Annotated in this window: 52 protein-coding genes (2 of these 52 running past the window's edge); 17 read left to right on the forward strand and 35 right to left on the reverse strand. The window is 56.7% G+C overall.

Features of this window, described 5'->3' with window-relative positions; all coding sequences use genetic code 11:
• On the reverse strand, positions 1–592 hold the 5' portion of the coding sequence (locus C1N58_RS11270; protein ID WP_033737689.1) for an SDR family oxidoreductase. 515 nt of this gene lie to the left of the window's left edge; only the first 592 of its 1,107 coding nucleotides appear in the window; it begins with the start codon at positions 590–592; the stop codon falls past the left edge of the window.
• 325 nt (positions 593–917) lie between these two features.
• Between C1N58_RS11270 and C1N58_RS11275 the strand changes: the two genes are divergently transcribed.
• Positions 918–1,547: a flavin reductase family protein gene (locus C1N58_RS11275; protein ID WP_375093134.1), complete on the forward strand. Its 630-nt coding sequence runs from the start codon at positions 918–920 to the stop codon at positions 1,545–1,547.
• Position 1,548: 1 nt separating this feature from the next.
• On the opposite strand, the gene hutH (C1N58_RS11280) is transcribed toward C1N58_RS11275, so the two are convergent.
• The 7 genes from hutH (C1N58_RS11280) to hutI all read right to left on the reverse strand — a co-directional run bounded on the left by hutH (C1N58_RS11280) (position 1,549) and on the right by hutI (position 8,765).
• The gene (hutH, locus tag C1N58_RS11280) at positions 1,549–3,045 is read right to left on the reverse strand and encodes an HAL/PAL/TAL family ammonia-lyase (RefSeq protein ID WP_394549750.1); all 1,497 of its coding nucleotides are present in this window, start codon (positions 3,043–3,045) and stop codon (positions 1,549–1,551) included.
• Entirely contained in the window at positions 3,045–3,836 is a 792-nt protein-coding gene (locus C1N58_RS11285; protein WP_054634261.1) for an ABC transporter ATP-binding protein, read from the reverse strand. Before C1N58_RS11285 ends, hutH (C1N58_RS11280) begins: the two co-directional genes overlap by 1 nt.
• A 1-nt stretch (position 3,837) precedes the next feature.
• Entirely contained in the window at positions 3,838–4,569 is a 732-nt protein-coding gene (locus tag C1N58_RS11290; RefSeq protein ID WP_394549752.1) for an ABC transporter permease, read from the reverse strand.
• A gap of 11 nt (positions 4,570–4,580) precedes the next feature.
• A complete protein-coding gene (locus C1N58_RS11295; RefSeq protein ID WP_394549754.1) occupies positions 4,581–5,300 on the reverse strand; it encodes an ABC transporter permease in 720 nt (239 codons plus the stop codon).
• Positions 5,301–5,312: 12 nt separating this feature from the next.
• Entirely contained in the window at positions 5,313–6,161 is an 849-nt protein-coding gene (locus tag C1N58_RS11300) for a transporter substrate-binding domain-containing protein (protein ID WP_054687959.1), read from the reverse strand.
• 601 nt (positions 6,162–6,762) lie between these two features.
• Entirely contained in the window at positions 6,763–7,551 is a 789-nt protein-coding gene (gene hutG / locus C1N58_RS11305; RefSeq protein WP_394564180.1) for an N-formylglutamate deformylase, read from the reverse strand.
• The gene (gene hutI / locus C1N58_RS11310; protein WP_394564181.1) at positions 7,548–8,765 is read right to left on the reverse strand and encodes an imidazolonepropionase; all 1,218 of its coding nucleotides are present in this window, start codon (positions 8,763–8,765) and stop codon (positions 7,548–7,550) included. The genes hutG and hutI overlap by 4 nt, the downstream gene beginning before the upstream one ends.
• A gap of 84 nt (positions 8,766–8,849) precedes the next feature.
• Here hutI and C1N58_RS11315 point away from each other — a divergent pair, with 84 nt between their 5' ends.
• Together C1N58_RS11315 and C1N58_RS11320 are read left to right on the forward strand one after the other, a co-directional pair.
• Positions 8,850–10,205: a formimidoylglutamate deiminase gene (locus tag C1N58_RS11315; RefSeq protein ID WP_394564182.1), complete on the forward strand. Its 1,356-nt coding sequence runs from the start codon at positions 8,850–8,852 to the stop codon at positions 10,203–10,205.
• Positions 10,202–10,747 carry a HutD/Ves family protein gene (locus C1N58_RS11320; protein WP_394564183.1) on the forward strand — a complete coding sequence of 182 codons (546 nt, stop codon included), beginning with the start codon at positions 10,202–10,204 and terminating at the stop codon, positions 10,745–10,747. Before C1N58_RS11315 ends, C1N58_RS11320 begins: the two co-directional genes overlap by 4 nt.
• On the opposite strand, the gene hutC is transcribed toward C1N58_RS11320, so the two are convergent.
• Entirely contained in the window at positions 10,731–11,486 is a 756-nt protein-coding gene (hutC, locus tag C1N58_RS11325) for a histidine utilization repressor (protein WP_162286265.1), read from the reverse strand. The genes C1N58_RS11320 and hutC overlap by 17 nt on opposite strands.
• A 303-nt stretch (positions 11,487–11,789) precedes the next feature.
• Between hutC and hutH (C1N58_RS11330) the strand changes: the two genes are divergently transcribed.
• From hutH (C1N58_RS11330) to C1N58_RS11340, 3 genes are all read left to right on the forward strand, one after another.
• Positions 11,790–13,346, forward strand: coding sequence for a histidine ammonia-lyase (hutH, locus tag C1N58_RS11330; RefSeq protein WP_110267752.1), 1,557 nt, complete (start codon positions 11,790–11,792; stop codon positions 13,344–13,346).
• Positions 13,347–13,356: 10 nt separating this feature from the next.
• Entirely contained in the window at positions 13,357–15,039 is a 1,683-nt protein-coding gene (hutU, locus tag C1N58_RS11335) for a urocanate hydratase (RefSeq protein ID WP_006118568.1), read from the forward strand.
• 410 nt (positions 15,040–15,449) lie between these two features.
• Entirely contained in the window at positions 15,450–16,613 is a 1,164-nt protein-coding gene (locus tag C1N58_RS11340; protein WP_033737697.1) for a M20 aminoacylase family protein, read from the forward strand.
• Here the strand turns inward: C1N58_RS11340 and ybiB are convergent.
• The 4 genes from ybiB to C1N58_RS11360 all read right to left on the reverse strand — a co-directional run bounded on the left by ybiB (position 16,610) and on the right by C1N58_RS11360 (position 21,043).
• Positions 16,610–17,578: a DNA-binding protein YbiB gene (gene ybiB / locus C1N58_RS11345; RefSeq protein ID WP_394564184.1), complete on the reverse strand. Its 969-nt coding sequence runs from the start codon at positions 17,576–17,578 to the stop codon at positions 16,610–16,612. The genes C1N58_RS11340 and ybiB overlap by 4 nt on opposite strands.
• A gap of 27 nt (positions 17,579–17,605) precedes the next feature.
• Positions 17,606–19,768: an ATP-dependent DNA helicase DinG gene (gene dinG / locus C1N58_RS11350; RefSeq protein ID WP_058707633.1), complete on the reverse strand. Its 2,163-nt coding sequence runs from the start codon at positions 19,766–19,768 to the stop codon at positions 17,606–17,608.
• A 196-nt stretch (positions 19,769–19,964) separates the two neighbouring features.
• Positions 19,965–20,483, reverse strand: a complete 519-nt coding sequence (locus tag C1N58_RS11355) for a GNAT family N-acetyltransferase (RefSeq protein WP_039341460.1) — start codon at positions 20,481–20,483, stop codon at positions 19,965–19,967.
• Complete coding sequence (locus C1N58_RS11360) at positions 20,480–21,043, reverse strand: helix-turn-helix domain-containing protein (protein WP_006118574.1); 564 nt, start codon at positions 21,041–21,043, stop codon at positions 20,480–20,482. Before C1N58_RS11360 ends, C1N58_RS11355 begins: the two co-directional genes overlap by 4 nt.
• Positions 21,044–21,190: 147 nt before the next feature.
• Between C1N58_RS11360 and C1N58_RS11365 the strand changes: the two genes are divergently transcribed.
• Positions 21,191–21,925: a MerR family transcriptional regulator gene (locus tag C1N58_RS11365; protein ID WP_006118575.1), complete on the forward strand. Its 735-nt coding sequence runs from the start codon at positions 21,191–21,193 to the stop codon at positions 21,923–21,925.
• 172 nt (positions 21,926–22,097) lie between these two features.
• Here C1N58_RS11365 and C1N58_RS11370 read toward each other — a convergent pair whose 3' ends face one another.
• The 8 genes from C1N58_RS11370 to bglX form a co-directional block, all read right to left on the reverse strand.
• Positions 22,098–22,829 (reverse strand): ABC transporter permease, encoded by a 732-nt coding sequence (locus C1N58_RS11370; RefSeq protein ID WP_277281685.1) that lies wholly within the window; start codon positions 22,827–22,829, stop codon positions 22,098–22,100.
• Entirely contained in the window at positions 22,817–23,764 is a 948-nt protein-coding gene (locus C1N58_RS11375; protein ID WP_058701063.1) for an ABC transporter ATP-binding protein, read from the reverse strand. Before C1N58_RS11375 ends, C1N58_RS11370 begins: the two co-directional genes overlap by 13 nt.
• Positions 23,757–24,932 (reverse strand): ABC transporter permease, encoded by a 1,176-nt coding sequence (locus tag C1N58_RS11380; protein WP_394564884.1) that lies wholly within the window; start codon positions 24,930–24,932, stop codon positions 23,757–23,759. The genes C1N58_RS11375 and C1N58_RS11380 overlap by 8 nt, the downstream gene beginning before the upstream one ends.
• A gap of 2 nt (positions 24,933–24,934) precedes the next feature.
• A complete protein-coding gene (locus tag C1N58_RS11385; RefSeq protein WP_394564885.1) occupies positions 24,935–25,792 on the reverse strand; it encodes a glycine betaine ABC transporter substrate-binding protein OsmF in 858 nt (285 codons plus the stop codon).
• A 231-nt stretch (positions 25,793–26,023) separates the two neighbouring features.
• Entirely contained in the window at positions 26,024–26,557 is a 534-nt protein-coding gene (idi, locus tag C1N58_RS11390) for an isopentenyl-diphosphate Delta-isomerase (RefSeq protein ID WP_006118580.1), read from the reverse strand.
• A 147-nt stretch (positions 26,558–26,704) separates the two neighbouring features.
• Positions 26,705–28,600 (reverse strand): methyl-accepting chemotaxis protein, encoded by a 1,896-nt coding sequence (locus C1N58_RS11395; RefSeq protein WP_054634278.1) that lies wholly within the window; start codon positions 28,598–28,600, stop codon positions 26,705–26,707.
• Positions 28,601–28,779: 179 nt separating this feature from the next.
• Complete coding sequence (locus C1N58_RS11400) at positions 28,780–29,886, reverse strand: suppressor of fused domain protein (RefSeq protein WP_039341470.1); 1,107 nt, start codon at positions 29,884–29,886, stop codon at positions 28,780–28,782.
• A 195-nt stretch (positions 29,887–30,081) separates the two neighbouring features.
• Positions 30,082–32,379: a beta-glucosidase BglX gene (gene bglX, locus C1N58_RS11405; protein ID WP_033737709.1), complete on the reverse strand. Its 2,298-nt coding sequence runs from the start codon at positions 32,377–32,379 to the stop codon at positions 30,082–30,084.
• Positions 32,380–32,530: 151 nt separating this feature from the next.
• Between bglX and dld the strand changes: the two genes are divergently transcribed.
• Positions 32,531–34,234 (forward strand): D-lactate dehydrogenase, encoded by a 1,704-nt coding sequence (dld, locus tag C1N58_RS11410; RefSeq protein WP_394564185.1) that lies wholly within the window; start codon positions 32,531–32,533, stop codon positions 34,232–34,234.
• A gap of 50 nt (positions 34,235–34,284) precedes the next feature.
• Here dld and C1N58_RS11415 read toward each other — a convergent pair whose 3' ends face one another.
• The 3 genes from C1N58_RS11415 to C1N58_RS11425 form a co-directional block, all read right to left on the reverse strand.
• Positions 34,285–36,738, reverse strand: a complete 2,454-nt coding sequence (locus C1N58_RS11415) for a DUF3772 domain-containing protein (RefSeq protein WP_033737711.1) — start codon at positions 36,736–36,738, stop codon at positions 34,285–34,287.
• A 134-nt stretch (positions 36,739–36,872) separates the two neighbouring features.
• On the reverse strand, positions 36,873–37,820 hold the full coding sequence (pbpG, locus tag C1N58_RS11420) for a D-alanyl-D-alanine endopeptidase (protein ID WP_033737712.1): 948 nt from the start codon (positions 37,818–37,820) through the stop codon (positions 36,873–36,875).
• Between the two features lie 175 nt (positions 37,821–37,995).
• Positions 37,996–38,583, reverse strand: coding sequence for a Yip1 family protein (locus C1N58_RS11425; RefSeq protein WP_033737713.1), 588 nt, complete (start codon positions 38,581–38,583; stop codon positions 37,996–37,998).
• A gap of 206 nt (positions 38,584–38,789) precedes the next feature.
• Between C1N58_RS11425 and C1N58_RS11430 the strand changes: the two genes are divergently transcribed.
• Entirely contained in the window at positions 38,790–39,368 is a 579-nt protein-coding gene (locus tag C1N58_RS11430) for a DedA family protein (RefSeq protein ID WP_394564186.1), read from the forward strand.
• Here the strand turns inward: C1N58_RS11430 and C1N58_RS11435 are convergent.
• A complete protein-coding gene (locus C1N58_RS11435) occupies positions 39,362–40,135 on the reverse strand; it encodes an SDR family oxidoreductase (protein ID WP_394564187.1) in 774 nt (257 codons plus the stop codon). The genes C1N58_RS11430 and C1N58_RS11435 overlap by 7 nt on opposite strands.
• A 156-nt stretch (positions 40,136–40,291) precedes the next feature.
• Here C1N58_RS11435 and C1N58_RS11440 point away from each other — a divergent pair, with 156 nt between their 5' ends.
• Together C1N58_RS11440 and C1N58_RS11445 are read left to right on the forward strand one after the other, a co-directional pair.
• Positions 40,292–42,106 carry a glycoside hydrolase family 15 protein gene (locus C1N58_RS11440; RefSeq protein WP_164483077.1) on the forward strand — a complete coding sequence of 605 codons (1,815 nt, stop codon included), beginning with the start codon at positions 40,292–40,294 and terminating at the stop codon, positions 42,104–42,106.
• A gap of 195 nt (positions 42,107–42,301) precedes the next feature.
• Entirely contained in the window at positions 42,302–43,441 is a 1,140-nt protein-coding gene (locus C1N58_RS11445) for a L,D-transpeptidase family protein (RefSeq protein ID WP_033737717.1), read from the forward strand.
• Positions 43,442–43,558: 117 nt separating this feature from the next.
• Here the strand turns inward: C1N58_RS11445 and C1N58_RS11450 are convergent, their stop codons facing one another.
• A complete protein-coding gene (locus C1N58_RS11450) occupies positions 43,559–44,581 on the reverse strand; it encodes a transporter (protein ID WP_033737718.1) in 1,023 nt (340 codons plus the stop codon).
• Positions 44,582–44,743: 162 nt separating this feature from the next.
• On the opposite strand from C1N58_RS11450, the gene C1N58_RS11455 reads away from it, so the two are divergent.
• Both C1N58_RS11455 and ppk2 read left to right on the forward strand, forming a co-directional pair.
• A complete protein-coding gene (locus tag C1N58_RS11455) occupies positions 44,744–46,348 on the forward strand; it encodes an inorganic phosphate transporter (protein WP_006118524.1) in 1,605 nt (534 codons plus the stop codon).
• 14 nt (positions 46,349–46,362) lie between these two features.
• Complete coding sequence (ppk2, locus tag C1N58_RS11460) at positions 46,363–47,280, forward strand: polyphosphate kinase 2 (RefSeq protein ID WP_039341492.1); 918 nt, start codon at positions 46,363–46,365, stop codon at positions 47,278–47,280.
• A 27-nt stretch (positions 47,281–47,307) separates the two neighbouring features.
• On the opposite strand, the gene dusC is transcribed toward ppk2, so the two are convergent.
• The 3 genes from dusC to C1N58_RS11475 all read right to left on the reverse strand — a co-directional run bounded on the left by dusC (position 47,308) and on the right by C1N58_RS11475 (position 50,266).
• Entirely contained in the window at positions 47,308–48,297 is a 990-nt protein-coding gene (gene dusC / locus C1N58_RS11465; protein WP_394549780.1) for a tRNA dihydrouridine(16) synthase DusC, read from the reverse strand.
• A 2-nt stretch (positions 48,298–48,299) separates the two neighbouring features.
• A complete protein-coding gene (gene rhlE, locus C1N58_RS11470) occupies positions 48,300–49,649 on the reverse strand; it encodes an ATP-dependent RNA helicase RhlE (protein WP_006118521.1) in 1,350 nt (449 codons plus the stop codon).
• Between the two features lie 224 nt (positions 49,650–49,873).
• The gene (locus tag C1N58_RS11475) at positions 49,874–50,266 is read right to left on the reverse strand and encodes a YbhQ family protein (protein WP_033737724.1); all 393 of its coding nucleotides are present in this window, start codon (positions 50,264–50,266) and stop codon (positions 49,874–49,876) included.
• A 176-nt stretch (positions 50,267–50,442) separates the two neighbouring features.
• Between C1N58_RS11475 and C1N58_RS11480 the strand changes: the two genes are divergently transcribed.
• The 3 genes from C1N58_RS11480 to C1N58_RS11490 are packed head-to-tail and all read left to right on the forward strand — an operon-like array spanning position 50,443 to position 53,410.
• Positions 50,443–51,204, forward strand: a complete 762-nt coding sequence (locus C1N58_RS11480; protein WP_006118519.1) for an endonuclease/exonuclease/phosphatase family protein — start codon at positions 50,443–50,445, stop codon at positions 51,202–51,204.
• Positions 51,201–52,445, forward strand: a complete 1,245-nt coding sequence (gene clsB / locus C1N58_RS11485) for a cardiolipin synthase ClsB (RefSeq protein WP_394564188.1) — start codon at positions 51,201–51,203, stop codon at positions 52,443–52,445. Before C1N58_RS11480 ends, clsB begins: the two co-directional genes overlap by 4 nt.
• On the forward strand, positions 52,445–53,410 hold the full coding sequence (locus C1N58_RS11490) for a lysylphosphatidylglycerol synthase domain-containing protein (protein WP_394564189.1): 966 nt from the start codon (positions 52,445–52,447) through the stop codon (positions 53,408–53,410). Before clsB ends, C1N58_RS11490 begins: the two co-directional genes overlap by 1 nt.
• 37 nt (positions 53,411–53,447) lie before the next feature.
• Here the strand turns inward: C1N58_RS11490 and C1N58_RS11495 are convergent, their stop codons facing one another.
• Both C1N58_RS11495 and C1N58_RS11500 read right to left on the reverse strand, forming a co-directional pair.
• Complete coding sequence (locus C1N58_RS11495) at positions 53,448–54,155, reverse strand: Bax inhibitor-1/YccA family protein (RefSeq protein WP_033737729.1); 708 nt, start codon at positions 54,153–54,155, stop codon at positions 53,448–53,450.
• Positions 54,156–54,250: 95 nt separating this feature from the next.
• Positions 54,251–55,345, reverse strand: a complete 1,095-nt coding sequence (locus C1N58_RS11500; RefSeq protein WP_394564190.1) for a DUF1615 domain-containing protein — start codon at positions 55,343–55,345, stop codon at positions 54,251–54,253.
• Positions 55,346–55,451: 106 nt separating this feature from the next.
• Here C1N58_RS11500 and C1N58_RS11505 point away from each other — a divergent pair, with 106 nt between their 5' ends.
• A complete protein-coding gene (locus C1N58_RS11505; RefSeq protein ID WP_039341505.1) occupies positions 55,452–56,237 on the forward strand; it encodes an OBAP family protein in 786 nt (261 codons plus the stop codon).
• Here C1N58_RS11505 and moaE read toward each other — a convergent pair.
• The 4 genes in view from moaE to moaB are tightly spaced (at most 2 nt apart) and all read right to left on the reverse strand, a layout consistent with a single transcriptional unit that may run on beyond the window.
• The gene (gene moaE, locus C1N58_RS11510) at positions 56,234–56,686 is read right to left on the reverse strand and encodes a molybdopterin synthase catalytic subunit MoaE (protein WP_058701075.1); all 453 of its coding nucleotides are present in this window, start codon (positions 56,684–56,686) and stop codon (positions 56,234–56,236) included. The two genes, C1N58_RS11505 and moaE, sit on opposite strands and share 4 nt — an antisense overlap.
• Positions 56,687–56,932 (reverse strand): molybdopterin synthase sulfur carrier subunit, encoded by a 246-nt coding sequence (gene moaD / locus C1N58_RS11515; RefSeq protein WP_394564191.1) that lies wholly within the window; start codon positions 56,930–56,932, stop codon positions 56,687–56,689.
• Positions 56,925–57,410: a cyclic pyranopterin monophosphate synthase MoaC gene (moaC, locus tag C1N58_RS11520; protein ID WP_033737733.1), complete on the reverse strand. Its 486-nt coding sequence runs from the start codon at positions 57,408–57,410 to the stop codon at positions 56,925–56,927. The genes moaD and moaC overlap by 8 nt, the downstream gene beginning before the upstream one ends.
• A gap of 2 nt (positions 57,411–57,412) precedes the next feature.
• On the reverse strand, positions 57,413–57,671 hold the 3' portion of the coding sequence (moaB, locus tag C1N58_RS11525) for a molybdenum cofactor biosynthesis protein B (protein ID WP_006118510.1). The gene runs 257 nt beyond the window's last position; the window shows 259 of its 516 coding nt (coding positions 258–516); the start codon falls outside the window, past its right edge — the gene reads right to left on this strand; its stop codon occupies positions 57,413–57,415.

A 57,671-nucleotide genomic window follows, 5' to 3' on the forward strand; every position in this document is an offset into this window, starting at 1 on the left:
ATCCTTCCTGAGAGTGGCCCACCACAATGGACGGACGCGCGATGACCAGTGGCAGATGCGGCAATTCCTGTTTGATCTTATTTTCGATATACGACTTGGAATAGGTGTAATCGACAATGTGATCTTCGCGTGAAGACAGCACCAGATCTTCTTTTACAATCTCACCGTGATCCGGGGCAGACGACATCGCCGTGCCGACGTGGACGAATTTAACAAATTCAGGCAAGGCTGCCATTCTGGCGGCCAGTTTAAACGTCCCTTCCACGTTGACGCGCCAGATATCGTTATTCTCACCAAATGACGCAATCGCTGCGCAGTTGATAACGTGGCTGATCTGATCGATGCGCGCATCATCCAGGAAAAGCTCCGGGGCCAGTAAATCGCCGACCAGAATCTGATCTGCTGTCAGGCGCGCAATCGCCTGCGCCGAACATGAAAACTTGGTTAAATTATCTTTAACCCTCTCCAGTCCCTGGTTAGCATCGCTGGCTCTGACGAGCAGCAATAACTCAACATCCTGGCGCATCAGCAATTCTGCCACGACTGCACCACCAACGAATCCAGAAGATCCTGTAACAAGAATTTTTTTCATATTCGACCACGAGAACAATTGATGAGATTGCATAATGCCTCAGTTTCGTTAAACAAATACGAAACTTTCATTAGCACAAAATGTATAAAATGATTCCGTTTAACTTTCGTTTACTTTTTAAACACATCTTTTCGCGGATTGCTCATCAAATAAATAGTTAATCTTTTGATATTTATCGTTATTAATGCTGTAGTACAGAACATTCCCTCCTGTCGCTGAACCAGACTAATCTGGTTAACAATGCGCAAAAAAGCGGCGCGGCTCTGACGGTTTAACGCATGGCGGACAGGCCAGGCTAGACTCTTTTTTTATCCAGGAGATGACGATGCATAAACGCTATTCCTATCAGCCCCGCGCCGGACACGGTTTGCCTCACGATCCACTGAATGCCATCATTGGCCCACGTCCAATAGGCTGGATCAGCAGCACCAGCGCCAAAGGCGTGCGCAACCTTGCGCCCTACAGTTTTTTTAACTGTTTCAATTACCAGCCGCCCATTATTGGCTTCGCCAGCAGCGGCTGGAAAGACAGTGTGCAAAACATCGCTGAAACAAAAGAATTTGTCTGGAATCTGGCGACCCGACCGCTGGCGGAGGCCATGAATGAAAGCTCAATTTCTGCCCCAGCCGATCAGGACGAGTTTGCCCTGGCAGGCTTAACCCCTCTGGCCGCCTCGCAGGTCAAGGCCTGTCTGGTACAGGAAAGTCCGGTGAATTTTGAATGCAGGCTGACACAACTGATTCAGTTACAGGATGCCGGCGGGCGCGCCATCGACAGCTGGCTGGTGCTGGGCGAAGCCGTTGCCATCCATATTGACGAAAGCCTGCTGGAAAACGGTATTTATCAGACGGCGAAAGCGGAACCGATTTTACGCGCCGGTGGGCCCAGCGCGTATTATGGCATCAGTGAAGCACAGCGCTTTGACCTGGTGCGGCCCGATGCGCGCCGCAGCTAAGTCAGAGCAGTTCTGCCGAATGCGTTCGTAACGTTTTGACCGCACGGGCGATCTCAGGTGCCAGCCAGCGATCGTCCTGCCAGCGGGTAACGACTTCGCGCAGTTGCCGCCAGGCGCGTCGCGTGCCGCTGGCCAGTTGTGCCTCACCGTGGAACTCCAGCGCCTGTGCGGCCAGCAGGTATTCAATCGCCAGAACCTGATAGACGTTATTGACGAGCCTGAGCAATTTTAGCGCCGCGCCGGTACCCAGACTGAGGTGATCTTCCTGCAGTCCGGAAGTCATATAATTATCCAGTACCGCGGGCTGGGCCAGTTGGCGGTTTTCAGCGCACAATGAGGCCGCCACATATTGCGCAATCATCATGCCGGAATTCACGCCAGGCTGCGCGACCAGAAAAGGCGGTAAGCCACTGACCAGCGGGTTCACCAGCCTGTCCAGACGCCGTTCTGCAATACTGCCCAGTTCCGCCAGTGCAATCGCCAGCAGATCACAGGCCATCGCCACCGATTCGCCATGAGGATGGGCTTGTGACACCACGCGCCAGGCCTGCGGCGTACCCAGCACTAATGGATTATCGGTACAGGCATTCAGTTCGATGGCGATCTGGCGAGCAGCGTGATCAAACTGATCGCGGCAGGCACCGTGCACCTGTGGCATCGACCGCAGGCTTAGTGCATCCTGCGTGCGAATGCCACTACTCACCTTTAATAATGGGCTGTCACAGAGTAACCGCCGAAGCCGTTGGCCGCTGCGCTGAATACCCGGACTGGCTTTCAGCGCCAGCACGTCTTCATCGAAGGCGACCACCTGACCGCGTAACGCCTCAAAACTCATCGCGCCGGTTACATCAGCCCAGTCCAGTAACCGCTGCGCATCATCCAGTGCCAGGCAGGCCAGTCCGGTCATGCACGGTGTGCCGTTAACCAGACTCAACCCCTCTTTTGCACCTGGCCGTAACGGCACTAAACCATGACGCGCCAGCGCCTGCGAGGCGGGCATGATCTGCCCGTCGCACTCAGCATCTCCTACGCCAATCAACGTCAGGCTGATATGCGCCATATGAGTCAGGTAACCCACCGATCCCTGCGAAGGCACCTGCGGCGTAATATGCAGATTCAGCAGCGCCAGCAGGTGTTCAACCAGCGCGACCGAAACGCCGGATTTGCCGTGACTGTAGTTGGCAATCGCGACGCAGAGGATGGCGCGTACCTCCTGCTTCGTCAGCAATGGCCCGACGCCGCAGGCATGACTTAACAACGTATTGCGCGACAGCTGGCTGAGTTCTTCTTCCGCCAGCACGATATTGCAGAGTGCACCCAGCCCGGTGTTAATGCCGTAGGCAATCTGACCACTCGCCACGATGTGCGTCACTATCTCACGTCCCCGCGCAATGCGCTGCCAGGCCGCATCACTCAGTACCAGTTCCGCATCATGACGGGCAACCTCAACGACCTCCTGCCACGTTAAGGCCGTATCGCCCCAGACAACGCGCCGCATTACACCGGCTCCGCTGCATGGTGGCTGGAAATAAACTGCCTGAAACGGGCGGAGCCGCCTTCGCCAAACATCTCAGCAGGCGTTCCCTGACAGTCAATGGTGCCCTGATGCATAAACACCACACGGTTCGAGACATGACGGGCGAAGCCCATTTCATGTGTAACCACCAGCATGGTGCGCCCCTCTTCAGCCAGACTGCGCATTACCTTCAACACCTCACCGACCAGTTCAGGATCCAGTGCCGAGGTAGGCTCGTCGAACAGCATCACTTCCGGATCCATGGCCAGCGCGCGGGCAATCGCGACGCGCTGCTGCTGACCACCAGACAACTGCGCTGGATAAAAACTTTTACGATTGAGCAGGCCGACACGATCCAGCAACTGCTCAGCCTGAGCGATACAGGTTTGCTTATCACGTTTTAAGACGTAATGCGGCCCCTCGATTACGTTTTGCAGTACCGTCATATGGGACCAGAGGTTAAAGCTCTGAAACACCATACCCAACCGTGAGCGTAGCCGCTCAATCTGTTTGGGGTTGGCTGCCAGTTGATGGCCGCGGGCGTGACGCTTCATCTCAATCGTTTCACCGCCGACGCTGACCACGCCGGCATCTGGCGTTTCAAGTAAATTGATGCAGCGTAACAGCGTACTTTTGCCCGAGCCGCTGGCACCGAGAATGGAAATCACATCCCCTTTATGGGCCTGGAGTGAAATGCCTTTCAGGACCTCCATCGCACCAAATGATTTACGAATATCGCTGGCGGACAGCGTCACTGCGGGTAAATCCTGCATTTTACTCTCCTCCCGTCATGGGTTTAACGGCCGCTAATGGCGCTTTTTCAGGCTGATGGACCGGTGTCAGTCGGCGCTCCAGCAGGGCATACAACTGGATAATAATGAAGTTGAGAAGCAGATAGATGGCTGCCGCACAGAGAAACACTTCCATCGTGCGGTAGGTCCGCTGGATAGTCTGTTGCGCCACGCCTGTGACGTCCCAGACGGTCACCAGGCTGGCGAGCGCGGTGGATTTCACCAACAGAATCGCTTCCGTTGAATAGGCTGGCAAAGCATAGCGCAGCATGACCGGGGCAATAATGCGCCGCAGCAGCAAGCCCCGCGACATGCCGCAGGCAATACCGGCTTCCACCTGTCCCACCGGTACGGCCAGCAGCGCCCCGCGCAGAATCTCTGCGGTGTAAGCGGCGGTACACAGCGACAGCGCCAGCACGGCGCAGCTGAACGGTTCACGTAAAAAGGGCCAGAAAATACTGTGGCGAATCACACCAAACTGTCCCAGACCGTAATAAATCAAGAACAGCTGGATCATCAGAGGCGACCCCCGGAACACCAGAATATAGCCGCGGGCAAAACCGCTCACCAGGCGCCAGCGGCTCAGGCGCAGCGCCAGAATCCCTATCGCCAGCAGCCCGCCGCACAGGAATGAACAGATAAACAGGCCGAGCGTAACCGGCAGTGCGGCGCTCAGTTTCAGGAACGTATCCGTAAGAAAAGCAAAATCGATCATGATGCGGTTCCTTAATGCTGTGCCGCGGTCCGGCTCTGCCAGGCCCGGCCCAGTCGGGCTTCCGCGCGCAGAAACGCCCGATTCGACAGAACGGTTAACAACAGATAGCATCCCCCGCCGATCATATAGAAGGTGAAATAGTCCCGCGTTGAACCTGCGGCAATCTGGCTGGCGCGCATCAATTCTACAATGCCCGTAACTGAAACCAGCGCTGAATCCTTCAGGCTCATCTGCCAGACATTTGAGAGACCTGGCAGCGCATACCGCGCCACCTGAGGCAACAGAATACGCTGGCGAATACGCCAGCGTGACATGCCGATCGCCAGCGCGGCTTCTACCTCGCCATGGGCAAGCGCCAGCCGGGCGGCACGGTAAACTTCAGCCTGATACGATCCTGAAATCAGGCCGATCGCTAGCGCCCCGATCAGAAATGGCGGCGCTTCGATGAATCCCTCTGCACCAAATAACTGTCCGATCTGGGTGATCAGGCCTGCGCCCCCGAAGTAGAACAGGTAGATCACCAGCAACTCAGGAATGCCACGAAAAATTACCGAGTAACCTTCACCCAGCCAGCGCAGCGGGCGGTGAGCGGATAACTTAGCGGCCGCAATGCCTGAGCCCACGACGGCACCGACCAGTAATGCGACCAGCGACAGCAGTAAGGTGGTGAGCGTGGCAGACAAAATCAACCGCCCCCAACCATCGGCACCCAATCCCAGCAGGCTCATCATGCTCCACCCCACTTATGGCGTAACGTCAGTTTTAAACCATTTTTCACTGAGTTCTTTTACCGTGCCGTCAGCGAGTGCAGCCTTGATGGCCTCATCGAGTTTGGCTTTCAGATCGTTATCTGCCATCCGCACGCCCAGGGCTTCACCTTCTCCCCAGACAGGCCCACCCAGTTGCGGTCCGCTGAAGGTCAGGTTGCTGTTGTCTTTACGTGCCAGCATTGATTTGGCAAACGTCACATCATCAAATACCGCATCGATGCGTCCGGCCTGCAGATCGAGGATGGCATCGGCGGAGGTGGTGTACTCACGTACGTCGGCAATGCCTTTGAAATATTTATCGATAAACGGCGTATAGACCGTGCCGGAGGCAATGCCGATAGTTTTTCCTTTCAACGCGGCTTTCATCGGTGCCAGCGCGGCGTCGATCGCTTTTTCGTCGTCATTCAACTTAATCACGCCTTTGCCGGGCGGCAGCAGCGTGCCTTTCACCGCAATGAAAGTGGCGGGCGTGGAGGCATAAGGAATCGTGAAATTCACGACTTTTTTACGTTCCGGGGTAATGACGATGGCATCCATAATGACGTCGTATTTTCCGGCATTCAGCCCGGCAATCATGCCATCCCAGTTCTGAACCACCAGTTTGCATTCCATCCCCATGCGTTTACACAGATTCGCCATGAGCTCTGGTTCAAAACCGCCTAATTTGCCGCCTGGCAAGGTCAGGTTCCAGGGCTCGTAACTGCCCTCTGTGGCAATCGTGATGGATTTCCACTCTTTCGCCTGTACTGCAACGGTGCTGACAAGCAGGCTGGAAAACAACGTCGAAAGGCAAAAACGGCGAAACGTTACGGGGTGCTTCATTCGGCTTCTCCTGGATTAAAAAGGCGTTTTAAGCGTGTCGCTGTTGTTATTAACAAAAATCTCACAAAATGATGAATCATGTATATACAAGCAAGCGACGCAGCGTTCATTGACGTCCTGATATTTTTGTGAGCCAGACACGATAAATAGCGGCGAGGTTTCTCTGAACCTTCACTTGTACATACAAGCTAGCAAAGGTCGTGCCAGCTCCGCTGTCGCTCTCTACGGCGAAGCGCCGACTGATGACCGTCCAGCCTGGCGGATTGATGCACTATCAGGGCGCATAATTGCATGAATGCAGTGCATCTTATTCAGCGTGGTTAGGCTTCATCCCCTCTGTCCGTGAGCCAGTTGGAAGGACAACCTGTTTAGCTGCGCCTCAAATGGCGAGGTGGATAAAAAAGAAGTTTGTTAAACCGCGTCAGGCCGCAAAGATCGTCAGCCGTGTTGAACACGAGCGAGGACACCGCTGGGCGGCCTTCGTCAGCGACATCAGGCTGTACACGCTGGTATCGGCATGCCGAAAGAATGAGTTAGAGAAGCACGGTAAGCATCAGCCCGCCTTAACCCAGGCGGGCGCTGCGCATCATGAACGTCGCCGTCAGCCCTTGCCCTGCGCCACAAAGCTGTGTAACAGCGGCTTCAGGACTTTTTTCAGTTCTGCCGCGCGGGCTTCATGCCAGGTAAAGGGCGGTGTCTCGTCCATATAATGGATTTGCGACAGCTCCAGTTGCACCGCCTGGATCTGCCGATCGGGTTGACCGTAAGCGCGCGTAATGTAGCCGCCTTTGAAACGGCCATTGACGACCCAGCTATAGCGATCCTGCTCGCTGCATACCGATGTCAGCCCGTCGATGACGCGATTGCTGCAACTGGCCCCGTCATTGGTACCAATATTGAGATCCGGCAGGCGACCGTCAAACAGTCGTGGAATTTCACTGGCAATCGAATGAGCGTCAAACAGCAGCGCATAGCCAAATTCCGCTTTCATCTGCGCCAGTGTCTGCTGGATCTGCTGATGATAAGGCTGCCAGATTGTCTGAATATATCCCTGTCGCTGTGCATCCGTGGGGGCTTTGCCCGCAACAAATGTCGGCGTGCCGTCAAACAGGGTTTCCGGAAACAGGCCGGTGGTGGCGGTCGTATAAAGCGGTTGATTGTCTGAGGGACGATTGAGATCGACAACAAAGCGTGAGTAGCGGCCAATGACCAGACTGGCTCCCATATCACGCACAAAATCATAAAGTTGTGGAATGTGCCAGTCCGTATCCGGTAAGTCACGGGCGGCATCGCTGAGCCCGGCTTCAACTTCCGGTGTTAACATCGTGCCGGCATGGGGAATACTGACCAGCAGCGGGATAGTCCCTTGGGTAAAATGAAAAGGTGTCATTGTACTTCTCCGCGGTAGATAACGGTACAGGGCAGTTCACCGCCCAGCCAGTAAACCAGTTCCGCCGGGCGGGCCAGCGGCCAGTGAACAAAACTGGCCACTTTTCCCGCCTCCAGCGAACCGTGACTTGCCTCCAGCCCCAGCGCCTTTGCCCCCCACAGGGTCACGCCTGCCAGCGCTTCTTCCGGTGTCATACCGAACAGGGTGCAGCCCATATTCAGCATCAGGCGCAGCGACAGCGCGGGCGATGTGCCGGGGTTGGCATCACTCGCCAGTGCCATGGGCACACCATAGCGTCGGAACAACGCTACCGGCGGGCGCTGCGTTTCCCGCAGCAGATAAAACGCGCCGGGCAATAACACGGCTACCGTACCCTGTTCTGCCATTGCCTGAACATCCGTTTCCGTTGCATATTCCAGATGATCGGCGGACAGCGCGCCATAACGGGCGGCCAGCGCCGCACCGCCCAAAGAGGAAAGCTGCTCGGCATGCAGTTTCACCGGCATGCCCAGCGCCGTTGCCCGGTCAAATACCCGGGCGACCTGCTGCGGGGTAAACGCCAGATGTTCGCAGAATGCATCCACCGCATCCGCCAGGCCTTCGGCGCTGATCTGAGGTAACAGGCGGTCACAGATGATCGTGATCCAGCCATCGGGATTTTGTTTAAATTCGGGCGGAACCGCATGAGCGGCCAGGCAGGTGGCCTGCACATCCGCAGCCACCTCCTGACTGAGCTGTCGAATGGCACGCAGCATACGTAATTCACTTTCTTCATCCAGACCGTAGCCGGATTTAATCTCGACGGTGGTCACGCCCTCGGCCAGTAAGCGATTCAACCGCCAGCGGGCTGTCTCCACTAACGTTTGTTCACTGGCATCACGGGTGGCCCGAACGGTAGAAAGGATGCCACCGCCCTGGGCCGCAATATCGGCATAGCTCACGCCGTTGAGGCGCTGCTCAAACTCCTGACTGCGATCGCCACCAAAAACCAGATGCGTGTGGCAGTCCACTAAACCCGGCGTGATGATCCCGCCCGGCAGACGATGATGTTCACTCGCCTCAAAAGCCGGCATCGCGGCGGCGGGCCCAACCCACACCAGCCTGCCCGCCTTTACTGCCAGCGCACCCTGTTGGATAAGATGATAGTGGCCGCTTTGCATGGTTACCACATCTGCCCCGCTCCACACGCTGTCTACCTGGAGTTTTTCTGCCATTCCCGCCTCACAATGCGCTTGCCGTTTACAGCAAACTTTAAAGTATGTATATGTATATACAACTACATCCTTTGAGGATCAACCATGGCAACTTTTTTTGCGCCACGCGCATGGCTGGCCGGAGGCTGGCATAAACAGGTGCGTATCAGCGTCAACGCGGCGGGCATGATTGATGCGATTACGCCCGACGGTGATGACAGGCAAGCGACACGTTTAGCCGGTAACGTGATTCCCGCTATTGCGAATTTGCATTCACATGCTTTTCAACGTGCCATGGCCGGTCTGGCTGAAGTGGCGGGCGATCCGCAGGACAGCTTCTGGACCTGGCGCGATCGGATGTATCGCATGGTGCAGCGTCTGACGCCCGGGCAGGTAGGTGATATCGCCGCCCTGCTGTATATCGATATGCTAAAAGGCGGTTATTGCCAGGTCGCAGAATTTCATTATCTGCATCACGATATTGACGGTAAACCTTATGCGGACGATGCCATGCTGCGCCAGCTTATTGCGGCGGCAGAGACGGCAGGCATAGGTCAGACGTTGCTACCGGTGCTTTACAGCTACAGCGGTTTTGGCGCTCAGCCGCCGGTGCCGGGACAAAAGCGCTTTATTCAGCAGACCGACAGCTATCTGCAACAGCAGGTACGTCTTCAGACATGGATAAAAGATAAACCCCTGCACAACGCAGGCCTCTGCTTTCACTCACTGCGCGCAGTCAGTGAAGCGCAAATGCATGCCGTGCTCAGCGCCAGCGATACCACGTTACCCATCCATATTCACATCGCCGAGCAGGAGAAGGAGGTCAATGACAGTCTGGCCTGGAGCGGCGAGCGTCCGGTGAGCTGGCTGATGACGCGTTTCGATGTCGATGCACGCTGGTGCCTGATTCATGCAACGCATCTCGATGACAGCGAAGTGACGCGCCTTGCCGCCAGCGGTGCGGTTGCCGGGCTCTGCCCGACCACGGAAGCCAACCTCGGTGACGGTATTTTTCCCGCCGTGGACTATATCGCCCAGGGCGGACGCTGGGGCATTGGCTCCGACAGTCATGTTTCGCTCAGTGTTCAGGAGGAGTTGCGCTGGCTTGAATATGCCCAACGCCTGCGCGACCGTCGTCGCAATCGCATCACGCTGCCCGACCAGCCCTCAGTCGGCGATCTGCTGTGGCAACAGGCCGCGGCGGGCGGTGCCCAGGCCTGCGGAATAAAGAGTGGGGCGCTGGCCGTCGGGCAACGCGCCGACTGGCTGGTATTACGCGATGACGCCTGGCTGGGCAGTGTGGATGAGCCTGCCCTGCTCAATCGCTGGCTGTTTGCTGGCCAGCGCGAGCAGATTCGCGACGTGTATGTGGCGGGTAACCGGGTGATCAGCGACGGCCATCATGCAGAAGAAGAAGCCTGTGCAACCCGTTTCGCGCAGGCAATGGCAGCGTTGCGATGAGAAGCGTTTTTTCTTTAGACAGCTTACCCGTCAGTCGCTGGCGCAACGGCGGTGGCGAAACACGTGAAATTATCGCCTATCCGCCCGGGGCAGGCGACTTCGCCTGGCGCGCCAGTATTGCCACCATCGCCAGCGACGGCCCCTTTTCGGCGTTTACCGGTGTCGATCGCATTATCACTCTGCTAAACGGCAGCCCTGTTCTGCTGCGTGGCGAGAATATCGCGCATCGCCTGTTGCCGGAAAAGCCCTGGGCTTTTGCGGGGGAGCAGGCACTTGAGGCTCAGTTGCAGGGTAAAGCGCCCAGTCAGGATTTTAACATCATGACACGACGAGGCGAATGGCGGGCACAGGCTGACGTCGTCACCGACGCCGTCAGCAGCGAGCACGGTGTGGCCTGGGTGCTGGCAGGAGAATGGCGCATCGTGAACGATGCGCCATTAGCGGAGCAGCACGGCGTCTGGTGGGTCGATCATCTCACCCGACTGCAGCCGGACAGCCAGGATGCGAGGTTACTGTTTATTCGTCTTACCCGTGCCCTTTAAAGCGCCCCAGCAGCTTGTAACGCGAGCCGGGATAGAGTAAACGCGCATAGGTCACAATCTTGTTATCGCTCCAGGTCTGGCGACGGATGAGCAGACAAGGCTCATGCTCATCAATCGCCAGATGTTTACGCTGTCGCGCATCCGGCATCACCGCCTCAACGATATGTTCACCCGCCGTCAACGGTGCCGCGCGCATCAGGTACGTATAAGGCGTGAGCGTGTGGTAATCCTGGGCCAGGTAATCCGGGGCCAGTTGTGGATTTACCAGCCGATCTTCCAACTGTACCGGCATGTCATTTTCATAATGCACAATCAGAGAATGAAACAGCGTTTGTCCGGTTGTCAGACCCAAAACGGAAGCCTGTTCCGGATCGGCTTTATTCTGACCAATGGTGAGAATTTTGCAGCTGTGCTGATGACCCCGCTGCGCAATTTCATCCGCGATGTTGTGCACCTCAAGCATGGCTGTATAGCCTTTCATCTCCGCGACAAACGTACCAACGCCTTGCATACGTACCAGAAATCCTTCGCTGGTTAATTCCCGCAATGCCCGGTTAATCGTCATACGACTTACGCCAAGCTCATTCACCAGCTCGCTTTCTGAAGGCACCCGTTGGTTAGCTTTCCAGTGGCCTTCACGAATCTGGCTGATGATCGCCTGTTTAACCCGTTGATAGATGGGTGCGGGTTCGTCACTCATGGCCGCTGCCAGTTGTGCAATTGCCGTGTGCTCGGCCATATCGTATTCCTTAAGCTGATAATGCCCAAAGTTTACTGCCTGACGGGCTGGATGTATATACATTCCAGCCCGAGATCGGCACGTAAACCGTGCACCTGTTGCCCTACAGCGGTGCAGGAAACCCGCCTGCTGCCCACGTTAGCCCTCTGTTAATGCCTGATCAATTTTGTGATCGGTCTGGCATGCCGATTGCAACTTGTATAGACAAGAATAGACAGTTATGTTTCACTCGCGTTATTCCGCTATTCGGGTCAACAGAACGGCCAGCGAATAAGCCAACCCTTGTATAGACAGGAGCAAAGTATGTCAGGTTCGTCTCAGGGATTACGTCTGGTGCCAGGCAAGGTCGATCTCGCGATGTTGCGCGCAATATATCAAGGTAACGTCACACTCAGCCTTGATGACGGCGCCCGCCGCGCCATCACTGAAGCGCAACAAACCGTTGAAGCGATTGTGGCCTCCGGTAGCGTGGTGTACGGCATCAATACCGGTTTCGGTAAACTGGCGCAGACTCAAATCCCCGCCAGCCGTCTTGCCGATCTGCAGCGAAACCTGGTGCTGTCTCACAGCGTCGGCCTGGGGGAACTTCTGCCCGATAACGTGACGCGCCTGGTGGTCGCCAGCAAAATCATCAGCCTTTCCCGTGGTCATTCTGGCGTGCGGATTGAACTGGTGGAGGCGTTGCTGGCCCTGTTCAATGCGGGCGTGATGCCGTGCATTCCCGCCAAAGGATCGGTGGGCGCCTCCGGCGATCTGGCCCCACTGGCGCACATGTCGCTGATGCTGCTGGGTGAAGGTGAAGTACGGGTCAACGGTGAACGCATTCCGGCGACGGAAGGTCTGGCAAAAGTGGGCCTGACGCCGTTTGTGCTGGGTCCCAAAGAAGGGCTGGCCTTACTCAACGGTACCCAGGTATCGACTGCGCTGGCCCTGCGCGGCCTGTTCGAAGCGGAAAATCTGTTTGCCGCAGGCTTAATGGCGGGCGCGCTGTCGCTGGAAGCGATTAAAGGCTCATTAAAACCGTTCGACGCGCGTATTCATCAGGCGCGTGGCCAGCATGGCCAGATTGCCGTGGCGGCCGCCGTCACCGCCCTGATTGAAGGCAGCGAGATCCTGGGTTCTCATACCCATTGTGGGCGCGTGCAGGATCCCTACTCTGTCCGCTGCGTCCCCCAGGTCATGGGAGCGTGCCTGGATAACCTCAGCCATGCCGCCCGCATCCTGCAGATTGAAGCCAACGCCGCGTCCGATAACCCGCTGGTGTTCACCGAAACCGGTGATGTGATCTCCGGTGGCAACTTCCATGCTGAACCCGTAGCTTTTGCCGCAGACATTATTGCCCTGGCCGTCGCCGAAGTGGGTGCCATTTCTGAACGTCGACTGGCCCTGCTGCTGGATACCGGTCTGTCCGGTCTGCCCCCTTTCCTGGTCCGCGACGGCGGCGTGAACTCCGGTTTTATGATTGCTCAGGTCACCGCGGCGGCGCTCGCCTCCGAAAATAAATCGCTGGCGCATCCCGGCAGCGTCGACAGTTTGCCTACCTCGGCTAACCAGGAAGATCACGTGTCGATGGCCACCTATGCCGCCCGCCGACTGGGCGACATGTGCTTTAACAGCGCGGCGGTAGTCGGCATTGAAGCCATGGCAGCGGCCCAGGGCATTGAGTTTCATCGTCCCCTGCAAAGTTCTGCACTGATAGAACAGGCCATTGGCACGATCCGCGAACGCGTCGCCTTCCTTGAGGAAGACCGCCTGCTGGCACCGGACATCGAAGCGATGCGCCAGTGGGCAAGCCGCTGCGACTGGCCGCAGGCACTCACCGCATTGTTACCCAGCATGGGCACCCATTCAGTTGAATAAGGAATCCGTCATGAGCGAAACCCTGGCAAAAGTGGTAGCACGCGAGATTCGTGCGCCGCGTGGAAATACACTGCACTGCGCAAACTGGTTGATTGAAGCGGCCTACCGCATGATTCAGAACAACCTCGATCCCGATGTGGCAGAGCGCCCGGAGGATTTGGTGGTCTATGGCGGGATTGGTAAAGCCGCGCGTAACTGGGCATGCTTTGAGCAAATTTTACGTTCGCTACAGGTGCTGCAACCCGACGAAACCCTGCTGATCCAGTCGGGCAAGCCGGTTGGCGTGTTTCGCACCCATGCGGATGCGCCACGCGTACTGCTGGCTAATTCCAATCTGGTGCCGCACTGGGCCAACTGGGATCACTTTCATGAACTCGATAAGGCCGGGCTGATGATGTACGGCCAGATGACCGCCGGTTCCTGGATTTACATCGGTGCGCAGGGGATTGTACAGGGCACCTACGAGACGTTTGTCGAGGCCGGACGTCAGCATTACAACAATGATTTAAGTGGACGCTGGATCCTGACGGCCGGATTAGGCGGCATGGGCGGTGCCCAACCGCTGGCCGGCGTGCTGGCCGGGGCCTGCGTGCTGGCCATTGAATGTCAGGAATCGCGTATCGATTTCCGTTTACGCACCCGCTATGTCGATCACAAAGCCACCTCGCTGGATGAAGCCCTGACGTTAATCCACGCGGCCACGCAGGCGAAAAAGGCAATCTCCGTGGGTCTGTTAGGCAACGCGGCAGAAATCCTGCCGGAGCTGGTGAAACGCGCCAAAGCCGGTGGGCCGAAGCCGGACATCGTGACCGATCAAACCTCGGCGCACGATCCCGTCAACGGCTATCTGCCGATTGACTGGGATGTGTCGCGCTGGGAGCAGGAACGTAAGGCGAATCCTAAAGCCGTAGAAAAAGCCGCCCGCGCCTCCATGGCGGTGCATGTGCAGGCGATGCTCGACTTTTGTCACATGGGCATCCCTACTGTGGATTATGGCAACAATATCCGCCAGGTCGCGCTGGATGAAGGTGTCAGCAACGCGTTTGATTTCCCCGGTTTTGTGCCCGCCTATATCCGTCCCCTGTTTTGCGAGGGCAAAGGACCGTTTCGCTGGGTGGCCCTGTCTGGCGATCCGGAGGATATCTATAAAACGGACGCTAAACTCAAAGCGCTCTTCCCTGAACATAAAACGCTGCATCGCTGGCTGGATATGGCGCAGGAACGCATCGCTTTCCAGGGGTTACCGGCACGTATCTGCTGGCTGGGGCTGGGCGAACGCCATCTTGCGGCGCTGGCCTTTAATGACATGGTGCGCACCGGCGAGTTGAAAGCGCCGATAGTCATTGGCCGCGATCATCTCGACTGCGGTTCCGTCGCTTCGCCCAACCGTGAAACCGAAGCGATGAAAGACGGTTCGGACGCGGTCTCTGACTGGCCATTACTGAACGCCCTGCTTAACACGGCGGGCGGTGCGACCTGGGTCAGTCTGCACCACGGCGGCGGTGTGGGCATGGGCTTCTCTCAGCACGCCGGCGTGGTGATTGTGTGTGACGGCAGTGAAGCGGCAGATGCGCGTCTGGGCCGCGTGCTGTGGAACGATCCCGCCACCGGCGTGATGCGCCATGCCGATGCCGGCTATGAACTGGCGCAGACCTGTGCCCAAAAGCACGGACTGAACTTACCGATGCAATAACGGTATCAAAACGCGCGGTTCCGGCGAGCACCATGCCGGAACCGCACAGCCCCAGCCTGCTGTCACATCGAGCCACGTCAGACGGTAATGAACCTAGGACAATCCGGATGATACGCCCATAAACCGTGTTGAACCCATGGCGTCATCGAATGCCAGAGTACGATGGATCTTACCGGGAGCCTGTGCCGTGCCCCTGCTGGCCGATCCGTCCTGCTAAGACAGCCTTATCGGTATTGGCTTTCTGTGCGTGAAACGAGAACCGGCATAAACGACTGCATTTTTGTACACTTGCTTATTACTTATTCCATTTTGATTTAGCCTGTCATCCCATTTCGCCTTTTCGGTAATAGACGTACCGCTGTCAGATCTCTAAAGTGAAGCTTCCTGAATGATATGGAGCGCGATACTGCATGACTCTTTCCCCTGCCCTGCTTGACGAAGCGCTGCGCTGGCGCCATCAGTTTCATCGCGAACCTGAACTGGGTTATCAGGAACATCAGACCAGCGATAAGGTCGCTCAGGAGCTGGAACTTGCAGGCCTGCAGGTGTTTCGCGGTCTGGCTGGCACCGGCGTGGTGGGCACGCTGGAAAATGGCGCCGGACCGGTTATCGGCCTGCGCGCGGATATGGATGCGCTGCCGATCAACGAGAAAGGTGATGCGGCCTGGCGCTCTGCCAGGCCCGGCGTGATGCATGCCTGCGGCCATGATGGTCACACGGCAATTTTGCTGGCGGCAGCAAAACATCTGGCGGCTACGCGTCGCTTCAGCGGCACTGTGCATTTCATTTTTCAGCCGGCGGAAGAGAATCTGGGCGGTGCACGCAAAATGGTCGAAGAGGGCTTATTTACGCGCTTCCCGATGGATGCCGTTTACGCGATGCATAACTGGCCGGGCTTACCGCTGGGATCGCTGGCCGTCAATCCCGGCGCAATGATGGCCTCGCTGGACGCCTTTGAAATCACCCTGAGCGGTAAGAGTTGCCATGCGGCCATGCCGGAGAGCGGTGCCGATCCGATGGTGGTCGCCGCCGAACTGATCCTGGCGCTGCAAACTATTCCCTCACGTCGCCTGTCGCCGCTGTCATCTGCGGTTGTCAGCGTCACCCAGATTCAGGGCGGTGAGGCGATTAACGTGATTCCGGAGCAGATTGTTCTGCGCGGAACGGTGCGCTGTCTGCAGGACGACGTACGCAAACGGGTTCATGCCCTTGTTGATGATTTTGTGACGACGCTGCCGAAACCTTTTGGCGTGTGTGGGGCCATTCACTGGCTGCCCGGCTATCCGGTAACGGCGAATCATGCTGGCCCGGCTCAGCAGGTGCATGACGTTGCCGTTAGTACCTTCGGCGAAGGCCAGGTGCGCTGGCAGGTGAATCCGTCCATGGCCTCGGAAGACTTTGCCTGTATGCTGGAAGCCTGCCCAGGCGCCTACTTCTGGCTGGGTGCCGATGGCGCAACGCCCTCCGCACCGCTGCACAATGCCCATTATGACTTCAATGATGCGCTGATTCCGACCGGAATCCAGTTCTGGCAGAACCTGGTGGAACAGGCTCTGCCACAGACGCGCGCTTAAAAACCCGCTGCCGCGAGCCTGTCCAGACCGGCCTGCAGCGTCGCCGCCTCACCGCTGGCACGCAGACAGCAGGCAATCTGCAGACGCAGCGAGGCGGGCAGTGGACGTTGCTGATTCAGCACCTCCTGCGTCCAGCACGCGGTCTCCTCTGCCGATTTGTCCGCGGGCAGCGCTACACTGATTTCCGGCTGCCTCTCCACCCAGACCTCGGCCTGCTGTCCAGCACCGCCCACGTAGCTGATGGACGGGCAGCGCTGCGGATTGGCGTAAACCTCGCCCTCTGTACCATTCAGCAAAATAGCCGGGGCATCAATATCATTAAAAAACGTTGCCACCCGCGGCACATATTCGGGATGCGAGACGCTCGACAGGCGTAGCGCCTCGCGTTCGCTAAACGGGGTGGCCAGTTTTGCCAGCGTATGGGCGCTGTTGCGGACGCCCATGCGCCAGCGCAGCGACAGCTGTTTTGCCATTGGCGGACAGAGGTGATCGATGGTGATAAACACCAGTTCACCCTTGTCGAGCAACGTCTGCGCCTGCTCTGCAGTGGTGACCGGCATGATGCCCAGCGCCGCAAACACCGCTTCGCTGGTGATGCGCGTCGCATCGTCGCTGACGCCGTGAACCAGCACCGGCAAACCCAGCCGGTTCAGCACCCGCGCCAGCAGGGGCGTCAGATTGCCCTGACGACGCGCACCGTTATAGCTGGGAATGACTACGGGCATCGGACGGCCTGCGGGTGCCTGCAGGCGCAGCATACGCGCCTGCATCGCCTGATAAAATCCGCGCATCTCCGCCTCGCCCTCGCCCTTGATACGCAGGGCAATTAAAATACTGCCCATTTCAAGATCCGGTACGCTGCCGTCCAGCATAGCGCCGTAAAGTGCAACAGCACTGTCGAAATCAATATCACGTGCATGATTCTTACCACGCCCGACTTCTTTGATAATTTTATTCAGTTCCATCACTCGTTTCCGTTCAGTGGTACCGACTTAACGCCGCGTCGCACGCGGTTTGCGCGCGCCAGGTTTGGATCGGGCCTTCAGGGCTTCAGGCTCAGGCGTCACCGGTTGTTCAATGGCGAACACGGGCAACGCGGCTAACAGCCGGGCACCGTAAGCTTTGCTCAGCAGACGGCGATCGTAAATCACGATTTCGCCATAGCACTGGTGGCTGCGAATTAAGCGCCCGACCTGCTGAATTAACGTAAAGGAGGCGCTGGGCAGGCTTTGCACTTCAAACGGATAGCGTTTGAGACTTTTTAGCCACTCTCCCTCGGTTAAAATTACCGGACTGTCTATGGGCGGGAAAGCGATTTTATGAATGTGCACCTGGCTGAGCAGCTCGCCTTTTAAATCCAGCCCCTCGGCAAAGGACTGCAAACCAATCAGAATGCTGGTTTCGCCCTGTTCTATCCGCTTACGGTGCAGGGCGATCAGCCGGCTACGCGGTTGATCGCCCTGCACCAGCATCATCAGGCGCAACTCGGGCAACGCCTCGACAAATTGCTGCATGGCCCGACCGCTGGCAAAGAGGACCAGAATGCCTTTGTGTTTATCGGTCTGCATTTGCTGGCGAAAAAAGGCCGCCATCTCGGCGATATGGGCTGCTTCATTCGCCATCAGCGGCTCGTAGCGCATCTGCGGGATAACGAGCTTACCCTGGTCGACGTGGCTGAACGGCGAGTCCAGCGCCACGAAGCGGTCCCCGGCCTTTTCATTCAGCCCGGACATCTCCTGCAGGCGGGTAAAACTGTTTAATGAGCGCAGTGTCGCAGAGGTCACCACCACATGCGGGATTTTCCGCCACAGCATTTTTTCCAGTTGATCGCAGACGCGAATGCCTGCGCAGTGAAACAAGAGATGTGCCTGTCCCTCACGCAGCTCGCGGGTAATCCATTTGGAGACGGGTGCGCCAGAGGCTTTCTCCATCGCGGCCAGCCGCCACAGTTTGCTGACCGATTCAAACCAGCCAAAGTGGCGGTTAAGCTGCAATAAATTGCGATGCAGACGGACCAGATCAACGCTACCGGTTTGTTCACTCAGCGCGTTGATCAGTCCCTCTGCCAGCCCGCGCAGCGCATCGCTCAGCTTAAACAGACGCGCGCACAGCGCCAGCACATCCTCAGGCAACGCGCCCAATACAAAGCGAAACTCGCCGGGCTGATTATGCGCGGGTAATAGCGGGCTCAATGCATCGCTTATCACGGTCAGTAACTCGCGCAGTTCATCACAGTGCGCTTTCAGGCGTTCAGAACTGGCCAGCGGAGGCGGCGATTTGGGCCGCATCTGGCTCATTATCGCCTCGACCAGTTTGACAAACAGATCGAGCTGCAGGCTGGTCCAGCCCGGCGTGATATCCGCGCTCATCTCCAGCGCATCCCGCGCCACGTCGGGCAGATGGTGGCCTTCATCCACCACCAGCATCAGGTTTTTGGCGGGCGGCAATACCGATTCATTTTCCATTGCCGCCATCACCAGCGCGTGGTTGGCGACCACCACATCGACCTGCTCGATTTCACGTCGCGCGATAAAAAACGGACACTCCCGATACCAGCGACAATGCACGCCCAGACAACTGGCTTTATCCGTCGACAGGCGCTGCCACAGGCTGTCGCTGACGTTTTCATCGCTGTGATCGCGCAGGCCATCCCACTGATGGCGATCGAGTGACTTTTGCAGCCGTCCGCACAGGATCTGCTCGTCTTTGGTGCTGCTGACCGCGTCATCATCCAGGTAGAACAGCAAATCAGCCTGCTGATGATCATCCGCCACCAGCGCAGCCAGGTTACGCGGGCAGACGTAACGTCCCCGCCCAAAGGCCGCTGTAAAGGTTAAATCCGGAATGATTTTTTTCAGCAACGGCAAGTCTTTGCTGAAGATTTGATCCTGCAAGGCCACGTTGGCCGTGCTGATCACCAGCCGTTTCTCTTCGGCACGGCTGACGGCGATACCGGGGATCAGATAAGAAAGGGTTTTGCCCACGCCCGTAGGCGCTTCCACTGCCAGGTGACGACCGTCATCACCCGACAGGCATTTTGCCACCTCAGCAATCATCTGACGCTGGGCCGGGCGAGGAATAAAATCGGGCACCTGTTGCTGCAGCGCTTTGTACCACTGTGCTATCTGGCTTTTTATTGCTGCTGTCAGGGCCATGTTCAGATTACCGTGTTACTCATTGGCCTGTATTTTTACACAGTATTGCGGTGTCGTCAGCTTTCAGGTCTGTTTTTTCGTGCCCGCTTCAGAAACGGGCGGCGAGGCGAGCGGGCTGAGCACCGGAAAACCGCGCGGCGCAGTCCATGTTTGATTGCCGATCCCGTTAACCCGGCGCACTCTCGCAGCACATCCGCTACGTCAGCAGTTTAAACATCACCGTGGTCGCGTCCATCTCACCGTGAATGGATTCCGCATAGAGAGGAATAAATCCGGCCACCTGCCAGTTCAGCGCCAGGTAAAGCTCGCTGGCGACATCGCCACGCCGCGTGTCCAGCACCAGTAAGCGTTTCCCCTGCTGGCGTGCCCGCTGCTCTGCCTGCTGCATTAACTGGCGTGCAATGCCCTGCCGCCGCGCGCGGGGATGCACTAATAATTTACTGATCTCGGCCCGGTGTCGGCCATTCGGCATTGCGCTCGCATTCAGCATAACCGTCGCGACAACCGTGCCATGCTGACGGGCGACCAGCAGCTCACTTTGGCCCTGTTCCAGTCCGGCAAGCTGACGTTGCCAGAACTGATGAATGGCCGCCCGGTCATCGGGATCGATAAACCCGACGCTGGCCCCGTCGGCGACACAGGCCTGTAAAACCTCGACCAGCTCGCTTAACGCCTGGTGCGCCGCACCGGCGCTGAGTGATTCATAGAGTGTCATGGTTTACATACCACCAGCAGGTAACGCGCACCTTCAGTCAGATGCGCCTGAAAGCCGGATGCGCCCGTAAGATGGAAACGCAGGCTGTCGCCCGGACCGAGTGTCCAGCTCTGCGCGCCCATCGTTACCGTTAGTTGCCCTTGTCGCAGCCAGATATGCTGCTCCATGCCCTGCACGGGCGGCGCATTATAATCAATACGGGCACCCGGTCGCAGCGTTCCCTCAATAAGTTCACATCGGAAGGTGGCCGCAGGCGGCGATACGTTACGGCGAATAAAACCGCTGGCTTCGTCCTGCCAGACCGGTTGGCGATCGCGCGGAATCAGCAGATCGTTACCTTCTTCAACTTCGCTCAACAGGCGTGACATTGTTAAACTGTAAGCGACGCATAAGCGGTTCAGGAGAGCAGCCGTTGGACTGGTTTCAGCGCGCTCAATACGCGATAATGTTGCCCGGCTAATGCCTGTTGCGGTGGATAACTCATCCAGTGACCAGCCCTGTTTTATGCGCAGTTCTGCCAGGCGAGCCGCGAGGCGTTGTTCCGTATTATCAGCAGCCATTTTTATCTCTATTATGAAATTTAATTCTCACAAATGAGATAAGACACCATTTAAGCGCAGCCGTCAAGTTGTACATTTAAAAATTGGTTGTACAACTTAACAGGCTTCGCTATGGTGGTTTCATTCAGGTCAGTGAAAGAGGTAAATATGACCTTATACAGTATCGGCGACGTCGCCGAGCGCTGTGGCATAAATCCGGTTACCTTACGCGCCTGGCAACGACGTTATGGATTATTGAAACCACAACGTACTGAAGGCGGTCATCGACAGTTCGATGAAGAAGATGTTCAGCGCATCCAGGAAATTATGCGCTGGATTGAGAGTGGAGTCCCGGTAGGCAAGGTAAAAGCCCTACTGGAAGGCGGCGATGTTGATACGCATGATGGCTGGACGGCCATGCAGGACGAGCTTATCAGCATACTGCGCCATGTAAGACCGGCAAAGCTACGCAATAAAATCGCCTTAATTGGCCGCGAATATGCAGTCGATTCGTTGATCGATCATGTTTTTATGCCCGTAAGGCAAAAACTCAGCCTTGATCAGAATACGGCCCGCACGATGTGCAGCCTGCTCGACGGCATTCTGATCGACTATGTGGCGTTCTGTCTTGCCAGTAATCGCAAAAAGGCAGGCAAGGAAGCGCTGATCATTGGCTGGGGCATTGAGGATCGAACCCGCATCTGGCTGGAAGGCTGGCGGTTATCCCAGCACGGCTGGCGGATTGATGTGCTGTCAGAACCGCTGGATGTTCCGCGACCGGAGCTGTTTCCCGGGCTGAATATGTTTGTTTTTACGGGGAAAAAACTGACACGTCGTCAGCAGGAACAACTGTCGCACTGGCAGGAGCAGGGATTCTCTGTGCTTTTGCATGAGGCTCACTGACACAAAAACGCACGCTCGGCACTATGACGGCTGCCTTGCGCGCGCTATCATCCCCGCCTTCACATCAACACCTTCAGGTTATTTATGAACTGGAAAAAAACCTTTTTCGCCACGCTGTTTGCTATTCTGGCGCTTGGCGGAACCAGTGGGCTGATGCTGGTTGGCTATTCGCTCATCGTCCATTCACGCTAAATCTGCGCTGTAGCCGTTCAAACAGGCGATCGCAGACAATCGCCAACAGTGCGACCAGTAAAGCGCCCTGCAGCACATAGGCGGTATTAAAGCCGCTTAATCCAATAATGATGGGCGATCCCAGGCTTTTTGCTCCTACGGTAGAGGCGATGGCTGCCGTACCGATATTGATAATCACCGACGTGCGCATTCCCGCAATAATCACCGGCGCGGCCAGGGCGAGCTCCACCTGCCATAAGCGCTGCCAACGGCTCATTCCCATCCCTACGGCAATCTCCCGGCTGCTGGCAGGCACGTTGTCCAGCCCTGCTAAGGTGCCCTGAAGGATAGGCAGCAAACCATAGAGCAGTAATGCCACGATCGCGGGCCAGGCGCCAAATCCCATCACCGGTATCGCAATGGCCAGCACGGCCACAGGCGGGATGGTCTGACCGGCTGCCGCAATGGTTTCCAGCAGAGGGCGGAAAGCGCGACCACTGCGACGCGTCGCCAGCACGCCACAGCCGACGCCGATAACGGTTGCCAGCAGACTGGCTACGACCACTAAAAACAGGTGCGCCAGGGTGAGTTGCCAGAAACTGTCCTGCTGGTAGAGTGGGCGCGCAAGTTCAGGAAACCAGGCGGCAAACAGCGGGCCACTGTAGGGCATCGCCCAGAGCAGTCCCAGATAGAGCAGCACCAGCCACAGCAGCGGATCGGCTAACCGTCGCATCGGCCCGTCTCCGCATGATGCAGCAGGTCAGCGAAGTGAAGCACACCAAGCGGGCGGCGATCGCCATCGACTACCGGCAATTTATCGGTGCCGCGACTGATAAACTGCGACAGCGCCTCACGTAACGTCAGATCTGCCCTGAGCGGTTCTGCTTCCAGCCATTCGCCATGACGCACCACGCTGCCGACCTGTCCGAGCGCCAGTAGCCGCAGTCCTCTTTCACTGCGGCCAAAAAAATCCCGGACAAAATCGTTGCCTGGCCGGGTCAGTAACGTCAGCGGTTTCCCCTGCTGAACGATCTCACCGTCATGGAGCAGCACGATGTTGTCGGCCAGCGTCAGGGCTTCATCAATATCATGCGTCACCAACACAATCGTGCAGCCGGAGACCTGATGGATACGTAACATTTCCTGTTGTAGCGCGCTGCGCGTTACCGGATCCAGTGCACCAAACGGTTCATCCATCAGTAACACCTGGGGATCGGCTGCCAGCGCCCGGGCAACCCCGACGCGCTGCTGCTGCCCGCCGGAAAGCTGATGCGGATAGCGACGCAATAAGGCCGGATCCAGATTCAGTAGCGTGATGAGCTCCGCAATTCGTGCCTGGCGGCGTGCATTCGGCCAGCCAAGCAAGGCGGGCACCGTGGCAATATTCTTTTCGATCGTCCAGTGGGGAAATAACCCCGTCGACTGAATCGCATAGCCCATTTGTCGGCGCAGGGCCTGCGCATCTAACTGACGAATCGACGTCCCCCGAAAGCGAATATCGCCCTGATCGTACTCCACTAGGCGGTTGATCATTTTCAGCGTGGTCGACTTGCCGGAACCCGACGTCCCCAACAGAACGCTAAAGCTTCCCTCGGCAAGCGTCAGAGAAAGATTTTTCACCGCCGCCTGGCCCGCAAAGTATTTTGTGACGCGCTCAAACTCAATCATCGCTTCGCTCCAGCAGGGCTATCACTACCCGAAATAACGCATCCAGCACGACCGCCAGCGCAATGACCGGGATCACGCCTAACAGCACCAGATCCAGCGCATTGCTCAGCAATCCCTGGAAAATAATGGCGCCGAATCCACCTGCGCCAATTAGCGCCGCGATCACCGCCATGCCCAGCGTCTGCACCACCACCACGCGTAATCCTGCCAGCCACACTGGCAACGCCAGGGGGACGTCAACGGCAAGGAACTGCTGGCGGCGACTCAGTCCCATGCCGCGCGCAGTTTCGCGCACGTCCGGAGGCACCTGTTGCAGACCGGTCACCACATTGCGCACAAGCGGCAACAGAGCATAGAGCACCAGGGCGATAATCGCGGGCGCCATCCCAATGCCGCTGATGCCCCATTCACCTGCCAGGGGAACACGTTTTGCCAGCGCCGCCAGCGGGGCAATCAGTAAACCAAACAACGCCACTGAGGGCACTGTCTGAACGACATTCAGTACGCCAAACACGCTGCTTTGCCAGCCAGGCCGTCGGTAGAGCGCTATGCCAAGCGGCAACGCGATGAGTAAGGCAGGCAGAACGGTGCCGACTAATAACGTCAGATGGCGCAGTAAAGCGGCATCGAACACCGCCTCACGACTGGCATATTCTTTAAGCAGAGACAGCTGTGAAAGTTGACCGCTGAACAGCAGAAACAGAGGGATGATCCAGACCGACAGATTCAGCACGAGCTGCCAGCGCTTATGTTTGGTTAACTGACGCACCGTATCCGTGATGAGCAGTAGCGTAATGGCACTTGCACACCACATGCCGCTGGCAAACCGGGTACGCGCGAGACGGCTACCCTGCTCCGCCACCCATGTTGCCTGATCGCCGCACACGCCAGTCAGCGCCGCCAACAGCAGGGCGGCGGTGAGGAATTGCAGGGCGCTGCGCAGGGAAGACGATCGTATCCATAACAGTACCACCAGCATCAGCCACAGCGGGAGTACCAGGCTGCCGTGTGCGGTTTGCCAGAGCATCAGGGACTGCCCGCTGACCAGCCGGTTGGCCGCCACAATGACAAACGGCAGCCCGCCCAGCACCAGACTCAGGAGCGAAACAAGGACCAGAGCCACAGGCTGTCGCCAGGGCCAGTTGATGACCGACCGCGCAAGCGACACCGTTACAGCAGCTTTTGCTGTTGCAGCCACGCTTTTGCCACACTGCTGGCATCCTGCCCTTCCACAGCAATTTTGGCGTTGAGCTGTTGCAATGTTTTTTCGTCAAGTGCACTGAACGCCGGTTTTAGCCAGGCATCCATTTGCGGATAGGCTTTGAGCACCGCTTCACGTACAACGGGTGTGGGCGCATAGATGGGCTGCACGCCTTTGGGATCGCTCAGGGTTTTCAGGCCCAGCGCGGCAACCGGGCCATCCGTGCCGTAGGCCATGGCCGCATTTACCCCGGAGGTTTGCTGGGCGGCCGCACCGATAGTCACCGCCGTATCGCCGCCTGCCAGCGATAACAGTTGATCCTGCTTAAGCGTAAAGTCATAGGCTTTTTCAAAGGACGGCAACGCATCGCTGCGTTCAATAAATTCCGCCGAGGCAGCCAGCTTAAACGTACCGCCTTTTTTGAGATAAGCGCTCAGGTCCTGTAGTGAATTAAGCTGATTTTTTTCGGCCACATCATTGCGCACCGCAATGGTCCAGGTGTTATTGGCGGGCGCGGGCGTCAGCCAGATCAGGTGATTTTTCTCTGCATCCAGCTTTTTGACCTTCTCATAACCCTGACGGGCATTCTTCCAGGCACTGTCTTTTTCGTCGTTAAAAAAGAACGCGCCATTACCGGTGTATTCCGGGTAGATATCCAGTTCCCCCGCCGTAATGGCACCGCGTACCACCTGGGTGGCGCCCAACTGGATTTTATTCACGGTTTTGACACCATGCTTTTCCAGCACCAGCAGAATCACATTTCCCAACAGTGAGCCTTCGGTATCAATCTTGGAACCGACACGAACCGGTTCGGCCGCGTGCGCCATCCCGAGGCTAAACACTACTGCACCGATGCCCGCCCAACCGCGAATAGTTGCCATGTTGCTTTCCTTATCACGTTATTCACCTGGAGTCGCCGTTGGTTGTCAGCACTGCGAAACGCGCACGGGCACCCCACCGTTTTTATTCATTGCAATAAAAGCGTAGCCTGGTAACAGCGTTGCGCGATGGGTTTTGTGACGAAACCGGCCCTGACCACATCAGCCAGGGCGAGATCGTTATGCCGGGAAAGTGAAATGCTCAAGGTAGGCAGGAATACGCGGGAACGTATGAAGAAACCAAGGCGTAAACTGCTGCGGCTGCTGCTGCATTTGCCGGGCGATATCCTGCATCGAACGGTAGTCGAAAGCGTCGGCCTCCTGCGGATTGAGCTGGGGCAGCTCATCGCTGACCGCAAAAAACACATGGCCGTATTCATGCTCTGTCAGACCATTACTCAGGGGCAGGTTGTAGCTCAGTTCGAAGATCGGCGTCAGCGACAAGGTCATGCCCATTTCTTCACGTAACCGACGTTCAGCCGCGTCTTTAGTCGACTCATGAGGATAAGGATGGCCGCAGCAGGTATTACTCCAGAGGCCGCCGCAATGGTATTTATCGCTGGCGCGACGCTGAAGCAGCAATTCCTGACGGGCGTTAAAAACATACACCGTCACGGCACGGTGCAGTAATCCTTTTTCATGTACTTCCAGCTTTTCCATTTTGCCAGTGGGGCGATCAAGATGGTCGACGAGGATGACTTCAATAGCAGACATGAGGATTCCTTGAATGTGTTCCTCATCATTCTGGCACAAGATCGGCGAGGTTGAGGGGATAAAATTGTGCTGTTTATGCACAAATCTGTCAGAGGGTGAAGCCGATCGGCAAAAATGTCGGGCCAGCGGAGGCTGGCCCGATGGGCGTTACAGTTTAAAGCTTTTCACAACCTGTTCCAGTTGCAGACTTTGCGCTTCCATCGCCTGGGCGGCTGAAGAGACTTCTTCAACCAGCACGGCGTTTTGCTGTGTGGTGCTGTCTAGCTGGTTGATGGCCACGTTGACCTGTTCGATGCCCATGCTCTGCTCACGGCTGGCTGCCATGATCTCGCTCATCAGCGTGGTCACGCTGCTGACGCCCTGCACCAGTTCGTCCATCGTCTGCCCGGCCTGCTCGACCAACTGGCTACCCGCATCGATATTGGCTACGGACTCTTCGATGAGTTTTTTGATCTCACGGGCGGAGTTAGCGGAACGTTGCGCCAGGTTACGGACTTCTGATGCCACCACGGCAAAGCCCCGGCCCTGTTCTCCGGCACGCGCCGCTTCAACGGCAGCGTTCAGCGCCAGGATATTGGTCTGGAAGGCAATGCTGTCGATCACGCTAATAATATCCACGACTTTACGTGAAGAGTGATGGATTTCACCCATGGTGCTGACGACCTGCCGAACCACCTCTGTGCCACGTGCCGCCACCTGTGACGCCTCACCGGCCAGCTGGTTCGCATGTGTGGCGTTATCGGCGTTCTGACGCACGGTGCCGGTCAGTTGTTCCATTGAGGCCGCCGTCTCAACAATCGAACTGGCCTGATCTTCCGTCCGTGACGACAGATTCGTATTACCGCTGGCAATTTCACGTGATGCGGCTGAAATGGCCAGTGCGCTGCTGCCAACCTGCTGCATTAACCCTTGCAGGTAGCTGATAAAATTATTGAAGCTCTGTGCCACCGCGTTGAATTCCGGGCTGTTGCTGGCCGGCAGGCGCTGGGTCAAATCCGCACCGCCTGTCGACAAGGCTTCAATATTTTGATTCAGCATTCTCAGGCGCTTCATCATCGCGCGGACAAAGCCTAACAGCACCAGTAACAGAATAACTGCCAGCGGGATCTGTACCAGGCCCAGACGCATCAGCATGTTGTGGGACTGTGCTTTCAGGAGGCTGCTCGGAACGCTACTGGCCAGATACCACGGGCTGCCCGGAATAGCCTGTAAAAACAGCGTCTGTTCACCGTCATGACTATTGTAAGTGGTTTCTGTCGGCTGGGTGCCTGCGTGAGCCAGCAGGGTTTTCAATGGCCCAGCCATTGGATTCTGCAGATCGCTCAGGTTCTCAAGTTTTGGCGTACCGTTCGCCAGCGCTGCGTTGCCGACCACTTTGCCGTCAGACTCAACGATCAGTACGTCTCCATGAATCGCCTCGCCCATTTTTTTAGCCAGTTGGTTGAAAAAACCCAACGTAACGTCGATGGTTGAGACGCCCCAGACGGAACCGTCGCGGTAGATGGCCATCGCACAGTTGGTACGCGGCTGTGGGCTGGCGGCATCCTGATAAGCCTTAGCCCAGGCACACTGCCCTTTTGGTGCAGCCATCCCGTCTTTGTACCAGGGTTGCTCCCAGTACTTGTCAGCCGCCTCAGAGTTCCAGTAGGTATTCACCTGCAGCTTATTGCTTGCATCGCGCGCGAAAAAGCTGCTGTCTTTCTCTTTTCCGGCTTCGCGACGATTAGGTAAGGGCCAGATACCGCCGCCAAAGACGTTGCTGTCCTGATACTGGTTGACCAGCGCCGGTAATAAGGTGTCGATCGCCGCGCTGTCGATGACGGCCGCAGCCTCGGTGATGGCGCGTTGCTGCGCCTGCACACGGTTCATTTGCTCAACAATGCCGGTAGCCAGTGAATCCACCTGATAACGAATCAGGCGGCTTTCATTTTCCACCAGTTGAGGCGCAACAAACTGATTAATTACCCAGATAGTGACCAACATTAACGCAACAAAGAAGCCGATAAGTGTTGCGGTGAAGCGGGATTGCGTGGTCTTTAACATTATTGTTCCCCTGACCTTTTGTGGCGCCATTGCCTGATCCGGGTTAACGGCACAGCAAAGGGGAACTTGAGTAGACTAGATCACAAATTTAACAAGTCATTTAACAATAAAGATATTTAATTGCACCAGGTGCGTAACTTTCTTACCCCTGGCGGCAGGCGAGCACTCGATTGCGCGGCTTATCCCGCCTCGACGACCTGCTCGCGTGGCCGGAAAATATGGGTATTTCCGCCAGCGGAAAGGCGTTCACGAAGTTGTTGCCCGCCCTGGGGTTCAGCCTGTGCAAACTGACGCTCCGCTTCGGTTACCGGCGTGGCCCACAGTAACGTTGGCCTGTCGCCATCGCGCCTCGGCAGGACAAACTGCGCGCTTTCCGGTGCCAGCTCGTTGGCTAACAGATAGCTTTCAAATCCCACAGGTGCCACTTCCGAAGCGAGTGTATGGCCTTCGCCGAGCCAGGTGAGGCGCGCCCATGGTAAATGCACAAATTCTGCCAGCGCGCTGGCCATTTGCACCGCATTGCTCTCCGTCATCACCTCGCCATCAACAGCCATGCCCAGCTCTGCCCGGCGATAGTGCGGTGCCAGTTCATCAAACAGAAAATCCACCTGCGGCATAGGACGAATACTCATCCCCAGCGTTAGAAAATACCAGATGCCGTTGTGATAATGCTGCGACAGCGCCATTGGCGGCCAGTTGCCTTGATCGATCGCGTAGTATTTTACCGACTCGCCAAACTGCGCCTGATAACAGGTCATCAGATCCTGCTGTACCTTGTCCCATTCGCTGCCGTCATGCCATTCACGCCAGAACTGCCGTTGCTGTTCGGCCAGGGCGTAATAATGGTTAGTGGACGCCGAACCCAGGGGTGCGGTCAGCCGGTTCTTTTTAATACAGCCTGCAGAAAAACTGACCTGCTTATCCTGATAAAGACTCCAGCCCGGGATCACGGCAAGAAGCTGACCGTAGTACCAGAGTGCTGCGCCCGCATCGCCCGGTTCCCAGAGTATTTGCAGCCCGGCCGGATCCAGCGGCGGCTCCGCTTCCAGGTTACGACAGTATTCGGCACTTAACAGGGGGGCAATGCCCTGCGCCATCGCCTGGTGATCGTCCTCAACCGGCGCGGGCAGGAGGTTACGTAACCAGCAGCCGCGCACCGCAAACTGGCTACGAAACAGGTCAGTGGGCCAGATATAGAAATAAGCAGTACGCGCATCCTGTTCGACAATGGCCGTCAGGGTGCGCTGCTGATTGTGGGCTTCGGCAATCAGTGTTTGGTACGTCATAGCGCCTCATTCGTGCTTGAGGAATCCATTTTCCCCGAGGATAGAGCAGGATCATGCCTGTCGCCATGTCAGACAAGGGTAAAACTCTCAAAGTGGGGAGGTCCGGGCAGGATGGCGGAAGCAGAAACGGGATGCGCTTCCCCGGTACGGGGAAGCGTTAATCAGCACGAACCGGATGTCGGTTCGTGCCGGGGCTTACTGATAGGTAAACTGGGCGTTCTGGGTGCGTACCGAGTCCAGACCAATCATGACGTTAAATTTGCCCGGTTCAGCAACGTGTTTCATCTGCTGATTCCAGAATTTCAGTGCATCAACGTCAATCCTGAAGGTCACTTTCTGCGACTCCCCGGCTTTAAGCATGATCCGTTTGAACCCGTGCAGCTCTTTTACCGGCCGGCTCATGCTGGCTACCGGATCGTTCAGGTACAGCTGGACGACTGTGGCCCCGTCAACTTTACCGCTGTTTGTTACGGTCACGCTGGCTTCAACACTGCCGTTGTGCGGCATGGTTTCAGCGGACAGCGTCACCGGCGACACGGTAAACGTGGTATAGCTCAGGCCGTATCCAAACGGATAGAGCGGGCCATTTTCCGCATCGTAATAGTGGGACGTGTACTTGTTTGGCTTGGCAAAGTTATAAGGCCGGCCGGTCGGCAGATGGTTGTAATAGATGGGAATTTGTCCCACGGAACGCGGGAAGGACATCGGCAGCTTGCCGGACGGGTTGTAATCGCCAAACAGCACATCCGCAATGGCATTGCCCCCTTCTGTCCCGCTGAACCAGGTTTCCAGCATGGCATCGGCCATACGATCTTCGTTGACCAGCGCTAATGGACGACCGTTCATCAGTACGATGACCAGCGGCTTGCCTGTTGCCTTCAGCGCAGCCAGTAATTTTTGCTGCGCAGGTGGAATCATCAGATCGCTACGGCTGGACGCTTCGTGTGCCATCCCCTGCGCTTCCCCCACGGCGGCCACGACGACATCTGCCTGTTTTGCCTTCTCTACCGCCTCATCGATCATGGCCTGTGCGGAGCGCGGATCGACGACGATGGCAGGTTCATACATATTCAGGAAGTCCTGAATACCTTTGTTGTCTGACACATTGGATCCTTTGGCATACAGCAGCGTCGCTTTACCCTGCGTCGCATTTTGCATCCCCTGCAACAGCGAAACAGACTGTTTCGCGACACCTGCCGCTGACCAGCTGCCCATGATATCGCGCTGGCTGTCTGCCAGCGGCCCGATCAAGGCAATGGTGCCGGATTTTTTCAGCGGTAACGTATTCAGGCGGTTTTTCAGCAGCACCATACTTTTGCGTGCCACATCCCGGGCTTCGGGACGATGCAGGCGGCTTTCCGCATTGGTGTCCTGGGGATCGCTCTCTTTCGGCCCCAGATGACTATAGGGATCGTTAAACAGCCCCATGTCGTATTTCACGTTAAGCACGTGGCGCGCCGCATCGTCGATTTCCGCCCGACTGACAATGCCGCGTTTCACCAGGTCCGGTAAGTATTTGCTGTAATATTCATCGCTCATACTCATATCGACACCGGATTTGAGGGCAATACGCACCGCATCCTGGGGATCGCTGGCCACGCCATGTTTAATCAACTCTTTGATCGCACCGTGGTCGCTGATAGTGATCCCTTTAAATTTCCAGTCACGGCGCAGCAGATCTTTCAGCAGCCAGCTGTCGGCCGTGGCGGGCACACCATTAATGGAGTTGAGCGCCACCATGACGCCGCCGCTGCCGGCATCCAGAGAGGCTTTATACGGCGGCAGATAGTCCTGGAACATGCGTTGCGGACTCATGTCCACGGTGTTGTAATCCCGTCCGCCTTCAACCGCGCCGTACAGCGCAAAGTGCTTTACGCTGGTCATAATATTGTAGCGGTCTGCCGGGCTTTTGCCCTGCATCGCCTTCACCATGGTGCGTCCCATTTCGGACGTTAAATAGGTGTCCTCGCCGAAGCCTTCGGACACGCGTCCCCAGCGCGGCTCCCGGCTGACGTCAACCATCGGCGCCCAGGTCATATTTAACCCATCGTCTGCCGCTTCATAAGCTGAAATGCGCCCAACCTCTTTAACGGCATCCAGATCCCAGCTGGAGGCTAACGCCAGCGGAATCGGGAAAATCGTCCGCTGACCGTGCACGACGTCATAGGCGAAAAACAGCGGAATTTTCAGCCGGCTGAGCTGCATCACCTGATCCTGCATTGCCCGGATATCCGGGCGCGTAACCGTATTAAAAATCGCGCCCACCTGCCCCTTGTGGATCATCTCACGCACGGCTTCTTTTGGCGTATCCGGTCCCACGCTAATTAAACGCAACTGGCCAATTTTCTCATCCAGCGTCATCTTTTTAAGCAGATTATTGACGTAGGCATCACGCGCCTTTTCGGTCATCGGATGCTGAACGGTGGGCTCCCCGGCCAGTGCAGGTTGCAGCGCAAGGGAAACAGCGAGGCTAACAGCGCAAATCCATTTCATCGGGTTGGGTTCTCTTAAGTAACTGCGCAATATCGACTAAATGCAGGATGGCATCATCAGAGCATAGCATGTCGCCTGCGGCTATCACACTGCGCCCGACGCAACTGACGTGCTACAGTAAGGACGCATGCATACGACAAGGGAATTGCCCATGATGACATCGTCTGTCCTGATTGCCGATCTGCGCCGTCTGGTTGGCACAAGTAACGTTCTGACTGAGGCCGCGCACACGGCTCGCTATCGTAAAGGCTTTCGTTCTGGTGAAGGTGAGGCGCTGGCCGTGGTGTTTCCGGCTACGCTGCTGGAGCTGTGGCGCGTACTGCAAACGCTGGTCGCTGCGGATGCAATCATTTTGATGCAGGCGGCCAATACCGGCCTGACCGAAGGCTCGACGCCGCAGGGCGACGACTACGATCGTCCGTTGGTGATTATCAGCACACTGAAGCTGGATAAGCTACAGCTCATCGATAAGGGCCGACAGGTCCTGGCCTTTCCGGGCAGTACCCTGTATCAACTGGAAAAGATCCTGAGGCCGCTGGGCCGTGAGCCGCACTCGGTGATTGGCTCTTCCTGTATTGGTGCGTCGGTGCTGGGTGGCATCTGTAATAACTCTGGCGGCTCGCTGATCAAACGCGGCCCGGCCTACAGTGAAATGGCGCTGTTTGCTCAGATTGATGCCCAGGGGCGACTGAAGCTGGTCAATCATCTGGGCATTGACCTGGGCACCTCGCCGGAAGAGATTCTGGGACGCCTGGATGACGATCGCTGGCAGCCGGACGATGTCCTGCATGATGGCCGTCACGCGTCCGATCATGATTATGCTGACCGCGTGCGCGATGTGAATGCCGATACGCCCGCCCGTTTTAACGCGGATGCCCGTCGTCTGTTTGAAGCGTCCGGCTGCGCAGGCAAGCTGGCGGTTTTCGCGGTACGCCTGGACACATTTGAGCAGGAACCGCAGCAGCAGGTGTTCTATATCGGCACTAACGATGCCGCCGTGCTCAGCGACCTGCGCTGCCATATGCTGGCCCATTTTAAAAACCTGCCCGTTGCCGCGGAATATATGCACCGGGATATCTACGATATCGCCGAAGTGTACGGCAAAGATACGTTCCTGATGATTGACAAGCTGGGCACCGACAAGATGCCCCTGTTTTTTACGCTTAAAGGTCGGGTTGACGGCTGGCTTAATAAACTGTCTTTCATAAAACCGCATCTGACTGACCGGCTGCTGCAACGGCTGAGTCGCCTGTTTCCGGCGCATCTGCCGAAACGCATGAAGCAGTATCGCGATAAATACCAGCATCATTTAATGCTGAAAATGTCGGGTAACGGCGTCGAAGAGGCGCGCAACTACCTGCGGGAGTTTTTCCGTGAAGGTGGCGGAGAGTTTTTTGAGTGCGAAGGCAAAGAAGGCGCGCACGCTTTCCTGCACCGCTTTGCCGCTGCCGGTGCGGCAGTGCGTTATCACGCCGTTCACGCCACAGAGGTGGAAGATATTCTGGCGCTGGATATTGCGCTGCGCCGCAATGACAGAGACTGGTTCGAAACCCTGCCTGCCGGGATAACGCAGTCACTCAGTCATCAGCTGTATTACGGCCATTTTTTCTGCCATGTCTTCCATCAGGACTACATCGTTAAAAAAGGGGTGGATGTCCATGCCCTGAAAGCGCAAATGCTGGCGATTCTGAAGACGCGCGGCGCGGAGTATCCGGCAGAGCATAACGTCGGCCATCTCTATCAGGCCCAGCCGCAGTTGGCCGCGTTCTATCGTCAGCTCGATCCGACCAACAGCTTTAACCCCGGTATTGGCAAAACCAGTAAGCTGAAAGGCTGGGCGGTCAGGCAGCCCTGACGTCTCAAAAGGCCATGAAAAAACAGGCAGCCATAGGGCTGCCTGTTTCATTAACGCGGTTGCTCTGTGACCGTTACGTCATCGCTGACATCCGAGGCCAGCAGCTGGCGACGTTCGATAATCATAGTCTGCGGCGTCGACAGGACGATCCCTTCTTTACGTAATCGCGTCAGAATATCAAACAGCAGATCGCTTTTTGCGCCTGCAATCTGGCGCTGGCTGGCCACGTTACCGGTTACGCTGAGTACAATGCCCTGCGCGGTAAGATCTTTAAACGACACTGACGGTTCCGGCGTCTCCAGAATGCGCTCATTCTCTTCATACACCTTAAGCAGAATTTCACGTACCTGCACGGGGTCAATATTGAGCGGGAACGTCAGGGTAATCGTCACCACGCCCTGCGCGTTACCCATGGTCGCGTTACGGACGTTCTGAGAAATAAACTGCGAGTTAGGCACGATCACCGTAGATTTATCGCCCAGCTGAATTTCCGTCGCACGCACGTTGATACGACGAATATCCCCTTCCACGCCGCTGATCGTCACCAGATCGCCCACTTTCACCGGGCGCTCAGTCAGCAGAATCAAACCCGAAATAAAGTTCTTAACGATCTCCTGTAAGCCGAAACCGATACCGACGGATAATGCACTGACGATCCAGGCCAGCTTGTTCCATTGCAGCCCCATAATCGACAGGGTCAGCAGGATAATCAGCACATAGCCCACGTTACTGAACAGCGTCACCAGGGACACCCGCATCCCGCTGTCCATGGTGGTTTTGGGCAGGAAGTCGTTGTCCAGCCAGCGCCGCACTGAACGCAAGACGTAAATCCCGACAATCAGGCACAGCAATGCATTAACCAGGTGCGCCGGAACGATATTCAGCGACTCCAGGCCTTTACCGCCCCAGAATTCGATGGCTTTCTGCAACAACTCAATCGGCGTGGACGAGGCAAAGGTGCCGTTGAGCAGCGCCAGCGCCACAAACAGCACCAGGAACGTTTTACCTATCGCCGCCAGAATGGTCGCCACCTGCTGCAGATGACGTTCATCAATGTTCAGTGAACTCTGGATGCGTTTACCTGTCGTGTTACTGATCGAGAACAGACTCTCACAGCCGTCGTTGACCAGATGACTGAGAATATAAAATGAGCCAAACAAAATGCCGCACCACACCAGCTCATAGCTGAGAAAACGCGCCAGCGTGACGTAGCCGATCACCAGTGAGGCCAGGATGGTCAGCGCGGTGATCGTCAGCGCCATCTGAATCAATCCAACCAGGGTAGAACGCGCTTCCGGCGGCGTACCCGACTGCGCCAGGCGACGACGAACGCGCTTGGTGCGCATGCTGATCGCCAGTGCCGTAGTGCCGATAAGTAATGCTGTCAGGCCGTTGGCAAAAATACTGGTATTCAGGCTGGTGCCGACGGTGTAGTTAAAGGACTCGACCATCTGAAAGATAAACACCAGCAGGGCCGTAATCGGCGGGAACGGTTTAAGCGCGATGGCGACTTCGTTCGAAATCGTCGGCAGACGCCAGCTGGGGCGACGCGTGGATAAAAAGGCACGGCCCAGCCCGGCAATCAGGCCGCAGTAGACGCTGAGTTCGACCAGACGGTAAATAAAGTCCTGCACATCGCTGGAGACTTCATCGCGGCGCGTAAAGGCCTGCGAAATAAAGACGAAGGTCAGGACAACGGCCGCCAGGCTGGTCAGCGCCACGGCAGTCGCCAGAAAACTACGGCGCAAACGCCCTTCAGGCAATTTATTGATACTGACCCAGGCCAGGAACTCTTCACCATAGCGACGGCCGAGCGTCATCACCAGCACCGCGGCCAGCAACCAGCCAACCGTGCCAATGCGCCAGCCCGGCTCCCAGGAGAGTGCGGCCGTGTCTTTCAGCTCATTGAGAAAATCGCCAATTTTTTCCGCATCCAGATCCTGACTACTTAACACGGGCGCCCAGAAGCGCGGCCCCAGAATACTGCCTGAATTCAGGGCGAGTTTATTTTTTAGCTGGTCGCGGCGCAGATTGACGATTTGTGAGGAGAGCATCAGTGCACTGTTTTTAATGCCTTCCGCCTGCTTGATTTGATCGTCAAGCTTGCTCTTCTGACTTTCCAGCGCGCTGCGTTTGCGCGTCACGTCCGGTGTCTCTTTGACGCCGCTTTCCGGTTTGGGTGCCGGACCGAGCACGGCCAGCTGCGCTTCCAGTTGTTGACGATCGGGCTGTAACGCCTGCGCAAGCGTATCCGTATTGCCTGATAGCTCCAGCGCCATCTCATTCAGACGACTGAGCTTATTTTCGTCGCTTTCAACGGAGACCTGGCTTTTAATTTTATCGAGGATCTTCTGCATTTTCGGCAGCTCGACAGAGGCATCCACCTTGGGTTTGTCGTCGGTTTGCTGCGTGGCTTGCGTCGCATCGTCGGCAAAACTCAGCGCGGGTGCGAGCGTCATCAACGCGAAAAAAATCAGAACACTAAATGAACGTAACTTGAGCATATCAATGAGATTCCGGCACAGTAATCAGGCGAATCACCCTCGCCATTTGCGGGTAGTTTAGATTTTCGTCTGCCATGAAACTATAGGAATACAGGTCAATCTCAGCCGGGGAAACGTAGCGCCCCGGCAGAGGATTACTCTACAGCGGCCCCACTGGCTGCGTTGCTGGCAACCTCATCCGCTTTTTGTTTTTTATAGGCCAGTGCAGCCGCCGGAACCGGCGCAGCCTTGCCGGTTTCCAGCCAGTCGCGCAGACGATTCGCATCGGCGAAATGGGTATATTTGCCAAACGCATCGAGTACCACCAGCGCGACCGGGCGGTTCTTAATCATCGTCCGCATGACCAGACAGTGCCCCGCCTGATCGGTATAACCCGTTTTCGTTAACTGGATATGCCAGCCATTTTTATACACCAGGTGATTGGTATTGCGGAACGGTAGCGCATAACTCGGATGGGCAAACACGGCGGTTTCTTCTTTGGTCGTGCTGAGCTCACCCAGAAGCGGATATTCACGCGTCGCTTTCAGCAGCTTCACCAGATCCTGGGCACTGGACACGTTTTTGATAGAGAGGCCCGTGGGTTCAACGTAATGCGTGTGCATCATGCCGAGCGCGCGCGCCTTGGCATTCATTGCCCGGATAAAAGCATCGTACCCGCCCGGATAAGCGTGAGCCAGACTGGCTGCCGCGCGGTTTTCCGAGGACATCAGCGCCAGCATCAGCATACTGCGGCGACTAATTTCGCTGTTCAGTTTGACGCGCGAAAACACACCACGCATCTCGGGGGTCTGGCTGATATCGACCTTCACCATCTCGTTCATCGGCTGGTGCGCATCCAGTACCACCATGGCCGTCATTAACTTCGTGATGGACGCGATGGGGCGCACCCGATCCGGGTGACTGGAGAACAGGACTTTACCATTGGTCAGATCGACAATCAGGGCGCTCCCTGAGGCGATTTGCGGCTGAGCAATCGGGGCCATCTGCGACAACGTGGTGGTCGCCTGTGCTGGAAGGGTAAAAACCTGCCCGGAAACGAGCAGCGCCAGCGACAACAGTGAAAAGCGAATTTTTGCAGGCATCGTGGAAAAAAGACCCGGTTAAGATTGTGCGCTGTGTAAACACAGGCCGCCAACGCCTGAACAGGCAGAGCGCGGGCTGGCCGCAGCATCATACGCTGAAGTCAGGGAATTTTCCTGGTGAGATTGTTTCTGAGCGTTAAAAAAAGGTTGCCGCCCTGTAGGCGGCAACGGCAGGTTAAAACAGACGCGGGCCATAGCCCCATAACACCACGGTCAGAGCCAGTAGCACTTCGAAGACCAGCACACCAATAGCCAGTGTTGAACTGGAAAAACGCAGACTTTCGTCACGGTCGATATTCAGAAACAGCGGAATGCCGACATACAGCAGATACCCGGTATACAGGAGCGCCAGCGCTGCCGCCAGCACACATAGCCAGACCAGCGGATAAAGCGCGACAAGGCCGCTCAAAAACAGGGGCGTAGCGACATAGCCCGCAAATACGGTGCAGCGCCCCATGCTGGGACGATGGGGATAGTCACGCGCCATCCAGTGAATCACCCGCCCCATAACGGCGACGCCGCCCAGGATCACCAGATAGAACAGAATCCCCAGGCCCAACGCCGTCAGCAAATTAAGCTGCACATATTGCCCTTCTCCCAGGTTCCAGCCTGACTGAGTGGTGCCAATCATGGCGCAGATCACCGGCACAGCGGCCATCAGCAGCACGTGGTGAGTGTAATGGTGCGAAACCGTTTCGTTCTCTTGCTTGATAGTGCGCATTTCCTGGTTCGGATGCGCTAACAAACCCCAGACATGGTTCATACGCTTACTCCTCTGACCGATTGGGCCACCCGATCTGTTAACATTTCCACAAGGGGGCAGCAGTCATTTGAGTATAATCGGCAGGATAATTTCTGGGGCCTCTGCGCAAAAAAACGGCGAAAAAGATCGCTTATGGGGTCTTAATCCGCTGTCCTGGCAAATCGGGTATAGACTGAAAGAAAAATCTTCACACAGGGAGTTCAGCCTTGCATTTGGATATCAATGGGTTAATTACGCAGTATGGCTATCTAGCGCTGTTTATTGGCTGTATTGCCGAGGGCGAAACGTTTTTGCTGCTGGGCGGGGTTGCCGCTCACGAAGGGCTACTGCACTACAGTGGCGTCGTACTGGCGGCGATGGCGGGCGGCGTGGTGGGCGATCAGATGCTCTACTGGATTGGCCGGCGTTTTGGTACCCGCATTTTGCGACGCTTTGAAAAACATCAGGATAAAGTGGTGAAGGCGAACCGCCTGATTAAGCGTCGTCCCAGCCTGTTCGTGATTGGCGCACGTTTTATGTATGGCTTTCGTATTATTGGGCCGATCATTATTGGCGCAAGCCGCCTGAAGCCGCTGAAGTTTTTTCTCCTCAACGTCACCGGGGCGGCTGTCTGGGCACTGCTGTTTGTTACGCTCGGCTATTTTGCAGGCGGCATTATCGCCCCCTGGCTGCACAAACTCGACCAACACTTTAAACACCTGCTATGGCTGGGCGCGGCGGTGGTCTTTGCGTTTGTGCTGCGCTGGGCGATTCGCCGCTGGAATCATCACCGGGCCGATCAATAGCCTTTAAACTGCGGGTTGGCCAGCATAAAGCCGCCGTCGATAATAAACGACTGACCGGTGGTATAGGTCGCCCACTCGGAACTCAGCCAGGCTACCATACTGGCAATTTCGTGCGTATCGCCGGGGCGGCCGGCAGGAATTTCCGGCATTTTTACGTTATGCGCATCCGCGTCGGACATCTTGTTCATCGGCGTCGCAATCGCCCCCGGGGCGACCGCATTGACCAGAATATTGTGGGGCAGCAGACTCAGCGCCATCGATTTGGTCAGGCCGCCTGCCGCATGTTTTGCCGCGGTGTAGGCCACTGAGCCTGGCAGGGGCGTATGCTCGTGCACAGAGGTGATGTTGATGATGCGTCCGCCCTGCCCTTGTTTGATCATGTTACGTGCCGCCACCTGCCCACAGATAAAGACGCCATCGACATCCACGCTGAAAGTTTTACGCCAGTCTTCCCAGGTCACGTCCATAAAGTCGGCTTTAAAATTTGCCCCGGCATTGTTGACCAGCACATCAATACGGCCCAGTTTGTCGATCAACTGCTGCAACACCTTGCCGCCTTCTGGCGGATCGGCCAGATCGAGCTGAATCGTCTCTGCCCGTTGTCCGGTCTTTTCTACCCGACGGGCGGTCCGCTGTGCGCCTTCCTCGTCTGAACGCCAGGTGATGCCAATATCAAAGCCCTGTTCGGCTAACATCTCAGCACAACGGCTGCCGATGCCCGAATCCGATGCGGTCACAATGGCCACTTTTCGTTGGGGTGCTGTCATAACGGTCTCCTCTGGAAGTGTATGAAAAGTATATACCGGGCTGAAAATTGTGCCGGACGCGGACAACGGGCTCGCCAGGTTAACGATCCGTGCCCGAACGAAGCGGTATGCAGGTACCTGGCTATAGTTAAGTCAGACACTGACAGGGAGAACGCGATGAGTAAGGTTAAACGCAAGATTGACGATCATGGTGTCATAGGTGATCTTCGCACCTGTGCACTGGTCGCAAACGATGGCACGATCGACTATCTCTGCTGGCCGGAGCTGGACAGCCCGTCGGTGTTTTCGGCCTTACTGGACAGTGACGAAGCGGGCCTGTTTTCAATCGCACCCGAGTGGCAAAACGCCCGTCGGCAACAAATTTACCTGCCGGATACCAATATTCTGCAAACGCGCTGGCTGGCCGAAGAAGGCGTGGCCGAAATTACTGACTACATGCCCATCTGTGACCGTCAGGACAAACTGCCACGCATTATCCGCCGGGTGAAAATGGTGCGGGGTCAGGCCCGGTTTAACATGGTCTGTTCGCCTCGCCATGATTACGCCCGCGCGGAAACCCGCGCCGAGATTCAGCGCGGTTGTATCGATTTTCATGCGACGGATCAGCCCTCGCTTCGGCTGGCCGCCACGGTCGTGATGACCCTGGAAGGTAATAACGCCACCGCCAGTTTCGAGTTAAAAGCGGGTGAACACGCCGAATTTGAATTCGGCAGCGTAAATGACGCACACGTTGAAAAACTGGCGACCGCGAACTGTTTCGAAGAGACGCTGAGCTACTGGCGTGAGTGGAGTTGCCACAGTACCTATCGTGGCCGCTGGCAGGAAATGGTCCAGCGCTCAGCCTTGGTGCTGAAGCTGCTGACCTCCTGGCAGCACGGCTCCATTGCCGCCGCCGCAACCTTTGGCCTGCCGGAGGAGCTGGGGGGCGAACGTAACTGGGATTACCGTGCCTCCTGGATACGCGATGCGTCCTTCAGCATGTACGCGCTGATGCGCCTGGGCTACGTGGATGAGGCCAAGCACTTCACCGAATGGGTTGGTCGCTGTGTGGAAAACAGCCATCATGACGAGATGCGTTTACAGGTGATGTATCGCCTGGACAGCAGCACGGAACTGCAGGAAATGTCGCTGCTCAACCTGTCCGGCTATGCCGATTCCTGCCCGGTCAGGATAGGCAACGATGCCTGGCAACAGAAACAACTGGATATCTATGGCGAACTGATGGACGCCATTTACCTTGCCAATAAATATGGTGAAGCCATCTCTCAACGGGGCTGGAACCATGTCTCAGAGATGCTGGACTGGCTCTGTGATAACTGGCATCAGCCGGATGCGGGCATCTGGGAAATGCGCGGTGAACCGGAGCACTTCCTGCACTCCCGTTTGATGTGCTGGGTGGCCATGGATCGCGGGCTGCGTCTTGGCATGAAACGTTCCCTGCCGATGCCTTATGAGCGGTGGGACCGTACCCGGCGCGAGATTCGCGACGATATCTGGAAAAACTTCTGGAACAGCGAACGCGGCCATTTTGTTTCGACCCGCCATGGCGACTACCTGGATGCCTCCATGCTGCTGATGCCGCTGGTGCGTTTTGTCGGCGCAACCGATCCTGACTGGATTGCCACGCTGGATGCCATCAAGGCGAATCTGGTCAGCGATGGGATGGTGCGCCGCTATAACATCCATGAAACCCCGGCGGACGGGCTCACCGGCGGAGAAGGTTCATTTGGTGCCTGCTCGTTCTGGTACGTCGAATGTCTGGCGCGTGCCGGGCGCGTACGCGAAGCCCATTTTGAGTTCGAGAAATTACTGAGCTACGCTAATCCGTTGGGGTTATATGCCGAAGAGTTCGACAGCCACGGCCAGGCACTAGGCAATATGCCGCAGGCGCTGACGCATCTCGCCCTGATTAGCGCCGCCTTTTTCCTGAACCGCAAGCTAAACGGAGATGTCACGTTATGGCAGCCGTAAAGGGCGTTTTTCGCCCAAAATGTTAATGAACAAAGGCGGATAACGCAGGTAAGTCAGGTAAAGTATTTCGATGCGGTAAAAATCCTGATTCACAACATCAGTTTAATGAACATATAATGCGCAGCAGGTCATAGTGACCAGCATGGGTTCGATACATTGACAAGCCTGAAACATGGCGATAAAGACTTGTAAAATATGAAAAAAAGCATTCGCGCGTTCGCTTCACTTGCATTGGCTTTGGCGGCATTCAGTCAGTCAGCCCTTGCGGTTGTTTATCCCTTACCGCCGGCGAACAGCCGTCTGACCGGGCAAAACATTGAGATTACGATTCCTCAGGACAGTAAACTGCCTCTGGAAGCTTTTGCAGCACAGTTCCAGATGGGCCTCAGCAATATGCTGGAAGCCAATCCGGGTGTTGACGTTTATCTGCCTAAGCCTGGCAGCAAACTGATTATCCCTCAGCAGTTACTCCTGCCTGACGCCCCGCGTGAAGGCATCGTGATTAACAGTGCTGAAATGCGTCTTTATTACTACCCGAAAGGCACGAAAACCGTAGTCGTTCTGCCTATCGGTATTGGTGAGCTGGGTAAAGATACGCCGCTGAACTGGACCACAACCGTCCAACGTAAAAAAGATGGCCCGACCTGGACGCCCACCAAAGCGATGCACGCTGAATATGCATCACGTGGCGAAAATCTGCCGGCTGTGTTCCCGGCAGGCCCGGATAACCCAATGGGGCTGTATGCGCTCTACATCGGGCGTCTGTACGCCATTCACGGCACCAACGCCAACTTTGGTATCGGCCTGCGCGTCAGCCACGGCTGTGTCCGCCTGCGTGCCGATGATATCAAATGGCTGTTCGATCACGTGCCCGTTGGCACGCGCGTGCAGTTTATCAACCAGCCGGTGAAAGCCTCTGTTGAGCCAGACGGTTCACGCTGGATGGAAGTGCATAATCCGCTGTCAACCACGGAAGAGCAGTTTAACTCTCGTGAACTGGTGCCGATTACGCTGACTCAGGCGGTTGGCAAAGTACTGGTAGACGGTAGCGTGAATCAGTCTCAGGTTGATAAGGCCATCCAGAACCGCTCTGGTATGCCTGTACAGGTTAATGCGCCAGAAAACAGCGTGGCCCCTGCGCCTGTTCCCTTCAATGAAGGTGAAGATGCTGAGCCGAAAGAAGAGCCCATGACGCCAGTGATGTCGCAGCCTGCTAACCCGGTCGCGGTCCAGTCAGAGCCCGCGCCGCAACAGGCTCAACCTGTGCAGCCTTCGCAGCCGCAGCCAGAGCAACCACAGCAGTCGCAACCTGCCCAGCCACAGCCGGCGCAGTAACATTCGCCTGTTACGGACGCCAGCCATTCAGGCCCGGTCGTCAGGTCAGTGAAAAGCCAGCGTTGGCGATAGCCACGCTGGCTTTTTTATTGGTCACGGGCTCCACTGTCAACACCACTATCTGGATGGACGGCGAAAACTCAGCCAGCCGGCCAGCAGCGTGAAGGCCAGGACGATCAGAACCAGCAGTAAAAACCCGTGCGGGTTCGACGCCAGCGGAATGCCGCCCACGTTCATGCCAAAAAATCCCGCCACAATGTTAATCGGCAGCGCAAGCACCGTAATCACGGTCAGCAGATAAAGTGTCCGGTTGCTCTGCTCCATCAACCGTGCTGCAATTTCCTCCTGCAGCAGACGGATGCGCTCCATCAGGCTGGCCAGGTCGTTCAGCACCACGCTAAATTCTTCCGTGAACGCCCGCAGCTCGCGGAGCGTGTCGCGGTTGAGCCAGGCGGGTGGGCGGTTAAGCAACCGGAACAGCGCCGCCGGTTCGGGTGCCAGCAGGCGCTGAATGCGCAGCAGCATGCGCCGGTAATGCCCCAGCTCACTGCGGTTGGCCTTGATTGCCGGACTTAATAAACGCTCTTCAATGTTATCGACTACCTGGCTGATGCGACGCACCACCAGTTCCAGCTGCAACTCCTGTTCACCGAGCAGGTAAAGTAACAGGGCCTCCGCACTGGGAAAATTATGCTTCGCCAGCCCCTGCTGCATCTTTTCGATCATCACTGACGAGCGATAACGTGCGCTCACGACCAGATTATGACGGCACCAGATCCACAGGGTCGCATTTTGCGTACTGCGATTTTCCTGGCTCAGCGTGACGTCGTTCAGTACCGCCAGCAGGGCATTGCTTTGTTCCGCTAACCGGGTGCGCGGCGAGGCGGAATGGATCTCGTCAAAAAAATCATCATCAACCTGAAAGTGGCCCTGCACCCAGTGCTGTGCCCGCGCGTGATTCAGATTGATATGTAACCAGAGAAAGCCTTCTTCAGGAGGGTGTTCACCGAGTTTTACCGCTTCACGGGCATTCAGGCGTTGAGGGAGGGCATCAGGAGAAAAGCGATAACCATGGATGAGTCCGGCAACATCATCATCAAAATCACGTTTTTGTGGGGTGAGAACAACGTCTGTCGCCATGGCAATCCTGTCAGCATCATCAATTAAGATCCACAGCCTGCTAAAGTTTTGTTACAGCAAAATGACCTGTGCCGCCTGGATCATTTTTTTGTCATAAAAAGCGGGTATCACACAGCGTTAACCAGATGTAACTCCGCATCTGCATCCGCTAAGAGGTACGGCATGAGCGAAAACAGTTTATCCTCTTCAGGCACGACGCAGGGACGTCCCGATTTCAACGGCAAAGGCAGCCGCGCAACCAAAACGGCTTTTTATGTCCTGTTAATAGCCGGTCTGGCCTTTGCCGGATTTAATCTGTTTCACGATGTGGAAAAAACTAACACGCCCGTCACCAGTTATGTGCCTTTCTTTCTGCTCGGCCTGGCGCTGCTGATTGCGCTGGGCTTTGAATTCGTTAACGGGTTTCACGATACCGCCAACGCAGTCGCTACGGTGATCTACACGCATTCGCTGACGCCCGGTGCGGCCGTCGTCTGGTCAGGGCTGTGCAACTTCCTTGGCGTGATGCTTTCCAGCGGCGTGGTCGCGTTTGGCATTATTTCGCTTCTGCCCGTCGAACTCATCCTGCAGGCCAGCAGCGGCAACGGCTTTGCCATGATTTACGCCCTGCTGTTCTCGGCGATTATCTGGAATCTGGGCACCTGGTACTTTGGCCTGCCCTCGTCGTCGTCACATACTTTAATTGGCTCGATTATTGGCGTGGGTGTGGCGAATGCGATGTTGCATGGTCGCAGTGGCCTGAGTGGCGTTGACTGGGATCAGGCGCTGAAGGTCGGCTATGCCTTACTGCTCTCGCCCGTCGTGGGCTTCGTCTGCGCCGCCCTGCTGCTGTGGGCCATGAAGCTGTTGATTCGTAACCGCCAGTTGTACGAAGCCCCGCACAGCAACGAGCCGCCGCCGGTCTGGATTCGTGGCCTGCTGATTCTGACCTGCACCGGCGTCTCCTTTGCTCACGGGTCGAATGACGGGCAGAAAGGGATGGGACTCATCATGCTGATCCTGGTCGGCACCATGCCCATCGCCTATGCACTGAACCGTTCACTTCCGCCCGAGCAAATCCCGCGCGTTGCCGCACTGAGTGACGTGACGGCGCGCCAGTTACTGCATATTCAACCGGCCGCCACGCCCGCCCCGGATTCACGCAATGTGTTGACGGCCTTTGTCAGCACTGACACGGTCAATCCGAACGTCTTGCCCGCGCTTGGCATGACGTTACGGGATATCAGCGACCAGATTCGCCGCTACGGCTCGATGGACAATATTCCGGCCCAGTCCGTGACCAATACCCGCAATCAAATGTACCTGGCCGCAGAATCGATCAAGCACCTGCAAACCGCCCATGTCTCGCTCCCCGATGAGACGGCACGTAACCTGAAGGCGGTGAAAACAGAGCTGGACAGCGCCACACGCTTTATTCCGATGTGGGTGAAGGTGGTGGTGGCAATCGCGTTGGGGCTGGGCACCATGGTGGGCTGGCGACGTATTGTGGTCACCGTGGGTGAGCGCATCGGCAAAACCCATCTGACCTATGCGCAGGGGGCCAGCGCCGAACTGGTGGCGATGGCGACCATCGGCGCCGCCGATGCCTTTGGTCTGCCGGTCTCCACGACGCATGTGCTCTCATCCGGCGTGGCGGGCACCATGGCAGCGAACCGCTCTGGCCTGCAGATGTCCACCCTGCGCAATCTTGCCGTCGCCTGGATATTGACGCTGCCGGTCTCGATTTTACTTTCTGCCCTGCTCTACGGGCTGTTCATTCATATCTGACCAGGTGAATTGTCATGGCAACACACGACAACAGTTTCAATCGCGACGCTTTTAATCAGCGTTTAATGCAGGAGTTCTATGACAGCTACGACGAAGAGCTGGAGCTGGAGCTCGACGATCTGCGCTTTAGCGAGGCCGCGCCCACGGGCAGCGATGAAAAAGCCTGGCGCCGTCGTTATTTTCGCGAGCTGCTGCAGTTGCAGGGCGAGCTGGTGAAGCTACAGGACTGGGTAATGCGCACCGGCCATCGGCTGGTCATTCTGTTTGAGGGTCGCGATGCGGCCGGTAAAGGAGGCGTGATTAAGCGCATTACGCAACGCCTTAATCCGCGCACCTGCCGGGTGGCTGCGCTGCCCGCGCCCAACGATCGTGAAAAAACCCAGTGGTACTTTCAGCGTTATATCGCGCATCTGCCCGCCGCGGGCGAGATGGTGCTGTTCGACCGCAGCTGGTACAACCGGGCAGGCGTGGAGCGCGTCATGGGATTTTGCAGTGATGCCGACGTGGCGGAGTTTTATCGCAGCGTGCCCGAGTTTGAAAAAATGCTGACCCGCAGCGGGATTCAAATCATTAAGTACTGGTTTTCGATCACGGACGAGGAGCAGGAACTGCGCTTCATGAGCCGTATCCACGATCCCCTCAAGCAGTGGAAGCTCAGCCCAATGGATCTGGAAAGCCGCCGCCGTTGGGAAGATTACACGGAAGCAAAAGAAGAGATGCTGAGCCGCACCCATATTCAGGAAGCCCCCTGGTGGGTTGTTCAGGGCGTAGACAAGAAACGGGCGCGCCTTAACTGCATCAGCCACCTTTTGCAGCAGGTGCCTTATGAAGCCGCCCCACACGACGAAATCATTCTGCCGCCGCGTGAACGCTCACAGGACTACCACCGCAACGAGGTGCCGGAAAATATGATCGTGCCAGAAAAGTATTGATCGCGTGCGCGGCTAAGCGCCGCGCTGTCACGCTCTCACTTCCGGTGAGGCTGAAGAGAACTGACAGGTTTGCCGCTGTAATGCCGCATAGCGGTCAATCGCCGTAGCAATATCGGCTGAGGTTTTTAAGGCGCGAATCTCAGCGAACAGCTCACCCGCTTCGACGTAGGCTTTACGCAAATAGCCCAGCCACTGTTTGATACGTGCAACATGGTACATGCCCGTATCACCCTGTTTTTCAAGCCGGGTATATTTTTGCAGGAGCACCACCACCTCCGGCCAGGCCATGGGCGCATCATTGTATTTGACGACCCGGCTCAGGTTAGGCACGTTAAGCGCACCACGCCCAATCATCACCGCATCACAGCCTGTGATTCGCAGACAATCCTGAGCGCTTTGCCAGTCCCAGATTTCGCCATTCGCGATAACCGGAATAGACAGTCGCCGACGAATCTCGCCAATCGCCTGCCAGTTAATAGCCTCAGCACGGTAGCCGTCTTCTTTGGTACGGCCGTGGACGACCAGTTCGCTGGCACCGGCCTGCGCTACCGCATCCGCAATTTCCATGCTGCGGGCGCTGGAATCCCAGCCCAGGCGCACCTTAACCGTAACGGGCAAGGAGGCAGGTACGGCTGCCCGCATGGCTTTGGCCGCGCGGTAGATTAAGTCGGGATCTTTTAACAGCGTCGCCCCGCCGCCGCTGCCGTTGACCAGCTTCGACGGGCAACCGCAGTTCAGATCCACGCCCCACGAGCCCAGCTCAACCGCGCGGGCCGCGTTTTCCGCCAGCCACTCGGGATGCTGCCCCAGCAGTTGCAGACGAACCAGCGTACCCGACGGCGTCCGGCTGGCATGATGCAGTTCGGGACAAAGGCGATAAAAGGATTTTACCGGCAGCAGTTGGTCGACGACGCGCAAAAATTCCGTGATGCACAAATCGTAGTCGTTGACGTCCGTCAACAGCTGGCGCACCAGAGAATCCAGTACGCCCTCCATGGGTGCCAGTAAAACCCGCATGATCAGACGTTTCCGCTGCGTTTAGGCGCGGGCCGACGTGGACGAGACGCAGGCTTGTCAGACTGGCCCGCTGCGGGTCCCTGACGACGCGGCTGCGCACGCTTGTCCCCTTGAGGACGCGCCGCGCCGGCACCTTGTCCGCCCTGCCCCCGACCGCGGCCGCGTGAAGACGGTGACTGGCGGCCGTTCACAATCGGTTCCGCTTTGATGCTGGGATCCGGCTCATAGCCCGGCACAGCCAGTCGTGGAATTTCACGCTTCAGCAAGCGCTCAATATCACGCAACAGTTTGTGTTCGTCGACGCAAACCAGCGACAGCGCCGCACCCGTTGCGGCGGCACGACCGGTACGCCCAATGCGGTGTACATAGTCTTCAGGCACGTTTGGCAATTCATAGTTCACGACGTGCGGCAGTTCTTCAATATCCAGACCGCGGGCCGCGATATCCGTCGCAACCAGCACACGAATCGCGCCGGATTTGAAGTCGGCCAGTGCTCGGGTACGTGCGCCCTGACTCTTGTTACCGTGGATTGCGGCGGCCGTAATGCCATCTTTGCCCAGCTGTTCGGCAAGGTGATTGGCACCGTGCTTGGTGCGGGTAAAGACCAGCACCTGCTGCCAGTTACCTTCGCCAATCAGCTGAGACAGCAGTTCCCGCTTGCGCTTTTTGTCAACAAAATGCACCTGCTGAGAAACCTGCTCAGACGCGGTATTGCGGCGCGCGACTTCAACCTGCTCCGGGTTGTGCAGCAGTTTTTCTGCCAGGGTTTTGATCTCATCTGAGAACGTCGCCGAGAACAGCAGGTTCTGACGTTTAGCTGGCAGTTTGGCCAGTACGCGGCGGATATCGTGGATAAAGCCCATATCGAGCATGCGATCCGCTTCATCCAGTACCAGCACTTCAACCTGAGACAGGTCAACGGCGTTTTGATGAGCCAGATCCAGTAAACGGCCCGGCGTGGCCACCAGAATATCGACGCCGCCGCGCAGCTTCATCATCTGCGGGTTGATGCTGACGCCGCCAAACACCACCAGCGAACGCAGCGGAAGATATTTGCTGTAGTCGCTGACGTTTTCACCGACCTGAGCGGCCAGTTCACGGGTCGGTGTCAGAATCAGCGCGCGCACCGGACGACGGCCGCGCACTGTTCCGGTATTCGCGGACAGTTTCTGTAATAAAGGTAAGGTAAACCCGGCGGTTTTGCCGGTGCCGGTCTGGGCGCTTGCCAGCAGATCGCGGCCGGACAGCACAACAGGAATCGCCTGGCGCTGAACAGGCGTCGGTTCGCTGTAGCCCTGCTCAGCTACCGCACGCAGAATATCGGCACTCAGGCCGAGAGAGTCAAAAGACATGACGAGTATTACTCCGGTCCACTCTGACCGCGTTTGGCGGTGTAGTTTTCAGAGGGATAGTGACGCCAGCTGAGGCTGACGCGTGAAAAGGGTGCAAACTACGATGCATAAGCGGCGGAGTGTAACAGCTTTACCGCCCCTGTGCGAGATAGCTCACAATTGATTACATATCTCCCAACGACAAAAGCCACCTTGCGGTGGCTTTTTTAGCGTGACAGCCTGATTCAGCTGCGTTTTTTCTCAATGCGTCCTGCCGGCTCTTTCGCCAGCAACGACACCAGCGCGGGCCCCAACAACATCACCACGCCAAGGCTGGCTAACAGTAAGTTGTTGTGGAAAATGCGCGACACCAGGAACAGCGTCATCATCGCGGCACCGAAATAGTACGTGGTGGTCGCTTCTTCCAGATAATCACCCAGGGTACGTAAACGGGCACTACGCTGCGTGATCAGCATGGCGATAAACACCGCTGCATAGGCCACCACCAGGGTACTGCACACTTCGACCAGTGCTTTATGTTTCCAGCCCCAGACCAGTGCGGCAATCACCAGCAGGTGCATCGCGATGTGGGCCCAGGTTTGACCGGTAATAATTTGAAAGCGATTCGACAATTTCATTTCTCTCTCCTGCAGACCTGGCACGTTGCACATATGCAACCGTAACCGGCCAGGACGGTTTCTCAATGTAAAGCAAATTTCAGATAACGCCCTAATTATTCCTCTTCTTCACCCTCCATTTGTGACAAAGACTACACTTTGTTGTTGATGAAGATGAAAAGGAGCGCGTCGCGAGTATGCCACAAATCAAGCAAGGATTTTCATTTAAAGTCCTGACGATTAATACCCATAAAGGTTTTGCCCCGTTTAACCGACGCTTCATCTTGCCCGAATTGCGTGAAGCGGTGCGCGCAACGTCAGCAGATATCGTCTTTTTGCAGGAGGTGATGGGAACCCATGACATTCACCCTCTGCAACATGAAAACTGGCCTGATACCTCCCACTACGAGTTTCTGGCCGACACGATGTGGAACGATTTTGCCTATGGGCGCAATGCGGTTTACCCGGAAGGACATCATGGCAACGCCGTGCTGTCGCGTTTTCCCATTGCTGAGTACGACAATCGCGATGTTTCAATTGCCGGGAGCGAAAATCGCGGCATGTTGCATTGCCAGCTTACCCTGCCCGATGGCCGGGGCACGCTGCATGTCATCTGTGTGCACCTGGGGCTGAAAGAGGCGCACCGTCGTGCCCAGTTGGCGATGTTAAACGACATGGTGATGGCGTTACCCGCTGACGCACCTGTCGTCGTCGCCGGTGACTTTAACGACTGGCAGGGGCGAGCCAACAACATACTGCAAAAAGGGGCGGGACTAAAAGAGGTCTTTAGCCTGAAAAGCGGACGACCTGCGCGGACGTTTCCGGCACGCTTTCCCCTTTTGCGACTGGATCGTATTTACGTGCGCAATGCGACGATCAGTCAACCCTGGGCATTGCCGCGTAAACCCTGGTCACACCTTTCCGATCACGCGCCGCTGGCGGTGGAGATCCATCTATGAATTTTGAGTGGCAAGACGGCAACAAACTGCGCCTGCTGGAAAACGGGGACGCATTTTTCCCCCGGGTGTTTGGCGCGATTGCACGTGCCGAACACAGCGTACTGCTGGAAACCTTTATCCTGTTCGAAGACGATGTGGGCAACGCCCTGCACAAGGTGCTGCTGGCGGCGGCGCAGCGCGGCGTCAAGGTCGAAATGATGGTCGATGGCTACGGCTCCTCCGAGCTGTCCCAGAGTTATGTCAACAGTCTGACGCAGGCGGGCGTGCGCTTTATCTATTACGATCCGCGTCCGCTGATCATGGGCATGCGGACTAACGTCTTTCGCCGTCTGCACCGTAAAACTGTGGTCGTGGACGGCGTTATCGCCTTTGTCGGCGGCATCAACTTTTCCGCCGAGCACTACACGGATTTTGGCCCGGAAGCCAAACAGGATTATACCGTGGAGGTCAAAGGTCCGGTGGTCGCCGACATTACCCGCTTCCTGCAAGAGGCGATTGGCAGTCAGGCCACCACTCGCCGCTGGTGGGGACAGCGTTCACATCGTCCGGCCAAAAACACCCTGCCCGGCGATGCGCAGGTCCTGTTTGTCTATCGCGACAACGATCAGCACCGGGATGATATTGAGCAGCATTATCTAGACATGCTGCGCACCGCCAAACAGGACGTCATTATCGCCAACGCCTACTTTTTCCCTGGCTACCGTTTGCTTAAGGAGATGCGCAATGCGGCACAGCGCGGCGTGCGCGTGCGACTGATTGTGCAGGGTGAACCGGATATGCCGATTGTGAAAGTGGGCGCTGAGCTGCTTTATAACTATCTGGTGGATGCGGGCGTGGAAGTCTACGAATATTGCCGCCGACCGCTGCATGGCAAAGTGGCGGTGAAAGATCAGCAGTGGGCTACCGTTGGCTCAAGCAACCTCGATCCCTTGAGTTTGTCCCTCAATCTCGAAGCCAACCTGATCATTCACGATCGCAACTTTAACCAGACATTACGCGATAATCTTGAGCATTTACTGGCTGAAGACTGTCAGCGCGTGGAAGAGGATAAGTTGCCACCACGCACCTGGTGGCAGCTGACGAAAGGCGTTGTCGTGTTCCACTTTCTGCGTCACTTCCCGGCTATCGCCGGCTGGTTACCGGCGCATACGCCAAAGCTGGCTCAGGTGGATCCGCCGGTTCAGCCCGAAATGGAGACGCAAGATCGCGTCGAAGCCAACAATGAAGGAGTCAATTCCTGATGGCAAACACGCACCCACGCTGGAAACTGGCAAAAAAAATCCTGACCGGGCTCTTCTTCGTCGCCGTCATTGTGCTGCTGGTGATCTATGCACGCAAAGTGAACTGGGATGACGTCTATAAGGTCATTGTTAACTACAACCGCTTTGTGGTGCTGACCGCGGCGGCACTGGTTATCGTCAGTTATCTGGTTTACGGCTGCTACGACCTGATTGGTCGGGCCTACTGTGGTCATAAGCTGGCCAAACGTCAGGTGATGCTGGTGTCATTTATCTGCTACGCCTTTAATCTGACGCTGAGTACCTGGGTTGGCGGTGTCGCTATGCGCTACCGGCTCTATTCGCGGCTCGGCCTGGACAGTGCGACGATTACGCGCATTTTCTCCCTCAGCATCGCCACTAACTGGCTGGGCTACATCCTGCTGGCGGGCGTGATCTTCAGCGCAGGCCTGGTTCCGATTCCCGGCGGCTGGTTTATCGGCGAAACCACACTACGGTTTATTGGTGCCGCGCTGCTGGTGCTCGTTGTGTTTTATCTCTGGGCGTGCGCGTTTTCTAAACGTCGTCGCTGGAAAGTGAAAGGGCAAACCCTGCAGTTGCCTTCCCTGCGCATGGCGCTGTTTCAGTTTGCCGTCTCCTGCGCCAACTGGCTGGTTATGGGCACGATTATCTGGCTGCTGCTGGGCCGGGATGCCGGTTATCCCATGGTGCTGGGCGTACTGTTAATCAGTAGTATCGCAGGCGTAATTATTCATATTCCGGCGGGGATTGGGGTGCTAGAAGCGGTATTCGTGGCGCTGCTGGGCGGCGAGAACCTTTCACACGGGACCATCATCGCCGCGCTGCTGGCTTACCGCGTGCTGTACTTCATTTTGCCGTTGCTCCTGGCACTGGTGCTGTATCTGGGGCTGGAGAGCCGCGCGAAACATATGCGCCATAAGAATGAGCAGAAGCTACAAAAATCGTAGTAAACGGCTGCTCTGGTTCACCAGAGCAGCCTGTTTTTTAACGGCGGTTGCCAAAAATACGCAGCAGCATCAGGAACAGGTTGATGAAATCAAGATAGAGCGTCAGCGCGCCCATGATTGAGTAGCGGCGCAGGTTTTCCGTGTCACGCGCATCAATCTGCTCACCGATATTTTTCAGTTTCTGCGTGTCATACGCGGTCAGACCGACAAACACCACCACACCGATGTAGGTAATGGCCCACATCAATGCCGGGCTTTTCAGCCAGAAGTTCACCAGCGAGGCCAGCAGAATACCAATCAGCGCCATAAACAGCAGACTGCCCAGGCGGCTTAAATCACGTTTTGTGGTGTAGCCGTAGAACGTCATGGCACCAAACATCCCGGCCGTGACGAAGAACGTGCTGGCAATGGACGAATAGGTGTACACCAGAAAGATACTGGCCATGGTCAGCCCGGTCAGGGCCGAATAGAGCATGAATAACCCCGTCGCCACGGCCCCGCTCAGGCGATGCACCATACCTGAGAGGAAGAACACCAGCGCCAGTTGCACAATGATCAGGCCGAAGAAGGTGATGCGATTTGCAAACACCAGCTCCATCACCGCCGGTGTGCGCGCGGCAAACCAGGAGACGAAGGCAGTGAGTAACAAACCACAGGTCATCCAGCCATAAACCTGTGCCATATAAGCCTGCAACCCACGAGATGCAGGCTGAACTATTGAATCATTCTGTGGATATCGGTCCATGATGCACCTCTTGTTAAACAAATGTGTTGTGCCCCAAAACGGGCTGTCTGAGTAAGTGTGGCACAGCTCTGTTCAACTGTGCCACAACGCCGTACTTATCGACGTGACAGGCACTGCTGATAACGACTGTCGACGCGTTGAGCAAACCATGCCGTGGTTAAATTGCGGGTAATTTTAGGACTTTCAAGTCTGATGCCCGGCAACATTTCCCGTGGCAAAGGCTTTCCGGCCATCTTGTCTGCCAGCGTAAAAACCTGCTTCCACAGATCGCTGTCGCTGAAGTCCGCCTTTTCGCCCCGCTCCAGATCGTGGCGGATTTCGCGGTTGCTCATATCAATGCGTTTCGCCATTGTCCGCACCGCCAGCTCCGTCGATCCTGGCGTGTCCGAACCATACTGAATCAGATCGCCATCCAGCGCCAGCTTCATCCCTGTCGCGCGGGCTACCGCCGCCTGGAACGCCGCATTGCGGCTGGCGTACCAGCCCGCATTGTAGTCCGCGAACCGGTAAAGCGGCTTGCTGTAGTCAGCCGGATAGCCCAGCAGGTGCATTGTGCCGAAATAGACGCCGCCATGACGCGTGAAAACTTCACGGCGAATGGAACCGTCAACCGGCCATGGATAGCCTTTGGCATGGGCTTCTGCAAACGCAATACTCACCTGCATCGGTCCGCCGGTATGAACAGGGTTGAGGTTGCCAAACAGCTTCTGCCCCATGGGCACCATCTCAATAAAGTCGTCGAAAATGGCGCTCAGATCTTTTTCACTTTTCGCCTTATCCAGCCGCGCAGCGTAGCTTTCGCCATTACTGGACTTGATTAACAGCGCGGTGCGCACTAAAAACGCCGGAACATGCACCTTCGCCGCCCGGCGGTCGATCTCCTCCCAGGCGATTTTTGCCATACCGGGTACGGTGCCGTTGGCGTCAAATCCTGACTCCTGACCCGCCACCGCAATAACCGCGCACAAATTACTGTCGCTGGCGGCCAGACCCTGGGTACGGAACGACGTATAGATATCGTCAGCCCAGCCTGATTTATCGCTGACACCGGCGGGCAGCAGGCGCTGAATCTGCGCTTTGACATCCTCAGGTTGCCTGGCGGGCGCTTCTGGTGTTTTTTTGCTGCTACAGCCCGCCAGTATCAGGATAGCGAGCAACGTCAGGCGTTTGGGGAATGAAATGAATGACATACCTGTCCTCTGAGGCAAAATGAGTAGCTTAACACTGCGCCGCTTCGCAGGGCAGATGCGATTATATGAACTAAGGTTATCTCTTTTCACGAAAAAGGGATGTTTTATGTCAAAACGCTGGACACTTATCGCACTGAGCCTGCTGCTGGCCGGCTGCGGCGGCAATAACACACCGGCTCAGGTCAGTTCGCCGGGCGCCCCCACTTCACCGACGCTAAAAGCGCTGGACAGCGGCGCGGCCGTGCTGCAGTCCCGCCCGCCCATTGATGCGATCAATGCCTATCTGGATGGTTTTCATTTCTATAACGGCGACAAGAATGGCCAGATGGAAGCCCATCACTATGTGACGGTCCTGAATGATGATGTGATGCAGGCGGTGATTTATGACGGTAATACGCGCGATGCGCGCCTGATGGGCGTGGAATATATTATCAGTGAGCGCCTGTACCGCAACCTGCCCGCCGAAGAGAAAAAACTGTGGCACAGTCATCAGTACGAGGTGAAATCCGGTTCACTGGTCGCGCCAGGCCTGCCGGCCGTCGCAGAAAAAGCGCTGATGACGCGCATCGTCAACACGTACGGGAAAACCTGGCATACCTGGCACACCGACCGCGACAAGCAACTGCCCATTGGCATTCCGGCGCTGATGATGGGCTTTACCGCCGACGGGCAAATGGATGCGCGCTTGCTGGCCGATCGCGACCGCCGTTTTGACATCGACAGTCAAAAAATTCGTGCTGAACGGGCGGATATCGTCGCACATCCCGTGGTGCCCGGCGCCAATGCCTGGCAGGACGGTGACGTTATTCAGCTTCGGCGAGGACAAGGCGGCGGTGAACACGCGCACGGCAACACGCAATTTGCTCCCGCCGAACAGCGAGGTACGCCTTAATCCCAGCGCTGCGCAGCCTCGTGATCGCTGCTGCGTGCATCGACCCAGCGATCGCCCTGCCCGGTGGTTTCCCGTTTCCAGAACGGGGCGCGGGTTTTCAGGTAATCCATGATGAATTCCGCAGCGGCAAAGGCGCTGCTGCGGTGCGCACTGGTGACGCCGACAAAGACAATCTCATCGCCGGGAAACAGTTCACCAATGCGGTGGATGACAGAGACGCGCTGAAGCGGCCAGCGCTGGCGCGCTTCGTCAGTAATTTCCTGCAGTGCCTTCTCGGTCATACCGGGATAATGTTCCAGCGTCAGGGCCGCAACATCATCGCCCAGGTTGTGATTGCGCACTTTGCCCGTGAACGTGACAACCGCGCCGTCTGCGTCGCACCCTGCCAGCCACTGGTATTCCTGCGCCATCGCAAAGGGCGCGGGACCGACCCGAATTTGCGTGTCCATTTATCCTCCGGTAACGGGTGGGAAAAAGGCGACTTCATCGCCGTCCTGTAAAGGGTGCGTCATGGGGCGTAGCGTCTGGTTAACCGCCGCCAGTAATCGTTCGCTGTCGAGCGCCAGCGCCCAGCGTTCGCCCTGCTGAGACAACGCTGTCCGCAGCGTCGCGACGTCGGGATAGTCGGCGGCCAGCGTCAGCGAGTCCGTGCCCACCAGCTCCCGCACCTGCGCAAAAAACAGTACCTTAATCATGGGCTGCCGCCTGAAAATCGCCGCTTTTGCCGCCGCTTTTATGCAGCAGGCGCAGCCGATCAATCACGATATCTTTCTGGACGGCTTTGCACATGTCATAGATGGTCAGCGCCGCCACGGAAGCCGCCGTCAGGGCTTCCATTTCTACCCCGGTTTTCCCCGTCAGCCGACACAGCGAGGTGATGCGAACCCGGTTCAATTCGGGTTCCGCGACCAGGTTGATCTCCACTTTGCTCAGCATAAGCGGATGACAGAGTGGGATCAGTTCCCAGGTGCGTTTTGCCGCCTGAATACCGGCAATGCGCGCTGTGGCGAACACATCACCCTTGTGGTGACGGCCTTCCATGATCATCTGTAACGTTTCTGGCTTCATCAGTACCAGCACGTCGGCCTGCGCTTCGCGTACCGTATCGTCTTTGGTGGAAACATCCACCATGTGGGCTTCGCCCGCGGCGTTGATGTGGGTAAGTTGTGACATGCTTAAAGCTTCTTTAAATGAGTGACAAAATTGCAGGGACGCGTACGCGCATCCAGTTGGTCAGCGATGATGCGTTCCCACGCGGTGGTACAGGCTGACGTTGAGCCCGGGACCGCAAAGATCAACGTCTGGTTAGCGAGACCGGCCACCGCACGGGACTGCAATGTCGAGCCGCCAATGTCTTCGTAAGACACCATGCGGAACAGCTCGCCAAAGCCGTCAATCTCCCGATCGAACAACGGCAGCAGCGCCTCAGGCGTG

It is taken from the genome of Pantoea sp. SGAir0180 (assembly GCF_043546245.1).

Bases quoted from the DNA above. Each gene is read 5' to 3' on its own strand.
- C1N58_RS11275 (WP_375093134.1), top strand. From the start codon at position 918: ATGCATAAACGCTATTCCTATCAGCCCCGCGCCGGACACGGTTTGCCT.
- hutH (WP_394549750.1), bottom strand. From the start codon at position 3,045: ATGCGGCGCGTTGTCTGGGGCGATACGGCCTTAACGTGGCAGGAGGTC.
- C1N58_RS11285 (WP_054634261.1), bottom strand. From the start codon at position 3,836: ATGCAGGATTTACCCGCAGTGACGCTGTCCGCCAGCGATATTCGTAAA.
- C1N58_RS11290 (WP_394549752.1), bottom strand. From the start codon at position 4,569: ATGATCGATTTTGCTTTTCTTACGGATACGTTCCTGAAACTGAGCGCC.
- C1N58_RS11295 (WP_394549754.1), bottom strand. From the start codon at position 5,300: ATGATGAGCCTGCTGGGATTGGGTGCCGATGGTTGGGGGCGGTTGATT.
- C1N58_RS11300 (WP_054687959.1), bottom strand. From the start codon at position 6,161: ATGAAGCACCCCGTAACGTTTCGCCGTTTTTGCCTTTCGACGTTGTTT.
- hutG (WP_394564180.1), bottom strand. From the start codon at position 7,551: ATGACACCTTTTCATTTTACCCAAGGGACTATCCCGCTGCTGGTCAGT.
- hutI (WP_394564181.1), bottom strand. From the start codon at position 8,765: ATGGCAGAAAAACTCCAGGTAGACAGCGTGTGGAGCGGGGCAGATGTG.
- C1N58_RS11315 (WP_394564182.1), top strand. From the start codon at position 8,850: ATGGCAACTTTTTTTGCGCCACGCGCATGGCTGGCCGGAGGCTGGCAT.
- C1N58_RS11320 (WP_394564183.1), top strand. From the start codon at position 10,202: ATGAGAAGCGTTTTTTCTTTAGACAGCTTACCCGTCAGTCGCTGGCGC.
- hutC (WP_162286265.1), bottom strand. From the start codon at position 11,486: ATGGCCGAGCACACGGCAATTGCACAACTGGCAGCGGCCATGAGTGAC.
- hutH (WP_110267752.1), top strand. From the start codon at position 11,790: ATGTCAGGTTCGTCTCAGGGATTACGTCTGGTGCCAGGCAAGGTCGAT.
- hutU (WP_006118568.1), top strand. From the start codon at position 13,357: ATGAGCGAAACCCTGGCAAAAGTGGTAGCACGCGAGATTCGTGCGCCG.
- C1N58_RS11340 (WP_033737697.1), top strand. From the start codon at position 15,450: ATGACTCTTTCCCCTGCCCTGCTTGACGAAGCGCTGCGCTGGCGCCAT.
- ybiB (WP_394564184.1), bottom strand. From the start codon at position 17,578: ATGGAACTGAATAAAATTATCAAAGAAGTCGGGCGTGGTAAGAATCAT.
- dinG (WP_058707633.1), bottom strand. From the start codon at position 19,768: ATGGCCCTGACAGCAGCAATAAAAAGCCAGATAGCACAGTGGTACAAA.
- C1N58_RS11355 (WP_039341460.1), bottom strand. From the start codon at position 20,483: ATGACACTCTATGAATCACTCAGCGCCGGTGCGGCGCACCAGGCGTTA.
- C1N58_RS11360 (WP_006118574.1), bottom strand. From the start codon at position 21,043: ATGGCTGCTGATAATACGGAACAACGCCTCGCGGCTCGCCTGGCAGAA.
- C1N58_RS11365 (WP_006118575.1), top strand. From the start codon at position 21,191: ATGACCTTATACAGTATCGGCGACGTCGCCGAGCGCTGTGGCATAAAT.
- C1N58_RS11370 (WP_277281685.1), bottom strand. From the start codon at position 22,829: ATGCGACGGTTAGCCGATCCGCTGCTGTGGCTGGTGCTGCTCTATCTG.
- C1N58_RS11375 (WP_058701063.1), bottom strand. From the start codon at position 23,764: ATGATTGAGTTTGAGCGCGTCACAAAATACTTTGCGGGCCAGGCGGCG.
- C1N58_RS11385 (WP_394564885.1), bottom strand. From the start codon at position 25,792: ATGGCGCACGCGGCCGAACCGGTTCGTGTCGGTTCCAAGATTGATACC.
- idi (WP_006118580.1), bottom strand. From the start codon at position 26,557: ATGTCTGCTATTGAAGTCATCCTCGTCGACCATCTTGATCGCCCCACT.
- C1N58_RS11395 (WP_054634278.1), bottom strand. From the start codon at position 28,600: ATGTTAAAGACCACGCAATCCCGCTTCACCGCAACACTTATCGGCTTC.
- C1N58_RS11400 (WP_039341470.1), bottom strand. From the start codon at position 29,886: ATGACGTACCAAACACTGATTGCCGAAGCCCACAATCAGCAGCGCACC.
- bglX (WP_033737709.1), bottom strand. From the start codon at position 32,379: ATGAAATGGATTTGCGCTGTTAGCCTCGCTGTTTCCCTTGCGCTGCAA.
- dld (WP_394564185.1), top strand. From the start codon at position 32,531: ATGATGACATCGTCTGTCCTGATTGCCGATCTGCGCCGTCTGGTTGGC.
- C1N58_RS11415 (WP_033737711.1), bottom strand. From the start codon at position 36,738: ATGCTCAAGTTACGTTCATTTAGTGTTCTGATTTTTTTCGCGTTGATG.
- pbpG (WP_033737712.1), bottom strand. From the start codon at position 37,820: ATGCCTGCAAAAATTCGCTTTTCACTGTTGTCGCTGGCGCTGCTCGTT.
- C1N58_RS11425 (WP_033737713.1), bottom strand. From the start codon at position 38,583: ATGAACCATGTCTGGGGTTTGTTAGCGCATCCGAACCAGGAAATGCGC.
- C1N58_RS11435 (WP_394564187.1), bottom strand. From the start codon at position 40,135: ATGACAGCACCCCAACGAAAAGTGGCCATTGTGACCGCATCGGATTCG.
- C1N58_RS11440 (WP_164483077.1), top strand. From the start codon at position 40,292: ATGAGTAAGGTTAAACGCAAGATTGACGATCATGGTGTCATAGGTGAT.
- C1N58_RS11445 (WP_033737717.1), top strand. From the start codon at position 42,302: ATGAAAAAAAGCATTCGCGCGTTCGCTTCACTTGCATTGGCTTTGGCG.
- C1N58_RS11450 (WP_033737718.1), bottom strand. From the start codon at position 44,581: ATGGCGACAGACGTTGTTCTCACCCCACAAAAACGTGATTTTGATGAT.
- C1N58_RS11455 (WP_006118524.1), top strand. From the start codon at position 44,744: ATGAGCGAAAACAGTTTATCCTCTTCAGGCACGACGCAGGGACGTCCC.
- ppk2 (WP_039341492.1), top strand. From the start codon at position 46,363: ATGGCAACACACGACAACAGTTTCAATCGCGACGCTTTTAATCAGCGT.
- dusC (WP_394549780.1), bottom strand. From the start codon at position 48,297: ATGCGGGTTTTACTGGCACCCATGGAGGGCGTACTGGATTCTCTGGTG.
- rhlE (WP_006118521.1), bottom strand. From the start codon at position 49,649: ATGTCTTTTGACTCTCTCGGCCTGAGTGCCGATATTCTGCGTGCGGTA.
- C1N58_RS11475 (WP_033737724.1), bottom strand. From the start codon at position 50,266: ATGAAATTGTCGAATCGCTTTCAAATTATTACCGGTCAAACCTGGGCC.
- C1N58_RS11480 (WP_006118519.1), top strand. From the start codon at position 50,443: ATGCCACAAATCAAGCAAGGATTTTCATTTAAAGTCCTGACGATTAAT.
- clsB (WP_394564188.1), top strand. From the start codon at position 51,201: ATGAATTTTGAGTGGCAAGACGGCAACAAACTGCGCCTGCTGGAAAAC.
- C1N58_RS11490 (WP_394564189.1), top strand. From the start codon at position 52,445: ATGGCAAACACGCACCCACGCTGGAAACTGGCAAAAAAAATCCTGACC.
- C1N58_RS11495 (WP_033737729.1), bottom strand. From the start codon at position 54,155: ATGGACCGATATCCACAGAATGATTCAATAGTTCAGCCTGCATCTCGT.
- C1N58_RS11500 (WP_394564190.1), bottom strand. From the start codon at position 55,345: ATGTCATTCATTTCATTCCCCAAACGCCTGACGTTGCTCGCTATCCTG.
- C1N58_RS11505 (WP_039341505.1), top strand. From the start codon at position 55,452: ATGTCAAAACGCTGGACACTTATCGCACTGAGCCTGCTGCTGGCCGGC.
- moaE (WP_058701075.1), bottom strand. From the start codon at position 56,686: ATGGACACGCAAATTCGGGTCGGTCCCGCGCCCTTTGCGATGGCGCAG.
- moaD (WP_394564191.1), bottom strand. From the start codon at position 56,932: ATGATTAAGGTACTGTTTTTTGCGCAGGTGCGGGAGCTGGTGGGCACG.
- moaC (WP_033737733.1), bottom strand. From the start codon at position 57,410: ATGTCACAACTTACCCACATCAACGCCGCGGGCGAAGCCCACATGGTG.